General features: G+C 65.2%; 57 protein-coding genes and 1 tRNA gene (1 of these 58 only partly in view). 37 read left to right on the top strand and 21 right to left on the bottom strand.

Translation table 11 applies throughout. The features are described 5' to 3' along the window. Positions 1–445: the 5' portion of a LysR family transcriptional regulator gene (locus GQ651_RS06965; protein WP_160763453.1), read on the bottom strand. It extends 443 nt beyond the left edge of the window; the window shows 445 of its 888 coding nt (coding positions 1–445); it begins with the start codon at positions 443–445; the stop codon falls past the left edge of the window. Between the two features lie 106 nt (positions 446–551). Between GQ651_RS06965 and GQ651_RS18670 the strand changes: the two genes are divergently transcribed. From GQ651_RS18670 to xylB, 21 genes are all read left to right on the top strand, one after another. Continuing rightward, the gene (locus GQ651_RS18670; RefSeq protein ID WP_227257983.1) at positions 552–896 is read left to right on the top strand and encodes a hypothetical protein; all 345 of its coding nucleotides are present in this window, start codon (positions 552–554) and stop codon (positions 894–896) included. Between the two features lie 92 nt (positions 897–988). Beyond that, a tRNA-Arg gene (locus GQ651_RS06960) sits at positions 989–1,065 on the top strand. A gap of 92 nt (positions 1,066–1,157) precedes the next feature. Continuing rightward, a complete protein-coding gene (locus GQ651_RS06955; RefSeq protein WP_160763452.1) occupies positions 1,158–2,060 on the top strand; it encodes a LysR family transcriptional regulator in 903 nt (300 codons plus the stop codon). A gap of 97 nt (positions 2,061–2,157) precedes the next feature. Beyond that, complete coding sequence (locus GQ651_RS06950; protein WP_227257982.1) at positions 2,158–2,979, top strand: putative hydro-lyase; 822 nt, start codon at positions 2,158–2,160, stop codon at positions 2,977–2,979. A 70-nt stretch (positions 2,980–3,049) separates the two neighbouring features. After that, the gene (locus tag GQ651_RS06945; protein WP_160763450.1) at positions 3,050–4,084 is read left to right on the top strand and encodes a TRAP transporter substrate-binding protein; all 1,035 of its coding nucleotides are present in this window, start codon (positions 3,050–3,052) and stop codon (positions 4,082–4,084) included. 23 nt (positions 4,085–4,107) lie between these two features. Beyond that, positions 4,108–4,656: a TRAP transporter small permease subunit gene (locus GQ651_RS06940; RefSeq protein ID WP_160763449.1), complete on the top strand. Its 549-nt coding sequence runs from the start codon at positions 4,108–4,110 to the stop codon at positions 4,654–4,656. Next, on the top strand, positions 4,653–5,942 hold the full coding sequence (locus GQ651_RS06935) for a TRAP transporter large permease (RefSeq protein WP_160763448.1): 1,290 nt from the start codon (positions 4,653–4,655) through the stop codon (positions 5,940–5,942). Before GQ651_RS06940 ends, GQ651_RS06935 begins: the two co-directional genes overlap by 4 nt. 3 nt (positions 5,943–5,945) lie before the next feature. Continuing rightward, positions 5,946–6,599: a DUF2848 domain-containing protein gene (locus GQ651_RS06930; RefSeq protein ID WP_160763447.1), complete on the top strand. Its 654-nt coding sequence runs from the start codon at positions 5,946–5,948 to the stop codon at positions 6,597–6,599. Positions 6,600–6,613: 14 nt separating this feature from the next. Beyond that, the gene (locus tag GQ651_RS06925; RefSeq protein ID WP_160763446.1) at positions 6,614–7,342 is read left to right on the top strand and encodes a 5-oxoprolinase subunit B family protein; all 729 of its coding nucleotides are present in this window, start codon (positions 6,614–6,616) and stop codon (positions 7,340–7,342) included. Continuing rightward, on the top strand, positions 7,339–8,370 hold the full coding sequence (locus GQ651_RS06920) for a 5-oxoprolinase subunit C family protein (RefSeq protein WP_160763445.1): 1,032 nt from the start codon (positions 7,339–7,341) through the stop codon (positions 8,368–8,370). The genes GQ651_RS06925 and GQ651_RS06920 overlap by 4 nt, the downstream gene beginning before the upstream one ends. Positions 8,371–8,690: 320 nt before the next feature. Further along, positions 8,691–10,010, top strand: coding sequence for an ABC transporter substrate-binding protein (locus tag GQ651_RS06915; RefSeq protein WP_160763444.1), 1,320 nt, complete (start codon positions 8,691–8,693; stop codon positions 10,008–10,010). 86 nt (positions 10,011–10,096) lie between these two features. Next, complete coding sequence (locus tag GQ651_RS06910) at positions 10,097–11,044, top strand: carbohydrate ABC transporter permease (RefSeq protein ID WP_160763443.1); 948 nt, start codon at positions 10,097–10,099, stop codon at positions 11,042–11,044. Further along, positions 11,041–11,979: a carbohydrate ABC transporter permease gene (locus tag GQ651_RS06905; protein ID WP_160763442.1), complete on the top strand. Its 939-nt coding sequence runs from the start codon at positions 11,041–11,043 to the stop codon at positions 11,977–11,979. The genes GQ651_RS06910 and GQ651_RS06905 overlap by 4 nt, the downstream gene beginning before the upstream one ends. Further along, a complete protein-coding gene (locus GQ651_RS06900; protein ID WP_160763441.1) occupies positions 11,976–12,164 on the top strand; it encodes a hypothetical protein in 189 nt (62 codons plus the stop codon). The genes GQ651_RS06905 and GQ651_RS06900 overlap by 4 nt, the downstream gene beginning before the upstream one ends. A 3-nt stretch (positions 12,165–12,167) precedes the next feature. Further along, complete coding sequence (locus GQ651_RS06895) at positions 12,168–13,262, top strand: ABC transporter ATP-binding protein (RefSeq protein ID WP_160763440.1); 1,095 nt, start codon at positions 12,168–12,170, stop codon at positions 13,260–13,262. Then, on the top strand, positions 13,255–14,253 hold the full coding sequence (locus GQ651_RS06890) for an ABC transporter ATP-binding protein (RefSeq protein WP_160763439.1): 999 nt from the start codon (positions 13,255–13,257) through the stop codon (positions 14,251–14,253). Before GQ651_RS06895 ends, GQ651_RS06890 begins: the two co-directional genes overlap by 8 nt. A 24-nt stretch (positions 14,254–14,277) precedes the next feature. Then, entirely contained in the window at positions 14,278–15,903 is a 1,626-nt protein-coding gene (locus GQ651_RS06885) for a dihydroxyacetone kinase subunit DhaK (protein WP_160763438.1), read from the top strand. 9 nt (positions 15,904–15,912) lie between these two features. After that, positions 15,913–16,995, top strand: coding sequence for a LacI family DNA-binding transcriptional regulator (locus GQ651_RS06880; RefSeq protein WP_160763437.1), 1,083 nt, complete (start codon positions 15,913–15,915; stop codon positions 16,993–16,995). Further along, on the top strand, positions 16,992–18,047 hold the full coding sequence (locus GQ651_RS06875; protein ID WP_160763436.1) for a sugar phosphate isomerase/epimerase family protein: 1,056 nt from the start codon (positions 16,992–16,994) through the stop codon (positions 18,045–18,047). The genes GQ651_RS06880 and GQ651_RS06875 overlap by 4 nt, the downstream gene beginning before the upstream one ends. After that, the gene (locus tag GQ651_RS06870; RefSeq protein ID WP_227257981.1) at positions 18,047–19,204 is read left to right on the top strand and encodes a Gfo/Idh/MocA family protein; all 1,158 of its coding nucleotides are present in this window, start codon (positions 18,047–18,049) and stop codon (positions 19,202–19,204) included. Before GQ651_RS06875 ends, GQ651_RS06870 begins: the two co-directional genes overlap by 1 nt. 4 nt (positions 19,205–19,208) lie before the next feature. Continuing rightward, complete coding sequence (gene xylB, locus GQ651_RS06865) at positions 19,209–20,648, top strand: xylulokinase (RefSeq protein WP_160763435.1); 1,440 nt, start codon at positions 19,209–19,211, stop codon at positions 20,646–20,648. 69 nt (positions 20,649–20,717) lie between these two features. Here xylB and GQ651_RS06860 read toward each other — a convergent pair whose 3' ends face one another. After that, positions 20,718–21,287: a YcbK family protein gene (locus GQ651_RS06860; RefSeq protein ID WP_227257980.1), complete on the bottom strand. Its 570-nt coding sequence runs from the start codon at positions 21,285–21,287 to the stop codon at positions 20,718–20,720. Positions 21,288–21,598: 311 nt separating this feature from the next. Between GQ651_RS06860 and GQ651_RS06855 the strand changes: the two genes are divergently transcribed. The 7 genes from GQ651_RS06855 (at position 21,599) to GQ651_RS06825 (ending at position 28,004) form a co-directional block, all read left to right on the top strand. Beyond that, positions 21,599–23,209 (top strand): L,D-transpeptidase family protein, encoded by a 1,611-nt coding sequence (locus tag GQ651_RS06855; RefSeq protein ID WP_160763434.1) that lies wholly within the window; start codon positions 21,599–21,601, stop codon positions 23,207–23,209. Positions 23,210–23,234: 25 nt separating this feature from the next. Then, complete coding sequence (gene lpxD, locus GQ651_RS06850; RefSeq protein WP_160763433.1) at positions 23,235–24,326, top strand: UDP-3-O-(3-hydroxymyristoyl)glucosamine N-acyltransferase; 1,092 nt, start codon at positions 23,235–23,237, stop codon at positions 24,324–24,326. Positions 24,327–24,374: 48 nt separating this feature from the next. Continuing rightward, on the top strand, positions 24,375–24,641 hold the full coding sequence (locus tag GQ651_RS06845; protein ID WP_160763432.1) for an acyl carrier protein: 267 nt from the start codon (positions 24,375–24,377) through the stop codon (positions 24,639–24,641). An 8-nt stretch (positions 24,642–24,649) separates the two neighbouring features. Next, on the top strand, positions 24,650–25,861 hold the full coding sequence (locus GQ651_RS06840) for a beta-ketoacyl-[acyl-carrier-protein] synthase family protein (RefSeq protein WP_160763431.1): 1,212 nt from the start codon (positions 24,650–24,652) through the stop codon (positions 25,859–25,861). Positions 25,862–25,952: 91 nt separating this feature from the next. Then, positions 25,953–26,342 carry an MAPEG family protein gene (locus GQ651_RS06835; RefSeq protein WP_160763430.1) on the top strand — a complete coding sequence of 130 codons (390 nt, stop codon included), beginning with the start codon at positions 25,953–25,955 and terminating at the stop codon, positions 26,340–26,342. A 55-nt stretch (positions 26,343–26,397) separates the two neighbouring features. Continuing rightward, complete coding sequence (locus tag GQ651_RS06830) at positions 26,398–26,757, top strand: YciI family protein (protein WP_160763429.1); 360 nt, start codon at positions 26,398–26,400, stop codon at positions 26,755–26,757. After that, positions 26,754–28,004, top strand: coding sequence for an RNA polymerase sigma factor (locus GQ651_RS06825; protein WP_160763428.1), 1,251 nt, complete (start codon positions 26,754–26,756; stop codon positions 28,002–28,004). Before GQ651_RS06830 ends, GQ651_RS06825 begins: the two co-directional genes overlap by 4 nt. Before the next feature lie 9 nt (positions 28,005–28,013). Here GQ651_RS06825 and GQ651_RS06820 read toward each other — a convergent pair whose 3' ends face one another. Further along, on the bottom strand, positions 28,014–28,421 hold the full coding sequence (locus tag GQ651_RS06820; RefSeq protein ID WP_160763427.1) for a Fur family transcriptional regulator: 408 nt from the start codon (positions 28,419–28,421) through the stop codon (positions 28,014–28,016). Between the two features lie 69 nt (positions 28,422–28,490). Beyond that, on the bottom strand, positions 28,491–29,351 hold the full coding sequence (locus tag GQ651_RS06815; protein WP_160763426.1) for a PhzF family phenazine biosynthesis protein: 861 nt from the start codon (positions 29,349–29,351) through the stop codon (positions 28,491–28,493). Between the two features lie 98 nt (positions 29,352–29,449). Here GQ651_RS06815 and GQ651_RS06810 point away from each other — a divergent pair, with 98 nt between their 5' ends. Continuing rightward, entirely contained in the window at positions 29,450–30,358 is a 909-nt protein-coding gene (locus tag GQ651_RS06810) for a DMT family transporter (protein ID WP_160763425.1), read from the top strand. On the opposite strand, the gene GQ651_RS06805 is transcribed toward GQ651_RS06810, so the two are convergent. The 6 genes from GQ651_RS06805 to mazG all read right to left on the bottom strand — a co-directional run bounded on the left by GQ651_RS06805 (position 30,337) and on the right by mazG (position 35,830). Further along, the gene (locus tag GQ651_RS06805; RefSeq protein WP_160763424.1) at positions 30,337–31,773 is read right to left on the bottom strand and encodes a protein adenylyltransferase SelO; all 1,437 of its coding nucleotides are present in this window, start codon (positions 31,771–31,773) and stop codon (positions 30,337–30,339) included. The genes GQ651_RS06810 and GQ651_RS06805 overlap by 22 nt on opposite strands. A gap of 52 nt (positions 31,774–31,825) precedes the next feature. Next, positions 31,826–32,266, bottom strand: a complete 441-nt coding sequence (locus GQ651_RS06800) for a GNAT family N-acetyltransferase (RefSeq protein WP_160763423.1) — start codon at positions 32,264–32,266, stop codon at positions 31,826–31,828. Further along, positions 32,263–32,772, bottom strand: coding sequence for a GrpB family protein (locus GQ651_RS06795; protein WP_160763422.1), 510 nt, complete (start codon positions 32,770–32,772; stop codon positions 32,263–32,265). The genes GQ651_RS06800 and GQ651_RS06795 overlap by 4 nt, the downstream gene beginning before the upstream one ends. After that, complete coding sequence (locus GQ651_RS06790) at positions 32,769–33,710, bottom strand: nucleoside hydrolase (RefSeq protein ID WP_160763421.1); 942 nt, start codon at positions 33,708–33,710, stop codon at positions 32,769–32,771. The genes GQ651_RS06795 and GQ651_RS06790 overlap by 4 nt, the downstream gene beginning before the upstream one ends. 92 nt (positions 33,711–33,802) lie before the next feature. Continuing rightward, the gene (locus GQ651_RS06785; protein ID WP_160763420.1) at positions 33,803–34,831 is read right to left on the bottom strand and encodes a Fe(3+) ABC transporter substrate-binding protein; all 1,029 of its coding nucleotides are present in this window, start codon (positions 34,829–34,831) and stop codon (positions 33,803–33,805) included. Between the two features lie 177 nt (positions 34,832–35,008). Beyond that, a complete protein-coding gene (mazG, locus tag GQ651_RS06780; protein WP_160763419.1) occupies positions 35,009–35,830 on the bottom strand; it encodes a nucleoside triphosphate pyrophosphohydrolase in 822 nt (273 codons plus the stop codon). A gap of 91 nt (positions 35,831–35,921) precedes the next feature. Here mazG and speB point away from each other — a divergent pair, with 91 nt between their 5' ends. Continuing rightward, positions 35,922–36,890 (top strand): agmatinase, encoded by a 969-nt coding sequence (gene speB, locus GQ651_RS06775; RefSeq protein ID WP_160763418.1) that lies wholly within the window; start codon positions 35,922–35,924, stop codon positions 36,888–36,890. 71 nt (positions 36,891–36,961) lie between these two features. Beyond that, positions 36,962–37,408 (top strand): DUF1499 domain-containing protein, encoded by a 447-nt coding sequence (locus tag GQ651_RS06770; RefSeq protein WP_160763417.1) that lies wholly within the window; start codon positions 36,962–36,964, stop codon positions 37,406–37,408. Here the strand turns inward: GQ651_RS06770 and GQ651_RS06765 are convergent. Next, positions 37,337–37,636 (bottom strand): hypothetical protein, encoded by a 300-nt coding sequence (locus GQ651_RS06765; RefSeq protein ID WP_160763416.1) that lies wholly within the window; start codon positions 37,634–37,636, stop codon positions 37,337–37,339. The genes GQ651_RS06770 and GQ651_RS06765 overlap by 72 nt on opposite strands. 82 nt (positions 37,637–37,718) lie before the next feature. On the opposite strand from GQ651_RS06765, the gene prfA reads away from it, so the two are divergent. From prfA to GQ651_RS06750, 3 genes are all read left to right on the top strand, one after another. Next, on the top strand, positions 37,719–38,774 hold the full coding sequence (gene prfA, locus GQ651_RS06760) for a peptide chain release factor 1 (protein ID WP_160763415.1): 1,056 nt from the start codon (positions 37,719–37,721) through the stop codon (positions 38,772–38,774). After that, positions 38,774–39,610, top strand: a complete 837-nt coding sequence (gene prmC / locus GQ651_RS06755) for a peptide chain release factor N(5)-glutamine methyltransferase (RefSeq protein WP_160763414.1) — start codon at positions 38,774–38,776, stop codon at positions 39,608–39,610. The genes prfA and prmC overlap by 1 nt, the downstream gene beginning before the upstream one ends. 227 nt (positions 39,611–39,837) lie before the next feature. After that, entirely contained in the window at positions 39,838–40,473 is a 636-nt protein-coding gene (locus tag GQ651_RS06750) for a DUF4167 domain-containing protein (RefSeq protein WP_160763413.1), read from the top strand. 55 nt (positions 40,474–40,528) lie between these two features. Here GQ651_RS06750 and rsmA read toward each other — a convergent pair whose 3' ends face one another. From rsmA to lptF, 6 genes are read right to left on the bottom strand one after another with little or no spacing between them, the layout of a single operon-like run. Beyond that, positions 40,529–41,365 (bottom strand): 16S rRNA (adenine(1518)-N(6)/adenine(1519)-N(6))-dimethyltransferase RsmA, encoded by an 837-nt coding sequence (gene rsmA / locus GQ651_RS06745; RefSeq protein WP_160763412.1) that lies wholly within the window; start codon positions 41,363–41,365, stop codon positions 40,529–40,531. Then, positions 41,362–42,351: a 4-hydroxythreonine-4-phosphate dehydrogenase PdxA gene (gene pdxA / locus GQ651_RS06740; protein ID WP_160763411.1), complete on the bottom strand. Its 990-nt coding sequence runs from the start codon at positions 42,349–42,351 to the stop codon at positions 41,362–41,364. Before pdxA ends, rsmA begins: the two co-directional genes overlap by 4 nt. A 1-nt stretch (position 42,352) precedes the next feature. After that, on the bottom strand, positions 42,353–43,570 hold the full coding sequence (locus tag GQ651_RS06735; protein WP_160763410.1) for a peptidylprolyl isomerase: 1,218 nt from the start codon (positions 43,568–43,570) through the stop codon (positions 42,353–42,355). Further along, positions 43,570–45,681, bottom strand: a complete 2,112-nt coding sequence (locus GQ651_RS06730) for an LPS-assembly protein LptD (RefSeq protein ID WP_160763409.1) — start codon at positions 45,679–45,681, stop codon at positions 43,570–43,572. Before GQ651_RS06730 ends, GQ651_RS06735 begins: the two co-directional genes overlap by 1 nt. Beyond that, positions 45,678–46,778 carry an LPS export ABC transporter permease LptG gene (gene lptG, locus GQ651_RS06725; protein ID WP_160763408.1) on the bottom strand — a complete coding sequence of 367 codons (1,101 nt, stop codon included), beginning with the start codon at positions 46,776–46,778 and terminating at the stop codon, positions 45,678–45,680. The genes GQ651_RS06730 and lptG overlap by 4 nt, the downstream gene beginning before the upstream one ends. Then, entirely contained in the window at positions 46,775–47,923 is a 1,149-nt protein-coding gene (lptF, locus tag GQ651_RS06720; protein WP_160763407.1) for an LPS export ABC transporter permease LptF, read from the bottom strand. The genes lptG and lptF overlap by 4 nt, the downstream gene beginning before the upstream one ends. Positions 47,924–48,057: 134 nt before the next feature. Between lptF and GQ651_RS06715 the strand changes: the two genes are divergently transcribed. Both GQ651_RS06715 and GQ651_RS06710 read left to right on the top strand, forming a co-directional pair. Next, positions 48,058–49,536, top strand: a complete 1,479-nt coding sequence (locus GQ651_RS06715) for a leucyl aminopeptidase (RefSeq protein WP_160763406.1) — start codon at positions 48,058–48,060, stop codon at positions 49,534–49,536. A gap of 17 nt (positions 49,537–49,553) precedes the next feature. After that, positions 49,554–50,006 carry a DNA polymerase III subunit chi gene (locus tag GQ651_RS06710; protein WP_160763405.1) on the top strand — a complete coding sequence of 151 codons (453 nt, stop codon included), beginning with the start codon at positions 49,554–49,556 and terminating at the stop codon, positions 50,004–50,006. Between the two features lie 58 nt (positions 50,007–50,064). Here the strand turns inward: GQ651_RS06710 and GQ651_RS06705 are convergent, their stop codons facing one another. From GQ651_RS06705 to GQ651_RS06695, 3 genes are read right to left on the bottom strand one after another with little or no spacing between them, the layout of a single operon-like run. Next, a complete protein-coding gene (locus GQ651_RS06705; protein ID WP_160763404.1) occupies positions 50,065–50,646 on the bottom strand; it encodes a retropepsin-like aspartic protease family protein in 582 nt (193 codons plus the stop codon). A 37-nt stretch (positions 50,647–50,683) separates the two neighbouring features. Continuing rightward, entirely contained in the window at positions 50,684–51,313 is a 630-nt protein-coding gene (locus GQ651_RS06700) for a MarC family protein (RefSeq protein ID WP_160763403.1), read from the bottom strand. 40 nt (positions 51,314–51,353) lie between these two features. Continuing rightward, on the bottom strand, positions 51,354–53,198 hold the full coding sequence (locus GQ651_RS06695) for an ABC-F family ATP-binding cassette domain-containing protein (RefSeq protein WP_160763402.1): 1,845 nt from the start codon (positions 53,196–53,198) through the stop codon (positions 51,354–51,356). 141 nt (positions 53,199–53,339) lie between these two features. On the opposite strand from GQ651_RS06695, the gene ndk reads away from it, so the two are divergent. Next, positions 53,340–53,762: a nucleoside-diphosphate kinase gene (gene ndk, locus GQ651_RS06690; protein WP_160763401.1), complete on the top strand. Its 423-nt coding sequence runs from the start codon at positions 53,340–53,342 to the stop codon at positions 53,760–53,762. 67 nt (positions 53,763–53,829) lie between these two features. Here ndk and GQ651_RS06685 read toward each other — a convergent pair whose 3' ends face one another. Then, a complete protein-coding gene (locus GQ651_RS06685; RefSeq protein ID WP_160763400.1) occupies positions 53,830–54,168 on the bottom strand; it encodes a TfoX/Sxy family DNA transformation protein in 339 nt (112 codons plus the stop codon). Positions 54,169–54,465 lie beyond the last annotated feature (297 nt).

Here is a 54,465-nt window from a genome sequence, read left to right as displayed (position 1 = left end):
GCGGCGCGTCGAACCAGAAGGACACGGTCGGTTCGCCGTGCAGGGGCGCCGGGGGCAGGCGGCCCGAGAACCGGATCTCGAGCGCCGGATGCGCGTCCAATAGTGCGGGAAGATGGGTCGCCATCCGCTCCAGCATCCAGGTGTTGCCCATGATGCGTACGACACCGCCAACGCGCGCCTCGGCATTCGCAAGGCCCTCGGTAAGGCGGGTGACCTGATCCTCGATCCGAGCCGCGTATTCGATCACGGCGCGGCCGTCGTCCGTGGGCAGAATGCCCGTCTTGGATCGTACGAAAAGCGCCGTGCCGAGCTGCGTCTCGAGCGCCGTCAGTCTGCGGCCCGCCGTGGTCTGATCCAGACCGAGAAGCTGCGCCGCGCGCGTCAGCGAACCGCCGCGCGCCACGGCGAGGGCCACCTTGAGGTTGTTCCAGTCCGGGTCTGTCATCTTTTGTCCTGCGATTTTGCAGGAAGTCTATGCAGAGATTCGACTAACCTCCAGCCCCGCCGCGCTTTAGTCTGGTCGGGCAAAAAAACAATGGGACAAGAAACCAATGAAATCAGTGATCGTGACAGCCGCGACCGGTGCCGCGCTTTTTCTGGCAGGTTGCGCACAACAGGAAGAGCCCGCGCCCGTCCGGCCAGAGCCGATGTTCGACAAGTTCGGCGGAGGCACCTGTACCGAGGGCTATGTCTACGTGCCTGGCAGCGTGCCCGAGCGGGCCGAATGCGTGCCGGACGATGAATGCGAGCCGGTTTATGACAGCACCGGCGCGGTCATCGACTGTCCACCGCCGCGCTATCCGCGCCGCCCCGACGAAAGCGATAGCGACCGCACTCCGGGTGCACGGGTGGTCGGAACATCCGTTCCCGGCGGGTCCTCCGCGCCGGTGCGCTGACGGCCTCCCTCTGACGGCCCGCGCGACCGCAACCGCGCGGGCCGCAATCCCCGATTGCGTCCTGTTACAGCGCCCGCTATAGAGCCGCGCAGGCACCCGTAGCTCAGCTGGATAGAGCGCTGCCCTCCGAAGGCAGAGGCCAGAGGTTCGAATCCTCTCGGGTGCGCCATTTTTTAAGTTCGACAGCAATCGGTTTTCTGCGGTGCGCACGGCAGAAATTTCCGCTGTTCGGGGCGGCGGGGAATGTGCAAGCGTTGGCGCATGTCTCGATTCACACTCGACCAGATGCGGACCTTTCTGACTGTCGTGCGCCGGGGCGGGGTGCGGCGCGCGGCGGCGGCGCTCAGCCTGACACAGCCGGCGGTCACCGCGCGGATCAAGAACCTCGAAGACATGCTTGGATGCGCGCTCTTCGACCGAAGCGCGGGCGGCATGAAGCTGACCAAGCGGGGCGAGCTGCTTCTGGCACATGCCGAAAAGTTCGAGCATCTGGTCGAGCTGGTCCAGCGCGATGTCGTCGACCCCGAGGGGGTCGAGGGGCGCCTCAGGATCGGGGCATCCGAGACCATTGCGCAATGCTGGCTGCCGGAACTGGTCTCTCGGCTGCACGAGGTCTATCCGAAGCTGGAGATCGAGTTGAACGTGGATGTCTCCACGGATCTGCGCGAGGCGCTTCTCAACCGCGAGGTCGACCTTGCGATCCTTCTCGGGCCGATCTCGGAATACTCGGTCGACAACATCATCCTGCCGGGTTTCGACCTGGCCTGGTACACGGCGGCGAACCCGCGCGAGAGGGAGGGCGGCGGAGGGGACCTGACCCGACCGGTGATGACATACGCGCGGAACACCCGGCCCTTTCGCGAGCTGAAAGAGCTGCTCTACGAGAAGGTGGGGGCCGATGTCTCGATGTTTCCGTCTACATCGCTTTCGGCCTGTTTCCGGCTGGTCGAGGCGGATATCGGCGTCGCTGTTCTGCCTCGGGCGCTGGGCGCGGAGTACGTGCGGGCGGAGCGCATTCGCGAATTCGATCCCGGCTGGGTGCCGAGCCCGCTGCAATTCACCGCCTCGTATCTGTCCGAGCCGAAGAGCCATCTGAGCGAGACCGCTGCCGCGCTGGCGTTGGAAGTGGCCGAGCTCTACGCGGCCGGGGCGGACGCTCTATGAATATGATAAATTAATATTATCATTATCGGTAAAATCATTCGATTTGCATTTATTCCCCGTTCCCTGCACCGTGGTGAGGGGTCAAGGGGGATACCGTTTGTACGAAACGCTTCGTCAGAGTTCGCTTACCGATGTGCGTCAGGCCATCCGGCAGGGCAGCTACCGCTCGCATACCGCCGGGCTGGGGCAGGGATACCTTCAGGCGAACCTTGCGATCATGCCCGAGGCTCATGCGCTGGACTTCATGCGCTACTGCCAGCGGAACCCGAAGCCCTGTCCGCTGACGGGCGTGTCGGACACCGGCAACCCCAAGCTTTTCACCATGGGGCGGGACATCGACATCCGGTCGGATGTGCCCGCCTACAACATCTACCGCGACGGGCGGCTCGCCGGGTCGGTCACAGATATCGGGGATATCTGGCAAGACGACTTCGTCGTCTTCGCCCTTGGCTGTTCGTTCACCTTCGAGCGGGCGCTGGAGCAGGCGGGGCTGCCGCTCTGGCACATCCAGAACAACACCACCGTGCCGATGTTCCGCTCGAATATTGAAACGGTGCCGGCGGGTCCGTTCCGGGGCAAGATGGTCGTCAGCATGAGGGCCATTCCCGAGGGGCGCGTGGCCGAGGCAGCCGCAATCTCGCGGGCCTATCCTCTGGCCCATGGCGCGCCGGTTCATTGGGGTGACCCGGCCGGGATCGGTATCGCGGATGTCTCGAAGCCCGACTGGGGCGATGCGGCCCCGGTGCCGGAGGGCCATGTCCCGATGTTCTGGGCATGCGGAGTGACGCCTCAGGTGGCGATCGAAGCCGCGCGCCTGCCCATCTGCATCACGCACAAGCCGGGGCATATGCTGATCACCGATATCGCCGAGGATGCCGAGGTTCCCGTCCTTGCCCCCGAACCGGAGGCGGCGTTCTGAAGCCGCTTCGGGAATGACAAGCAACACGCTGACAACACGAAACAAATCTGAATCCAACAAGGAGACCAACATGAAACGCTCACTTTCCATCCTGATCGCCACGACCGCGCTGGCTACACCTGCCGTGGCCGAAGAACTGTCCGTTGTCGGAAGCTGGTCCGGCCTGCCGCTGCACATCCAGTACGAAGCGCCGTTCTGGGGCGAGAAGCTGCCTGCCGCGTCGGGCGGCGATATCACGGTCGCGCTGACCACCCACAACCAGATGAACCTTGGCGTGGGCGACGTGTTCCGCCTGCTGGGCGACGGCGTCTATGACGTGGCCATGACGGTGGCGGACTATGCCGTGGCGGATGCGCCCGAGCTGGAAGGTCTCGACGTGCCGCTCGTGGCCGTGACCGCCGACGAGGCGCGCGCCATGGTCGATGCCGCCCGCCCGATGGTCACCGAGATCTATCATGACCGGTTCAACAGCCACGTACTGGCCATCGCGCCCTATCCGCCGCAGGTCGTCTTCTGCAATGCTGAGGTCAACGAACTGGCCGATCTCGAAGGGCTGAAGGTACGCGCCTCGGGCCGTATGACCGCGAAATTCCTCGAAGCTCTGGGTGCGGAAGGCGTCAACGTGGCCTTCTCGGAAGTGCCGGGCGCGCTGCAGAAGGGCGTCGTGGACTGCGCCGTGACGGGTGCCGGTTCGGGCTACTCGGCCGGTTGGTGGGAAGTCTCCACCCATCTGATGCCGATCCCGCTCGGCGGCTGGGACAGCGTCGTGACCGCCATGAACCTCGACAAATGGAACAGCCTCGACGCCGACACGCAGGCGCTGATCCAGGAGCAGGTGACGGCCGAGTTCGAAGATCCTGCCTGGGACAGCGCGCAGGACGCGCTGGTCAACGACATCGCCTGTCTGACCGGCAATGGCGACTGCCCCGCAGGCGAGGCGCGTAACATGACGCTGGTCGAGGTGTCGGATGCCGATTTCGCCAAGGCGCGTGACGTGCTCGTCAGCGAAGTTCTGCCCGAATGGGCCGAGCGCGCGGGCGGTGACTGGGCCGAGCGCTGGAATGCCAGCGTGGGCGAGGTCGTCGGCGTGAAGATCGGCGGCTAAGGCTGAACCGGAAGGGGACCCCGATGGAAGACGGACTGCTTCGGACACTTCGCCGGCTGAACCACGGCATCGCGCTTTTGACGGGCGTATTGCTGATGGGCTGCGCGGCATTCGTCCTGGCCGATATCGTACTCAGGCAGTTGGGGTCCTCGTTCGGTGGCACCGACGAGATTTCCGGATACGTGATGGCGATCGCCACCTCATGGGGCATGGCCTTCACGCTTCTGGAGCTCGGGCATGTGCGCATCGACATTCTGCGTGGGCGGGTGAATGCGCTCGGCCGCGCGCTGTTCGACCTGTTCGCCATGGCCGCGCTGACCGTCACGGTGACGCTGATCGCGTGGAAATGCTGGCCGGTGGTGGCGCGGTCTCTTGCCAATGACTCGAAGGCAAATACCCCGCTCGAGACGCCTCTGGCTCTTGTTCAGGTGCCGTGGTTCGCGGGTTGGGTCTGGTTCGCCGTCATGGCGTGGCTGACGCTGATCGCCGCCACGCTGATGATCGTGAGAGGCCGCTTTCAGGCCGCCGAGGACGCCATCGGCTGCTTTGGCGAAGAGGAGATGGTCAAATGATCTGGGCCATCGCAGTCGGGCTTTTGGGCCTTCTTGCGCTGTCGATCCCCGTGGGCATCGTTCTGTTCCTTCTGGGCTTCGGCGTCGACACGTTCTTCAGCCCGTTCCCCCTGATCCGGGGGCTGGGCAACCTTGTCTGGTCGACCTCGAACAATGCCACGCTGATCGCCATTCCGTTCTTTGTCCTCTTGGGCGAGATTCTCGTCCGCTCAGGCATCGCCACGCGGACCTATGCCGCGCTCGACCGGTGGGTGAGCTGGATGCCCGGCGGGCTGGTCCACGCAAACGTCGCGACGGCGACGATGTTCTCGGCCACCTCGGGGTCGTCGGTCGCCACCGCCGCCACCGTGGCGACCGTGGCCATGCCGCAGGCCGAGAAGCTGGGCTATGATCCGCGCCTCTTCTCCGGCGCCATCGCAGCAGGGGGAACGCTCGGCATCATGATCCCGCCGTCGATCAACCTGATTGTCTACGGCTTTCTCACCCAGACCTCGATCCCGCAGCTTTTCCTTGCCGGGCTTGTCCCCGGCATCGCGCTGGCGCTCGGCTTCATGGCGATCACGGTCGTCATCTGCATGATCCGCCCGAACCTGGGCGGGACGCGGCGCACGTTCCCGTTCTCCGAGATGCTGCGCGCGCTGGTCCAGCTGATCCCGATCGTGCTCTTGTTCACGATCATCATCGGGACGATCTACAAGGGTTGGGCCACGCCGACCGAGGCCGCCGCCGTGGGCGTTGCCGGCGCTGTCGTGATTGCAGCGATGTTCGGCGGCGTCAGCATCAGGATGTTCGCCGAAAGCATCCTCGGCACGGTCAAGATCACCTCGATGATCATGCTGGTTGTGATCGGCGCGTCCTTTCTGAACTTCACGCTGGCCTCGGCGGGTATGGGGCGCGAGTTGCAGGCGCTGCTGGACGGGCTCGGCCTGTCGCCCATGGGGCTGATCTTCGTGGTGGTGCTGATCTATATCGTGCTGGGCTTCTTCATCGAGACACTGTCGCTGATGGTCGTCACCATCCCGATCATCGTGCCGCTTGTTGTGGCGCAGGGCTTCGACCCGATCTGGTTCGGTATCCTGATGATCGTGCTCATCGAAATGGCGCTGATCACGCCCCCCGTGGGTCTGAACCTTTACGTGGTGCAGGGCGCGCGAAAGGGCGGGCGTATGAGCGAGGTCATGGTGGGCGCGATTCCCTACGTCGTCGCCATGCTGATCATGGTCGGACTTCTGATCGCCTTCCCGTCCATTGCGCTTTACCTCCCCTCCGTCCTGAGCGAAGGCTAGGGGATGCGTTTCGAGACCCCAGAAGGATCGCGGGAATTCGCGATCAACCGCCTGATTGTCGCCGGCTGGACCGGGCGGGACGAGGCCGCCGTCCGTCACCATATCGAGGAACTGGCCGAGATCGGCGTCGCGCCGCCTTCGACCGTGCCGCTCTTCTACCGTGTGTCCACGGGGCTTCTGACACGGGACAGGCGGGTTCAGGTTCTGGGAGGGGCGACGTCCGGCGAGGTCGAGCCGTTCCTGATCAAGCAGTCCGGTCGGCTCTGGCTGGGGCTGGCATCGGACCACACCGACCGCGAGCTTGAGGCGGTCTCTGTCGCGGCGTCGAAACAGGCTTGCGCGAAGCCGGTGGCGGATACGCTCTGGGCGTGGGACGAGGTTGCCGACCGGGCCGATGAGCTTCGGCTGACCTGTGAGATAGACGAGAAGGGCAGCAGCACGCTTTACCAGAAGGGAACGCTTGCGGCGATCCGGCCTCTGGCCGACCTGATCGAGGGTGCTGGAATGGTGGACGGTGACGCGATGCTCTGCGGCACACTCACCGCGATTGGCGGGGTCCGCCCCGCCGCCGCGTACCGCATGGCGCTGGAAGATCCCGAGCGCGGGCAGCGTATCGAGTTGCGGTACAAGGTCGACCTCTTGCCGGTCGTCGCCTGACGACGGACTTTGATATGCAGTCACCGATCATCAGAAACGCAGGCTATGACGGGTTCATCGTCACCTTCGGTGACCGTCTGGGCGAGGGCGCGAACCGCGCGGCGCTGGCATTCAGGGATGCGCTGGAGCAGGCTGGGCTGGACGGGCTGGAAGAGACCTCGACCTCGCTCGTCTCAGCCTATCTGCGCTTCGACCCGCTGACCATCGACCATGACGACATGCGCGCACGGCTTGAAGCGCTTCTGAAAAGCCGGGACTGGGAAGGGGTGGCGTTGCCCCACGGCCGGAGGCTCTGGCGAGTGCCTGCAGCGTTCGATCCTGAGGTTGCTCCGCACCTCGACGACGCCGCTGAGCTTGCCGGCTTCGACAGCCGGGACGAGGCCGTTCGCTCGATCTGCGGGCAGCCGGTCAGGGTTCAGACCATCGGCTTTGCGCCGGGCATGCCCTATCTCGGCCAACTGCCCGAGTGCTGGGACATTCCCCGCCGGACGACGTTGACCGACAACGTCCCCGCGGCGGCGATCTGCGTGGCGATCCGGCAGCTTGTGCTGTTTCCGAATATGACGCCCACGGGCTGGCGGCATATCGGCCAGACGCGGCTGAAGCTGTTCCGCCCGCAGGCTGAAGAGCCCTTCATCCTCAGACCGGGCGACGAGATCCTGTTCGTGCCCGTCAGCCTGTCCGAACTGGACGGCTACAAGGACGACCCCGATGGCGGTGCGGTGGCGGAGGCGCTGGAATGAGCCGGGCGCTGATCGTTTCGCGCGCTGCGCCGGGCATGACGGTGCAGGACCTCGGGCGGCCGGGCTATCTGCGCTTCGGTCTCAGCCGGGGCGGCGCGGCTGACCGGAGCGCTCTGGTCGAGGCTGGCGCGCTTCTTGGGCAGGACCAGGGGCTGGCCGCGATCGAGATGACATCCGTGGGCGGGACTTTCGAGGCGACGGAGGACGTGCGCATCGCGCTGACCGGCGCGCCGATGCGGGCCACGCTGGACGGGGCGCGGCTGGCCTGGAACGCCAGCCACCTGTTGCCTGCCGGTGTCCCGCTGGTCATCGGGCCAGCCGAAGAGGGAACGTATGGGTATCTCTCCGTGGGTGGCGGCCTGTCCACGCCCGAGATCCTCGGGTCGCGGAGCGCGCATCTGACAGCCGGGATCGGTGGCGCCATCGAAAGTGGCGCGGAGCTTCCTGTCGGGCCTGATGGCGGCACGACGGTCAATATGGCCTTGTCCGATGGCGGGGCCGCGCGTCGTGTGACGGGGCCGATCCGCATCGTGTCCAGCCTTCAGACCGCGCTTTTCCCCGAGGCCGAGCGCGCCCGCTTCGAGGCGACGGTATTTCACCGCGACGCGCGTGCGAACCGCATGGGCGGGCGGCTTTTGTCGGAGGGCGAGGGTTTCGCTGCCGAAGCCGGGCTGACCATCCTGTCCGAGGTCGTGGTGCCGGGCGACATCCAGATCACCGGGGACGGCACGCCATTCATCCTGTCTTCCGAGTGTCAGACGACCGGCGGTTATCCGAGGATCGGGGCGGTTCTGCCTTCTGATCTGCCGCGCGTCGTGCAGGCCCGGCCCGAGACGGATTTGCATTTCGTCTTCGTGACGCCTGAAGAGGCGACCGAGATCGAGCGGAACGAGACCGCACGGAGGGCAGGGCTGAGACAGTCGTTGGTGCCTCTTGTCCGTGACCCGTGGAAGATGCGCGATCTCCTGTCCTACGGTCTTGTGGGGGGCGTGGTGAACGCCCATGACGCGGACGCCATTTCGTACTGAACCAATCGTTGTTTCCGCCTTTTGCGGATAGAATCGCCGCGCATCTTTGGCCGCTTCTTGCGCGCGCGAAGGTGGCGGCCGGAAAGGCGAAGTTGCCCGTGAGCGCCTGTTTCCAACCCCTTCAGGTCCAGCCGTGTATGGTGCGGTGGCCGACTTTAGGTCGTTTCCACAGATAATTGAAATAAAGTGAAAAAGCCTGCTTTCAAGCTGTATATGAGTCCGTTTTGATGTACGCCCCTCAGAAATTTATTGACGTGATGTACGCACCTCATTTAGCGTTTGTTTCAGCGCCAATGAGCGCACCTGATTGGGAGGACTTCATGAAAACTCGTAGACTCGCCACCCTTGGCGCTGTTTTGGGCTGCACAACCGCGCTCGCAACGCCTGCCGCTGCGGAAGAGCTGACGCTCTGCTGGGCCGCCTGGGATCCCGCGAACGCATTGGTTGAACTGTCCAAGGAATTTGAAGCCGAATCCGGCCACACGATGAATTTCGAATTCGTGCCATGGCCCAACTTTGCCGACCGGATGCTGAATGAACTGAACTCGGGCGGGAAGCTCTGCGACCTGCTGATCGGGGACAGCCAGTGGATTGGCGGCGGTGCCGAGAACGGCCATTACGTCAAGCTGAACGACTTCTTCGACGCCGAAGGGATCAGCATGGACGATTTCGCACCCGCGACCGTCTATGCCTATTCGACCTGGCCGAAGGGCACGCCCAACTACTATGCGCTGCCTGCGATGGGCGACGCGAACGGCTGGTTCTATCGCGCCGACTGGTTCGCCGATCCGGAAATTCAGGCCGCCTACAAGGACGCCACGGGCCAGGACCTGCGTGAGCCGCAGAGCCAAAAGGAGCTCTTGCAGATCGCCCAGTTCTTCCAGGGCCGCGAAATCGACGGCAAGACCGTCTACGGCGCCGCGATCTTTACCGAGCGCGGCTCGGAAGGGATCACCATGGGCGTCACCGGCGCGCTCTATCCGTGGGGCTTCAAGTACGAGAACACGCCGGGTTCCTACGACATGGAAGGTGCCGTAAACTCGCCTGAAGCGGTTGAAGCGCTTGAATTCTATAAGGAATTCTACGAGACCGCGACGCCGCCGGGCTATACGAACTCGTATATGGGCGAAAGTCTGGACGCGTTCAAATCGGGTCAGGTGGCGATGGCCATGAACTGGTTCGCCTTCTTCCCGGGCCTTTATGCGGACCCCGATATCGGTGGCGAGAAGATCGACTTCTTCGTGAACCCGCCGCAGAACCAGGCTGGCTCGACCCTAGGCGGGCAAGGCATTTCGGTGGTGTCCTATTCCGACAAGCAGGACGCGGCGCTTGAATACATCAAGTGGTTCGCCCAGCCGTCGGTGCAGGCGAAATGGTGGGAGCTTGGCGGCTACTCGGCCCATAACTCGGTGCTGAACGATCCGGGCTTCGTCGACAGTCAGCCTTTCGCGGGCGACTTCCTGGAGGCGATGAACGATGTGCAGGACTTCTGGCAGGAGCCGGCCTATGCCGAACTGCTCTTGGCGATGCAGAAGCGCGTCCATGACTATGTCGTCGCCGATCAAGGCACGGCCAAGGAAGCGCTCGATCTCCTGATCGAAGACTGGACCGAGACCTTCGAAGACGAAGGCAAGCTCTGACGCCTTGACTGAGGGGCCGCCGCGGCAATGCGGCGGCCCTCTTCCCCGGCCATCTGGCCACGGCCCACCCGTAGCGGAACCATGACATGTCCTCGACGCCGATAGACCGCGTTGCTCAGGCAACGCCCAAGAAAGTCGCACGCCGGATCAAGGGGTTATCCGACCGCGCCATCGCCTGGATCTTCGTGGCGCCGACGATCTTTCTGCTTCTGGCCATCAACATCTTTCCGCTGATCTGGACGATCCAGCTCAGCTTCACGAACTACCGTGCCAACCGCCTGAACCGCGAAGTCGAGAATATCGGGCTCAGGAACTACGAGCGCATCCTGACCGACAGCGACATCTGGCTGAACATGCAGGCCACCGCGCATTTCCTGTTCTGGACAATCACGCTGCAGGTTCTGATCGGCTTCACGCTGGCCTGGCTCATCCACCGCAACTTCAAGGGCAATGCCTTCTGGACCACGGTGATCGTGCTGCCGATGATGCTGTCGCCCGCCGTTGTGGGGAACTTCTGGAAATTCCTCTACCAGCCGCAAATCGGCCTCTTCAATTACATCGTCTCTTTCTTCACCGGCCGCGATCCGTCGAGTTTCCAGATGCTGGGCGACGTCGATCTGGCGCCGTGGTCCATCGTGATCGTGGACACGTGGATGTGGACGCCCTTCGTCATGCTGATCTGTCTCGCAGGGCTGCGCTCGATCCCCGATTACATCTACGAGGCGGCAGAAATCGACCGGGCGTCCAAGTTCCGGCAGTTCTGGACGATCACCGTGCCGATGGTTCTGCCCTTCCTGATGCTGGCGGTGCTGTTCCGGGGGATCGAGAACTTCAAGATGTTCGACCTTGTGGTGCAGCTGACCGGGGGCGGGCCGGGGTCGACCACGGAACTCACCTCGATCAACCTCAAGCGTGAGGCCTTCGAGAAATGGCGGACGGGTTATGCCTCGGCCTATGCGATCATCCTGTTCGTGACGGTCTTCGGTCTGGCCAGCATCTACGTCAAAGCCCTGAACAAGGTGAAAGAGAGATGAGCGCCCATTCCATCACCGCCGCCACGTCGCGCGCCAAGTGGGTCGCCGGCACTCTGGTCATTCTCTACGCGGTTATCACGATGATCCCGCTGGCGTGGATCCTGATGACCGGATTCAAGTCGCCGTCGGACGCGATCAGCTATCCGCCCAAGGTCGTGTTCGAGCCGACGCTGGAAGGCTACGTGAACCTCTTCACCACGCGGACCCGGCAGACCGAGGAATTCCTCGCCGCGAACCCGCCCGAGAACTGGGCCGACGAGATCGTGCGGCAATACGACATGGTCATCGTGGGCCCGTCGAAGTTCGGGGAGAGGTTCCTCAACTCGGTGATCATCGGCTTCGGCTCGACCTTTCTCTCGATTTTCCTCGGCACGCTGGCGGCCTATGCCTTCAGCCGGTTCCGAATACCCCTGGCCGATGACCTTCTGTTCTTCATCCTGTCGACGCGGATGATGCCGCCGATCGCCGTCGCGATCCCGATCTTCCTGATGTACCGGGAACTTGGTCTGTCGGACACGCATCTGGGCATGATCTTGCTCTACACGGCGGTGAATATCAGCCTTGCGGTCTGGCTCTTGAAGGGCTTCATCGACGAAATCCCGCGGGAATACGAGGAAGCGGCGCTGATCGACGGCTACACGCGGTTTCAGGCCTTCTACAAGGTGGTGCTGCCGCAGGCGGCGACCGGCATCGCGTCGACCGCGATTTTCTGCCTGATCTTCGCCTGGAACGAATACGCCTTCGCGGTCCTTCTGACCTCGGCTACGGCGCAGACCGCGCCGCCCTTCATCCCGACGATCATCGGGATCGGCGGGCTCGACTGGCCGGCGGTCGCGGCAGGGGCCACGATCTTCCTTCTGCCGGTGATGATCTTCACCATCCTTCTGCGGAAGCACCTTCTGCGCGGGATCACCTTCGGAGCGGTACGCAAATGACCGAGTTTTTCAAAGGCCTGGCCCGGTTTCGCCGTGGCCCGTGGGAGCTGGTGGCGACGATCCTGATCGCGCTCGGGGTCTTCATGCTGATGCAGCCCTTCGTCATGTGGGCCTTCACCTATTCCTTCATCACGACGCTGGTGGGGACGGTCATGTTCATCGTCGTCAGCCATTTCCCGGAGTAACCCATGGCGCAGATCGTCATCAGGAACCTGAAAAAGGAATTCGGCGATTTCACCGCCGTCCGGGAAAGCTCGTTCACCATCGAGGACGGCGAGTTCTTCATGCTGCTCGGCCCCTCGGGCTGCGGCAAGACCACGACGCTTCGGATGATCGCGGGGCTGGAGCTGCCGACCTCGGGCGAAATCCTGCTCGACGGAGAAGAGATCAGCCAGCGCCCGCCCTCCGAGCGGGATATCGCCTTCGTCTTCCAGATGTTCGCGCTCTATCCGCATATGAACGTCCGCAAGAACATCAGCTATCCGCTGGTCAGCCAGGGGATGCCGCGCGCCAAGGTGAAAGAGAAGGTGGCCGAGGTGGCGCGCATTCTCGGGATCGAGGACATGCTGGACCGGCCCGTGGGCGGCCTGTCGGGTGGCGACCGTCAGCGCGTGGCGCTTGGCCGTGCCATTGTGCGCGAGCCCAAGGCCTTCATGATGGACGAACCCCTGGGTGCGCTTGACGCCGAGTTCCGCGAACACATGGCCGAAGAGCTTCGCGCGCTGCACGACCGGATGGGGGCGACGACCGTCTACGTGACCCACGATCAGCTTGAGGCCATGCAGATGGGCGACAAGATCGTGGTGATGAACAACGCCGTGGTCGAGCAGTTCGGCACGCCGCAGGAGATTTACGACAAGCCCGCCACGATGTTCGTGGCCGATTTCATCGGCTCGCCGCCGATGAATTTCCTGCCGTTCCACGGCGCGATCCATCCCGGCGCGACCGAGGTCGAGATGCACGGAGGGCGCTTCGGCGTGCCCGCCGCGCGGGGCGCGTTCGAGGGCGACATGGCCTTCGGCGTCCGGCCCGAGCATATCCGCATCAGCGACGACGGTGCCTTTAGGGCCGAGGTTGTGGCGGTCGAGTATCTGGGCACGACCCAGATCGTCACGCTCAACACGGCGGGGGGCGAGGTCAAGGCGCGTATCCCCGCGCATCAGGTGGCACGGGCGGGCGAGACGGTTGGGCTGGGCTTCAACGCGTCGACCATCACGCTGTTCGACAGACAGAGCGGGCGCGCGCTCAAATCCGAACTGAATGAGGGTGTGCTCCATGGCTGAGGTGACGCTGAAGAACGTGTCCAAGTCCTTCAAGTCGACGAAGGCCGTCATCGATATGGACCTGAACATCCCGGACGGTGCGTTCGTCGTGCTGCTTGGTCCGACCGGCGCGGGCAAGACGACGACGCTGAGGCTGATCGCGGGGCTCGAACAGCCCGACACAGGGGAAATCCGGATCGGCGGGGACAGGGTCAACGACCTTACGCCAGCGCAGCGGGACGTGGCGATGGTGTTCCAGCAATATTCGCTTTATCCGCACATGACGGTGCGCGAGAACCTCGCCTTTCCATTGAAATCACCCATCCTCAAGACCTCTCCTGACGAGATCGAGCGCAAGGTCAAGGCGGTGGCCGAGGTTCTGCACATCCCCCACAAGCTGGACAACAAGGCGACCGAGTTGTCGGGGGGCGAGATGCAGCGGGTGTCCATCGGGCGCGCGCTGGTCCGCGATCCGGCGATCTACCTGATGGACGAGCCGCTGTCGTCGCTCGACGCCAAGCTCCGCGCCGATCTGCGCGTCGAGCTGAAGCGCATTCAGGCGGAACTGGCGGCGACGCTTCTCTACGTGACCCACGACCAGATCGAGGCCATGACGATGGCCACCCATGTGGGCGTTCTGGACGAGGGGCGGCTGGTGCAGTTCGGCACGCCGCGAGAGGTCTACGAGAACCCGCGCACGGCCTATGTCGCCGCGCGGCTCGGCCAGCCTCGCATCAACCTGCTGCCTGCGGGGCTGTTCGGTGGGGGGCATCCGCCCAATGCGGTCCAGATCGGCCTGAGGCCCGAGCATATCGAGACCGGCACCGGCCAGCCCGCCGATATCGTCCGCATCGAACGGCTGGGGGATCAGACCCGGCTGCACCTGAAATTCGCCGGCCATGACGTGGTCACGCTGACCGATCCGCATACATCGCTTCGGCCGGGAGAGACCGTGGCAATCGCTCCGAAGGCGCCGCTCTATTTCGATGCGGACGGCCAGAGCATCACCTGAGGCAAGCAAGGGAGGAACAGGGACATGGCGCAATTCGTCAACGCGAAGGAAGCTCTGGTGACCGAGGCCATCGACGGGCTCCTGGCCACGTCCGGCGGCGCTCTGGTGCGGCTCGACGGCTATCCTCATATCAAGGTGGTCTGCCGCGCCGACTGGGACCGGTCCAAGGTCGCGCTGATCTCGGGCGGTGGCTCGGGCCACGAACCGGCCCATGCGGGCTTTGTCGGTCAGGGAATGCTGACCGCCGCGGTTTGCGGCGAGGTCTTCGCTTCGCCTTCGGTCGAAGCTGTGCTGGCGGGTATTCTTGCCGTCACTGGCGAGTCGGGCTGCCTGTTGATCGTCAAGAACTATACCGGCGACCGGCTGAATTTCGGCCTTGCCGCAGAGCGTGCGCGTGCCCTTGGCCGAAAGGTCGAGATGGTCGTGGTGGACGATGATGTCGCCCTGCCTGACCTGCCGCAGCCGCGCGGTGTTGCGGGAACGCTTTTCGTACACAAGATCGCCGGTGCACTGGCAGAGGACGGCGCCGACCTCGAGACCGTCGCTGCGCGGGCGCGCGCCGTTGTGGACAAGGTGGCTTCCATCGGCAAAAGCCTCGATACCTGCACCATTCCCGGTTCGCCCAAGGAAGACCGTATCCCATCTGGCAAGGCGGAACTGGGGCTCGGTATCCATGGCGAGCCCGGCGTCGAGCAGGTGGATTTCGCGGGCGCGGAGGCGGCCATGAAGATGGTTCTGAGCAAGCTCGACGGCCACATGCCGGGCGAGGGGACGTGCGTTGCGCTTCTGAACAATCTCGGCTCGACGACACCGCTCGAGATGTCGGTGCTGGCCCATGCGCTGGCCCGGGCCGGGATTGCGGATCACTGCATCGGCCCCGCGCCGATGATGACCTCGCTCGACATGCACGGCTTCTCGATTTCCGTGCTCGAAGCGGATGACGAGGAACTGGCCGCGCTGGCCGCGCCGGTTCCGCTGGCCGCATGGCCGGGGATGAATGCGGTGGTGCGGGTGCCGGTCGTGCCGATCCCCGACGGTCTGACCCCGGTGGAGCCGATCCCGTCGGAAAGCCCGCGCACCCGCGCAACGATCGAGCATGTGACCGACCTTCTGATCGCCGCCGAAGGCCAGTTGAATGCGCTCGACGCCAAGTCGGGTGACGGCGACACCGGCAGCACGCTTGCCACCGCCGCCCGCGCCCTGCAGGGCGGCTTGGACCGGATGCCGCTGGCCGATCTGACCCAGCTTTTCCCGGCGCTCGGCAACGAGTTGAGCCAGACCATGGGCGGGTCGTCGGGGGTCATCCTCGCCATCTTCTTCAACGCGGCGGGCGATGCCTCGGCCAGCGGGCAGACGGTCCATCAGGCGCTTCGCGAGGGGCTGAGACGGGTGAGCGAGGTGGGCGGCGCCAGCGTGGGCGACCGGACCATGATCGACGCGCTTGCCCCCGCGCTCGACGCGCTGTCCGACGGGCTGACTGCGGCGGCCGCCGCTGCGAGGAAAGGGGCTGACAGCACTGCTTCGATCCACCGCGCCAAGGCGGGCCGGGCCGCCTATGTGCCGGAAGAGAACCTGAAGGGCCACAACGATCCGGGCGCCGAAGCGGTGGCGATCCTGTTCGAAGGTCTGGCCTCGAAGCTGGAGGGCTGACGACACCGAATGGCAGGCCCCCCCGTCATAACGACCGACAAGCCGACGGTGAATGACATCGCGCGGGTGGCGGGGGTGAGCCTTGCGACGGTGGACCGTGTTCTGAACGCGCGTCCCGGCGTCAGGCAAGCGACGGTCGACAAGGTCCAGAAGGCCATCGCCGATCTGGGCTATATCCGGGATACCGCCGCTGCCAACCTTGCGCGGCGGCGGGTCTATAACTTCCTCTTCATCCTGCCGGACACCGAAAACGAGTTCGTACAGGCCCTGAGTGCGCAGATTGGCGAGCAGGGGGGCAAGCTGAGCCATGAGCGAACGCTTCTCCATATCCGCCGGGCCGCGCCATTCGACGCGCTCGGGATCGTCGCGCTTCTGGATGCGGTGGACCCCGACGAGACCGACGGGGTCGCGGTGTTCGGACCGGAAACGCCTTCGGTCCGTGATGCCATCCGCCGCGTCAGGGCCAAGGGCGTTGGCGTCGTCGCGTTGATCTCGGACCTGCCCAGTTCGGAGCGGGATCATTTCGTCGGCATCGACAACGTCTCGGCGGGACGGACCGCTGCCGAGTTGATGGGCCGTTTCGTGCGGAAGGACGGCCAGATCCTCGTGATTACCGGCTCGCGCCTCTCGCGTGATCACCTCGAGCGGCGGCAGGGGTTCGACCGGGTGATGCAGGCCGAGTTTCCGGGCCTCGACGTCGTGGCCTCGATCGAGGGCCGCGACGACCCAAGCGTCGTGCATGAGCTTTTGCCTGAGGTTTTCCGAAACCATCCCGACATCCGGGGTATCTATTCGTCGGCCGCCGGAAACGGCGGTCTTGTGCGGTTTCTGGAAGAGACGGGGCGTGGCCGCGACCTTGTCGTGATCGCCCATGAACTCACGCCGATGAGCCGCGCGGCCTTGAAATCGGGCACGTTCGATGCGCTCATTTCGCAGGATACCGGGCATCTGGTCCGCTCGGCGGTCAGGCTTCTGAAAGCCGCCGTGGACAAGGCGCCCTACAATCCGGCGCAGGAACGGATACGCATAGATATTTATCTGAAAGAGAATCTGCCCCGCGATACCGAGGGCGAAGAGGGAGGACAGAGATGAAAACGATCAAGGGACCGGCGCTTTTTCTGGCGCAGTTCGCAGGCGATGAGGCGCCGTTCAATTCCTGGGACGCGATCACCAAATGGGCGGCGGATTGCGGCTATAAGGGCGTTCAGGTGCCAAGCTGGGACGGGCGCCTCTTCGATCTGGCCAAGGCGGCCGAAAGCAAGGACTACTGCGACGAATTCAAAGGGCAGGCGGCGGCGAACGGGATCGAGGTGACCGAGCTTTCGACCCACCTTCAGGGGCAGCTTGTCGCGGTACACCCCGCCTATGACGACGCCTTCGACGGTTTCGCCGCGCCGGAAGTGCGGGGCAATCCGAAGGCGCGTCAGGAATGGGCGGTCGATCAGGTGAAGAAGGCGCTGACGGCGTCGAAGAACCTTGGCATCGGGGCGCATGCGACGTTTTCAGGCGCGCTGGCCTGGCCCTATGTCTATCCCTGGCCACAGCGGCCAGCCGGCCTGATCGAGACCGCCTTCGACGAGCTGGCGAGGCGCTGGACGCCGATCCTGGATCATGCCGAGGAATGCGGCGTCGATGTCTGTTACGAAATCCATCCGGGCGAAGACCTGCATGATGGCGTGACGTATGAGATGTTCCTTGAGCGGACGGGCAATCACGCGCGGGCCTGCATGCTGTACGATCCCTCGCACTACATCCTTCAATGCCTTGATTACCTTGATAATATCGACATCTACAAGGACCGCATCCGGATGTTCCACGTCAAGGATGCCGAGTTCAACCCGACCGGGCGGCAGGGTGTCTATTCAGGCTACCAGGGCTGGGTCGACCGGGCCGGGCGCTTCCGCTCGCTCGGCGACGGGCAGGTGGATTTCGGGGCAGTGTTTTCGAAGATGGCGGCCAACGATTTCGACGGCTGGGCTGTGGTCGAGTGGGAGTGCTGCCTGAAGCACCCGGAGGACGGCGCGCGGGAAGGGGCGGCCTTCGTGTCGGATCACATCATCCGCGTGACCGAGAAGGCCTTCGACGATTTCGCCGATGGCGGCACAGACGAGGCGGCCAACCGCAAGATGCTGGGGATCGACTGATGGTCACGGGACGGAACGAGACACTGGGCCGGCGCATCCGGCTGGGCATGGTGGGCGGCGGCAACGACGCCTTCATCGGGGGCGTCCACCGCATCGCCGCGCGGATCGACGACCGGTTCGAACTGGTTGCGGGGGCGCTGTCGTCCACGCCCGAGAAGTCGCGCGCGAGTGGTGAGGCGCTTGGCCTGCCGCGCATCTATGACGACTTCAAGGAAATGGCGATCCGGGAGGCACGCCGGAAGGACGGGATCGAGGCGGTATCGATCGTCACCCCGAACCACGTCCATTACGCCGCTGCAAAGGAGTTTCTGAAGCGCGGCATTCACGTCATCTGCGATAAGCCGCTGACCTCGACGCTGGCCGATGCCAAGAAGATGGTGAAGGCCGCCGAGGCGTCGGATGCGCTGTTCATCCTGACCCACAACTACACCGGCTATCCCATGGTCCGGCAGGCGCGCGAAATGATCGCGAAGGGCGATCTGGGCGCGATCCGGGTGGTGCAGGTGGAATATCCGCAGGACTGGTTGGCCGTGGAGCAGGATTTCAAACAGGCCAACTGGCGGACCGATCCGAACCAGTCGGGCGCGGGCGGCTCAACCGGGGACATCGGCACCCACGCCTATAACCTTGCCTGTTTCGTGACGGGGCTCGAGGCGGAGAGCCTTGCCGCCGATATCCAGGCCTTCGTGCCGGGGCGGCAGGTTGACGATAACGCCCATGTGCTGCTCCGCTTCAAGGGCGGGGCGCGCGGAATGCTCTGGTCGAGCCAGGTCGCCGTCGGCAACGAGAATACGCTCAGGCTCAGGGTCTATGGCGAGAAGGCGGGAATTGAGTGGTCGCAGGAGGACCCGAACTACCTCTGGTACACGCCCTTCGGTGAGCCGAAGCGGCTGATCACCCGGAATGGGGCGGGCGCGGGCGAGGCAGCGGGCCGGGTCAGCCGGATACCGCCCGGCCACCCCGAGGGCTATCTGGAGGGCTTCGCCACCATCTACACCGAAGCCGCCGAGGCGATCATTGCAGCGCGGGACGGCGGGTTGGCGCCGGATGGTGTTGTCTACCCGACCGTCCATGACGGGCTGAAAGGCGTTCAGTTCGTGGCGGCCTGCGTGAAGTCCTCATCGAAGAATGCGGCCTGGGTGCCGCTGGAAGGCTGACATCATGTATCTTGGGCTCGATCTGGGCACATCGGGGCTGAAGGCCCTTCTGATCGACGGCGACCAGAAGCCGGTTGCGAGTGCTACCGCGCATCTCGACGTGCAGCGCCCGCATCCCGGCTGGTCCGAGCAGCGGGCGGGCGACTGGATCACTGCCTGCGAGGCGGCGCTTGGTGAACTGGCGGCGGAACATGACCTGAGCGGCGTGCGGGGCATCGGTTTGTCCGGACAGATGCACGGGGCGACCATGCTCGACGCGAGCGACACGCCGATCGGGCCCTGTATCCTCTGGAACGACACGCGGGCCTTTGAAGAGGCGGCGGCGCTGGATGCCGATCCCCGGTTCCGGGCGATCACCGGGAATATCGTCTTTCCCGGCTTCACGGCGCCGAAACTCGTCTGGCTCAGGAACAACGATCCCGAAGCCTTCAAGCGTGTCGCCAAGGTGCTTCTGCCCAAGGATTACCTCAGGCTCTGGCTCACGGGCGAGGCGGTCTCCGAGATGTCGGATGCCGCCGGGACAAGCTGGCTCGATACCGGCGCGCGGGACTGGTCGGATGCGCTTCTGGCCGCGACGGATCTGTCGCTCGACCACATGCCGCGGCTTGTCGAGGGCAGCGACGCGTCCGGCGGGCTCCGCGCCGAGATTGCGACGAAGTTCGGCTTGAAGCCTGGCACGCCCGTCGCGGGCGGTGCGGGTGACAACGCCGCATCTGCTGTCGGCATGGGCGTGATCGGGGCAGGGCAAGCCTTCGTGTCCCTTGGCACGTCGGGCGTTCTGTTCACGGCCTCGGACGGCTATGCGCCCGACCCGGACACGGCGCTGCACACGTTCTGTCACGCGTTGCCGGGCAAGTGGCACCAGATGGGCGTGATCCTCGCCGCTGCCGACGCGCTCTCGTGGTATGCGCGACTGGTGGGCGAAGGGGCCGACAAGCTGACCGGGAGGCTGGGCGAGCTGCAGGCACCGGGGCGCGCGCTGTTCCTGCCCTATCTTGGCGGCGAGCGGACACCCCATAACGACGCGAAGGTCCGGGGCGCTTTCATCGGGCTACAGCACGAGACGGACCGTGACGCGGGCACCCGCGCTGTTCTCGAAGCGGTTGCCTTTGCCATCCGCGACAGTTTCGAGGCGATGAAGGCGACCGGCACGGCGCCGGATTCGCTTTACGCCGTGGGGGGCGGAGCGCGCTCGGACTATTGGCTTTCGGTGATCGCCACGGCAATTGGTCGGCCCATCGTGCTGCCTGCAGACGGCGATTTCGGTGCGGCCTTCGGTGCGGCGCGGCTGGGGCTGATGGCCTCGGGCGATGGCGGACCCGAGATCGCCACACCGCCTGCCGCTGCACGCAGCTTCGAGCCTGTGGCAGAGCTGAGCGCGGCTTTCGACGATGCCTATGCGCGGTATCGCGAGACCTATCGGGCGCTGAAGAATCTGTCCTGAAGCCATTGTCAGAACATGAACAAGGCGCCCTCGGGCGCCTTGTTTTTCCTGGCTTTTCGGGCAGGGCGCTTAGCGGCCCCAGACCCTGACCGGCCCGCAGTCCATATGGACGAAGTTCGAGCTGGAATATTTGCCGACGCCACCTGCCGAGCAGGCCAGCGCGGCGCTGGCGATCTGCCGGACCGAGCGGTTCTCCAGACGGAGGTCCGCCGCCTGACCCTTCATGTGAAGCGAGTTCCGTGCGACGCCGCGCGACTTTGACCGGAGCATTCCGTTGGTCTGCGGCGAGCGGTAGCCCGACAGCATCATATACGGTGCGTCGGTCTCCAGCATGTTGTGCGAGGCCGCCATGATATCGAGCGTGCGCGTGTCGATATTGATCGTGCCGCCCGTGCGCCAGTCCCGCATGAAATGATTGATCTCGGCAAGCGCCTCGGGAATGTATTCACCCTCGATCCAGTAGATCGTGTCGATCCGTTCGCCGGTCCGGCCGGAATACATTTTGACCCGGCGAATATCGCCTGCGCCTTTGAGAAACCCGAATGCGTTCGCGTATGTCGGTGCCGCGACCACGGCTGTCGCCGCAAAAGCCCGCAGTACACCGCGCCGGGTCATGCCCTTCGTGATGATGCTCGTCATCCTGCCTACGTCGTCCCGTTTCTGTCCCAGTGCCGCCCTCAAGACGGCTTCACCTTCATCCCCCAGGTGACACGGAAGTTATTACACGTCTGTTTCCACTACGGAACCGGTCCAGAGAAATTGCCGCGGTTTTGCCCCGATTTCGGCGATTTTCTGCTCATCGCGCCGATGTCGCGGGAACCGTTGCCGAAAGGTCGCGCTTGGCGTGTCCCGTGGGCGACACCTTCGCACCCTGCGGGATTGTGAATGGACGCCGCTTTGCGGTTTCATCAGACAGGGCTTGGTTGAGGCCCCGATCCTTGGAGTATGGAATGATTGCCGCTGTCGGTTTGAAGCGTCTTACAATTGTTACCCTCGCGCTGGCCTGTGCGTTTCTGATCGCATCTGTGCAGTCCGCCGTAGCTCAGAGCGTGCAGTTCAAGCAGGGCGTCGCCGAGGCGGCGGCCTCTGACCGGGATCTGGCGGCTTTCTACAAGGCGAACGGCTACCGGCCCATCTGGACCGGCAAGGGCGCCACGGACAAACGTCGCCGCGCCGCGTTCCTAGACGCCATCTCCGAGGCGGGGGCGCATGGCCTGCCAGAGGGGCGCTACAGCCCCGAGACGCTTGGAGTGAACCTGCGCGCGGTCGGGTCGGATCGGGACCTTGGCCGGCTTGAAGTGCAGATGAGCCAGCTTTTCCTGCGCTATGCCCGTGACATCCAGACCGGCATCCTGACGCCGAGCGACATCGATGAGGGGCTGGTGCGCGAAGTACCCTATCGTTCGCGTCAGGCGACGCTCGACGCGTTCGCCAAATCGTCGCCGGCCGGGTTCTTCCGCGCGCTTCCGCCGACCTCGCCGGAATATGCGCGGCTGATGAAGGCCAAGCTCGAATTCGAGCGGCTGGTGGCCGGAGGGGGCTGGGGGCCGCGCGTGGCCGCCGATGTGCTGAAGCCCGGCGCGACCGGCGCCGCTGTGATCCAGCTTCGCGACCGGCTTGTTGCGATGGGCTATATGCGCCGCAACGCAGGCGCGACCTATGATGACCGCATGACCGAGGCCGTCCGGGCGTTTCAGGAGGATCACGGTCTGGCCACCGACGGCGTGGCAGGTCCCGGCACGCTTGGCATGATCAACATCGAGCCCGAGACGCGGCTCGCCCAGATCATCGTGGCGATGGAGCGTGAGCGCTGGATCAACATGCCCAAGGGCAAGCGGCACATTCTGGTGAACATCACCGACTTCCACGCGCGCGTGATCGATGACGGCAAGCTCACGTTCAAGACGCGCTCGGTGGTGGGCAAGAACGCCGACGACCGCCGCACGCCCGAGTTTTCGGACGTCATGGAGCACATGGTCATCAACCCGACCTGGTACGTGCCGCGCTCGATCACGACCAAGGAATACCTGCCGCTTCTGCAGAAGAACCCTTACGCGGTGGGCAATTTAAACCTCGTCAATTCGCGCGGGCAGGTGATCCCGCGAGAGGGCATAGACTTCACCCAGTTCACCGCCCAGAGCTTTCCCTTCGACATGCGAGAGCCGCCGAACCAGGGCAATGCGCTGGGGCTGGTGAAGTTCATGTTCCCGAACCGCTACAACATCTACCTGCACGACACGCCCGCCAAGAGCCTATTCGCACGGGAAAAGCGCGATTTCAGCCATGGCTGCGTCCGGCTGAACGATCCGTTCGACTTTGCCTATACGCTTCTGGCCCGGCAGGAACGCGACCCGGTCGGGTTCTTTCAGGCCCAGCTTTCGACGGGCCGCGAGACCTATGTCGACCTGAAAGAGCCGGTGCCCGTCCATATCATCTACCGCACCGCGTACACCGAGGCGAAGGGCCGGACCCAGTTCCGGAACGACGTCTATGGCCGTGACGCCAAGATCTGGCAGGCTCTGTCCGACGCCGGGGTGGCGCTCCGCGCGCATCAGGGGTAAATCTCGCGCCCGAAAGGGGCCGGACATGCGCCATACCGTGGAAGAGATCGCCAAGGCTCTTGGCGCCGAGTTGTTCGGGGATGGAAGCCTGACCATCACGGGCGCGTCCGAGCCTGCGAGCGCGGGGCCCGAGGACCTCGCGCTGGCCATGAACCCCGACTACGCCGCGGGCCTTTCCGACGGTAAGGCGCGCGCCGCCATCCTCTGGGACGGAGCCGACTGGCAGGCGCTTGGGCTCGAGGCCGCTCTGGTCGTGCCGCGCCCGCGATATGCCATGTCCGGGCTCACCGCGCTGCTTGATCCGGGTCCCGAGATCGCGCCGGGCATTCATCCGACTGCCCATGTCGATCCGAGCGCGACTGTCGGGGGCGGCGCGGCGATCGGTGCCTTCGTCTATGTCGGCCCCCGCGCGCGGATCGGCGCGAATGCCCGGATCGCAAACCATGCCAGCATTGCCGAGGACGCCGTCCTTGGCGACGACGCGCTGATCCATGCCGGTGTGCGGATTGGCGCGCGCGTACGGATCGGGGACCGGTTCATCTGTCAGCCGGGCGCCGTGATCGGCGCTGATGGCTTCAGCTTCGTTACGCCCGAGAAAAGCAGGGTCGAGGATGCCCGCGCGTCTCTCGGCAAGGAAACCGAGGCGATCAACGCGTCCTGGACCCGCATTCACTCGCTCGGCGGAGTCGAGATCGGCGACGATGTCGAAGTGGGTGCGAATAGCTGTATCGATCAGGGCACGATCCGCGCAACCCGCATCGGCAACCGCACCAAGCTCGATAATCTCGTGCATATCGGCCATAATGTGGAGGTGGGCGAGGATACGCTTCTCTGCGGACAGGTTGGCATCGCCGGCTCGACCCGCGTGGGCAACCGCGTTGTCATGGCAGGCCAGGTGGGGGTGAACGACAACATTTTCGTGGGTGATGACGTGGTTGCAGGCGGGTCGTCCAAGATCTTTACCAACGTGCCTGCGGGCCGTGTTGTTCTTGGCTATCCGGCGATGAAGATGGACCAGTTCCTCGAGGCCAGCCGCAACTGGCGGCGGCTACCGCGCCTGATGGATGATGTGAAGGCGCTCAAAAATGCGGTTCCCAAGCCCGGCAAGGATGACTAGATAGCCCGCAAGCCGAGAGGCTCGGCCTGACAGGAAACGGATCGGACCATGAGCAAAGAGACAAGGGAACGGGTGCGCGCCATCATCGCCGAGCAGGCGGTGCTTGAGCCGTCCGACGTCTCCGAAGACCAGACGCTCGATGATCTGGGTATCGATTCCATGGGACTCGTCGAGGCGATATTCGCCATCGAAGAAGAGTTCGACATCCAGGTGCCGTTCAACGCAAACGAGCCCGAGAAGTCAGATTTCGATATCTCGTCGGTGGCGGCCGTCATGGCTGCAGTCGAGCGGCTCGTCAAAGAGCAGAAGGGCTGAGCGCGCCCATGCGCCGCGTGGTCATTACCGGGGCCGGGACGATCAACCCGCTCGGCCATTCGGTTGATGCGACGCTTGAGGCGTTTCGCGAGGGGCGCTGCGGGATCGGACCGCTCGATATTCGCGATGTGGACCGGCTCGCCATCCGCATTGGCGGTCAGGTCCGGGAATATGACGCCGACGCCCGGTTCAACCGGCAGCAGCAGGCGCTTTACGACCGTTTCACGCAATTCACGCTGATCGCAGCTGAGGAAGCCATCCGGCAGTCCGGCCTGACCTTTTCGGGCGAGCTTGCGGCCGAGGCGGGCGTGGTGCTTGGCACGTCGGGCGGCGGGCTGAACACGCAGGACGAGAATTACCGGGCCGTTTACGAAGAGGGCAAGAACCGCGTCCACCCGTTCATCGTGCCGAAGCTGATGAATAATGCCGCCGCGAGCCATGTCTCGATGACGCATAACCTCAAGGGACCGTCCTTTACCGTGGCCACGGCCTGCGCCTCGTCCAACCACGCGATGGGGCAGGCCTTCTGGCTGGTCCGGTCGGGCGCGGCGCGGGCGATGATCACGGGAGGATCGGAATCCATGCTCTGCTTCGGCGGCGTAAAGGCGTGGGAAGGGCTGCGCGTCATGTCCCGCGATGCCTGCCGGCCGTTTTCGGCCAACCGGAACGGCATGGTGCAGGGCGAGGGCGCGGGCGTTTTCGTCTTCGAGGAATACGAGCACGCGAAAAAGCGCGGCGCCGAGATCCTGGCCGAAATCGTGGGCTTTTCCATGTCGTCGGATGCCTCCGACATCGTCATGCCCAGTCAGCAGGGCGCAGCGCGGGCCATTCAGGGGGCGCTCCGCGATGCGCGTCTCTCGCCGGATCAGGTGGGCTACATCAACGCCCACGGCACCGGCACCGCCGCGAATGACAAGACCGAATGCGCGGCTGTCGCGAATGTCTTCGGTGCGTCGGCGGATGACGTGATGATCTCGTCCACCAAGTCGATGCACGGTCACCTGATCGGCGGCACCGGCGCGGTCGAGCTGCTGGCCTGCATCATGGCGCTCCGAGACGGGGTGATCGCGCCCACCATCGGCTATGAAGAGCCGGACCCGGAATGCGCGCTGGATGTCGTGCCGAACGAGGCGCGTGAGGCCAAGGTCGATTTCACGCTGTCGAACGCGTTCGCCTTTGGCGGGCTGAACGCCGTTCTGGCGCTTGGCCGGGCGCCCTGATCGGTCGTCAGCCAGAAAAAGTAATTCGACCTGTCGAAAACCCGTCGGACCGCGCGTCCTTGAGGCATCGAAACCTCAAGGGAACCAGATCATGGAACTGCCGGTCACTGGGCTTTATGCGGGCGCGCTGACGCTCTTATTCATCGCTTTGTCTTTCCACGTGTCGATCACGCGCGGAAAGACCGACACCAGCCTCGGCGACGGGGGCAATCCGGTCATGCTGTCGGCCATGCGCCGTCACGGGAACCTGGCCGAATTCCTGCCGCTTGCACTTCTGCTGCTGGCCCTGGCCGAGATGGCTGGCACAGGCATGATCTGGCTGCACCTTATGGGTGGGCTCTTGGTCGTCGGGCGGCTGATCCACCCGCTTGGCATCGCGCCCGATGGCGGCATCTTCGCCGCGCGCGTGGCGGGCTCTCTCATGACGCTCGGCGCACTTCTGATCGGAGCTGTCGCGCTTCTTCTCGCCGCGTTCGGCTAGGGCTTGTCCGAACGCATTCCCATCCGCATCATCACATCTCAGAAAGGATTTCACGATGCAGTATCTTGCCCTCATTTATTCCGAAGACGGCGCCGGCCCGAAGCCCGGCACCCCCGAATGGGGCGCCTTCATGCAAGGCTATGCCAGTGCCAACAAGACCTTCACCGAAGAAGGGGTGATGATGGGCGGCGAGGCGCTGCAGCACACCGACACCGCCACGTCGGTCCGGGTGCGGGGCGGCAAGGTCGAGACGATGGACGGACCCTTTGCCGAAACCAAGGAGCGGCTTGGCGGGTATTACCTGCTGGACTGCAAGGACCTCGATCAGGCGATCCGCATGGCGGCGCTGATCCCGACGGCGGCCCATGGCACGGTCGAGCTGCGCCCGATCATGCATGTCGAACTTCCTGAATGAGTGACCGGCCGCCCCCTGACCTCAAGGACCGGATCGCACGGATCCTGCGTGAGGACAGGGGGCGGCTGATCGCGGCGCTGATCAGGGCGACGGGTGATTTCCACCTGGCCGAGGACGCGCTGTCGGATGCCTTCGAGAAGGCGCTCCAGCACTGGGGGCGGTCGGGCATGCCGGATCGCCCCGATGCGTGGTTGTTGCAGGTGGGGCGGCGGCAGGCCATCGACCGGCTGCGGAAACAGAGCCGCCACGCCGCGCAGGCAGGTGAGATTCGCCGTCTCATGGACGAGGATCAGGAGGCGCAGGGTGCCCTGCCACCCGAGATTCCTGACGATCGTCTTAAGCTGATTTTCACCTGCTGCCACCCGGCGCTCGACCCGAAGAGCCGGGTGGCGCTGACCTTGAGGACGGTGGGCGGCCTGACCACGCGCGACATCGCGCGCGCGTTTCTGGACAGCGAGATCGCGATGGGACAGCGGCTGTCCCGTGCCAAGTCCAAGATCGCCAAGGCGGGCATTCCCTACCGCGTCCCCGATCCCCCGGAATGGGAGGAGCGCCTTGGCGCGGTCCTGACGGTCATCTACCTGGTTTTCAACGAAGGGTGGTCTGCGGGGCCTGGCGAGGCTCCGATCCGTTCGACACTTTGCGACGAGGCGATATTCCTGGCCCGGCTTCTTCTGACGCTGGCGCCCGACGATCCCGAGATCGAGGGGCTTCTGGCGCTGATGCTGTTGACCTTCGCGCGTCACGGCGCCCGGCTGGGGCCTGACGGGGCGGTGGTGACGCTCGACGAACAAGACCGTGGCCTATGGAACAGCGCGATGATCGACGAGGGGCTGGCGCTTCTCGACCGGGCGGTGGCGCGGGGAAGGCCGGGCGCGTTTCAGCTTCAGGCGGCAATCGGTGCGCTTCATGTTCAGGCAGCGTCGCCGGCGGAGGTCGACTGGCCGCAGATCGCGCTGTTATATGACCGGCTGGCGGCGGTGATGCCGACCCCTGTCGTCCGCCTGAACCGGGCAGTTGCACATGCCGAAGCCGGCGCTCCTGAGGCGGCGCTTTCCGAGATCGAGACGCTCTTGCCCGATCTCGACCTCTATCAGCCGTTTCACGCCGCGCGCGCGGACATCGCCGCAAGGCTGGGGCAGGGCGATGTGGCGCGTGCGTCCTATCGCGCGGCGATAGAGATGTCGCGAAGCGATACCGAAAAGCGGTGGCTTGCGGCGCGTCTGGCGCGGGTTCGGCCCGACTGAGCCGGGCGGTCAGCTTTTGCGCGGGACCCCGTAAAGCTCCAGCCTGTGGCCCTTCAACTCGTAGCCGAGCTTCTCTGCGATCCGCTCCTGAAGGGCCTCGATTTCCTCATCCACGAACTCGATGACCTCACCCGAATGCAGGTCGATCAGATGGTCATGATGGTCGCGGTCTGCATCCTCGTAGCGGGCGCGCCCGTCCCGGAAATCGAGCTTTTCAAGGATGCCCGCCTCTTCGAACAGCTTGACGGTCCGGTACACGGTGGCGAGCGAAATCCGCGGGTCGATGCTGCTGGCGCGGGCGTAGAGTTCTTCCACGTCCGGGTGATCGTCCGCGTCTTCCAGCACGGTGGCGATGGTGCGGCGCTGTTCGGTCAGGCGGAGGCCCTGCGCCTCGCATCTGTCGATGATCGTATCCACCGGTTCGGGTTCCCTCGGCTGCTTCGGGGGTCCGTTCTAGCGTGGCGGGGCGAGGCTGGCAAACCCCTCTCAAAGGGTCAGCCGGCCCGCCATAACCCGTGTCGCTTCGCCGGAGATCCGGACAGAGCGATGCTGTCCGTCCTCATGGGTGACTTCGGCAGTGATGCGGCTGGGGCGGCCCATGTCGTCGCCCTGCCGCACATCGAATGTCGCGCTTTGTCCGTCCAGCGTGCCGAGATAGGCGGCAAGCGCGCAGGCGGCGCTGCCGGTGGCGGGATCTTCGGGCACGCCGTCCAGAGGCGCGAACATGCGCGCGTCGATCCGATTGCCGTTTCGCACGTAGATCAGAAGGTCGAAATGCGTGCTTCCCGGCCAGAACCCGCGAAACGCCTGAAAAGCGGCCGCATTGGGAGCGGCGCGCGCCAGCGTCTCGCGATCGGTCAGCTCGACCACGGCGAAAGGCAGGCCCACGGACGCGATCACGGGAGCGTGCCGGTCGGTGCGGATGTCCTCAGGCGTCAGCCCGGCTGCGACGGCCACATCCTCGACCGTCATGCTGTCCCATGTCTGAAGCGGCACTTCGGTCACGAAGGATGCCCTGGACCCGTCGACCCTGACGGGGATCGGGCCGACGCCAAGCTCAAGATACGCCTCTGCCGGGATGCGACCGAGCGCGGACAGCGCGACGGCCGTGCCGATGGTCGGGTGGCCCGCAAAGGGAATTTCCTGCGTCGGCGTGAAGATGCGGACGCGGGCATGATGCTCGGGCGCATCGGGTGGGAAGACGAAAGTGGTTTCCGAGAAATTGAACTCGCGCGCGATCTTCTGAAGCGACGCCTCTGGCAGGCCGGAGGCATCCGGAATGACCGCCAAGGGGTTGCCGGCGAAGGGCCGGTCGCTGAACACGTCGTAGACAAGGTATTCGGTCATCTGCGGCTCCTTACTCGCGCGGGCGGACCATCGGTGGAAGCCGCGGCGGAGGCAAGGTCCCTCTTGTCACTTCCGGCGCAAAAGGGCAGGTGGCACCCATGCCGACCAAAGACCGCATAGACAGCGCGGGCGCCCTGGCGCTTGTCGCCTTTTCGGTGCTTCTCGCCTTCAACCAGGTGGTAATCGCCGTGGTGAACGAAGGCTTGCAACCGGTGTTCTTCGCCGGGTTGCGCTCGGCGGGATCGTTTCTTTGTCTGGCGCTCTGGTTTCGGCTGAGGGGGCGGCCGATGGGCTTGTCCGGTGCGGACTGGCGGCCCGGCGTGCTGATCGGGCTGGCCTTTGCGGCAGAGTTCATCTGTCTTTTCATCGCGCTCGATCTCACCACCGTGACGCGGGTGAGCGTTCTGTTCTACACGATGCCGCTGTTCCTGGCGGTCATGTCCCATATCTGGATACCGGGTGACCGGCTGTCTCCCACACGCGCGCTTGGACTTGTCCTCGCCTTCTTGGGCGTAGTTATCGCGATTCTCTGGCGGGGTGCCGGGGCCGAGGGCGAGGCATCGCTTCTGGGCGACGCGCTGACGCTTGTGGCGTCATTCGCTTGGGCGCTGATCGCCTTCATCGCGCGGACGGGCCTTTCCCACGTGGCGCCCGACCGGCAGCTTGTCTGGCAGGTGGGTGTCTCGGCGGTGGTGCTTCTGGCGGTCGCGCCGCTCTTCGGTGACCTCGTCCGGGACCTTGCGCCGATCCACCTCTGGGGGCTGGGTTTTCAGATCGTGGTCATCGCCTTCGCGGGATACGCCTTCTGGCTCTGGCTGCTGACGATCTACCCGGCGTCCAGTGTCGCCGCGTTCAGTTTTCTTACGCCGATCTTCGGGGTGCTCTTCGGATGGGCCATCCTCGACGAACCGCTCGGGGTGCCGATCGTGGCCGCGCTCGGGCTGGTCTGCCTGGGGCTGGTGCTTTTGAACACGCGCCCCAGGGCTCAGGTCCCGCAGAAGGTCTGAGGCACGACCTCGTCTTCGGTGGGCGGACGCATGAGCGCGGTATTTTCCGGCACGTCGAACGGCCTCGCGAGTGTGGCAAGAAGCGCCTCGAAGGGCTCGAAATCGCCCGCGACACCGGCCTGAATCGCCTCTTCGATGCGATGGGTCCGGGGAATCACGGCAGGGTTCACGCGGTCCATCGTAGCGGCGCGGTCCTCGGGCGTTGCGTCCTCGCGCTCCAATCGGTCGCGCCACTCCCGCGCCCAGTCTTCGAAGGCGTCGCGGTCCGCGAACTGGTCTGCAGCAACGTCGCTGTGCAAAGCCCTGAAGGTATTCGTGAAATCCGATCCGCCCGCCGCCATGACGTCGAGCAGCCGATGGATCAGCGCGGTGTCGCCGTCCTCGATCGTGGTCAGGCCGATCTTGGCGCGGAAGATGCGCAGCCACTCTGCGCGGAAGAGGTCGGGGAAGCCGTCGATAACGCCTTGCGCGGCCTCTAGCGCGGCGTCCTTGTCCTCGCCCATGATCAGCAAAAGCGAGGTGGCAAGCTGCGCGAGGTTCCAGAGCGCAATATCGGGCTGGCGCGCATAGGCATAGCGCCCGCCTGTGTCGATGGACGAGAACACACGCATCGGGTGATACGCGTCCATGAAGGCGCAGGGGCCGTAGTCGATGGTCTCGCCCGAGATGGTCATGTTGTCGGTGTTCATCACGCCGTGGATGAAACCGAGGCCCATCCACCGGGCGATAAGGCTGGCCTGACGGCGCGTGACCTCTGCCAGAAGACCGAGCGGCCCGTCAGCGTCAGGGGCGTGGCGGGCGATGGCATGCTCGGTCAGGTCGCGAAGGGCGTCGTGGTCGCCCTGGCTTGCGAAATACTGGAAGGTGCCGACGCGGATATGGCTCGCTGCAACGCGGGTCAGAACCGCGCCGGGCAGCGGAGCCTCGCGGACCACGGTGTCGCCGGTCAGAACAGCGGCGAGGGCGCGGGTGGTGGGGACGCCAAGCGCCTCCATCGCCTCGGAGACGAGGTATTCGCGCAGCACGGGCCCGAGCCACGCGCGCCCGTCGCCCATGCGGGAATAGGGCGTGGGGCCGGAGCCCTTGAGCTGAATGTCGAACCGCGCGCCGTCGGGGGCCAAGACCTCGCCCAGCAGAAGTGCACGGCCATCGCCCAGACGGGGCGAGAAGCCGCCGAACTGGTGCCCGGCATAGACCTGCGCCAGCGGGTCGGCGCCTTCGGGGACCGCGTTTCCGGCCAGCGCCGCGACGCCTTCGTGGCTGGAAAGCGCGTCCGGGTCGATGCCGAGGCGTTTTGCGAGGGCGGTGTTCACCTTGATGAGGGCCGGGGCTGAGACCGGCGTCGGCGGCATCCGTGTATAGAACCGCTCGGGCAGGCGTCCGTAGGAATTGTCGAAGTGCATCGTCAGCATCATACGCCTTTAGATAATGCAGCTTTGGCCTCTGTCCCAGAGGGCCGGCGGCGGATTATGCCATGCGGGTCATCAGCGCGAAATCCCGGCGGCGGAAACCGAGCCGGCGGTAGAGACGTTCGGCAGGGTTGCCTTCGGAGACCTCTAGATGAAGCGCCTTGATGCCGACCTCGTCCAGCGTCTTCAAAAGTTCGCCCAGTGCCTCGCCGCCCATGCCTCTGCCGCGCACCGCGTCGCGGAGCCAGATTTCGTCGATGAAGCTTTCCATCCCGCCCAGTTCAATGGACCAGCCGAAGGAAATCGCGACATAGCCCACGGGCGACATGCGCGGCCCAATCAGCCAGACCGCGCCGTGGGGCGAGCCTTCGAGAAGCGGCATCAGCGCGGTGCGGCGGTGTTCCTCGTCGCTCTCGATCCCTTCGAGCGCGTGGTACTGGGCAACCATCCCGTCGAGCCGGGGCAGGTCGTCGGGTGTGGCGAGGTGCAGGCGGCTCATGTCAATCGCTCCAATGCGCGGCGCTCGGCCTTGTCGATCCACCCGCTCTTGCAGGCTCCGTAGTCGGCGCCGCCCTCCGGGTGACGCGCCGCGCAGGCGGCCTTGACCGAGGTATAGGCCGCGCGCAGGGCTGCGTTGTCGCGAAGCGCGTCGCGAAAGGCAAGGTGGCGTCTGATATCCGGGTGGTCTTGAGAATAGCCATGCGCATGAAATCGCCGGATGCCGGTCTCGGGATCGATCAGGCGACAATAGGCGCGGCCCGGCAGGCCGTAGGCGCCCATCCATTCGTAGCCCATCGCCTGCACTGCGCCGCCTGCGTCATCGCGCGCGGCGTCGTCGGTGAAGACCGGCAAAAGGTCGATGATAGGCTTGGCGGGCAGGCCGGGAATAGAGGTCGATCCGATGTGGTGGACCGTGACGAGGCCGGGGACGGTCGCGCGCCAGCGGGCGATCTCGTGTGCTGCCTGCGAGGGCCACTCGGGATCGGGCGGCGAGAGCAGGCTCACAGGCGTTTCAGGCGTTCGGTCAGAAGCGCGAAGAAACCGTCGCGGTCCACGTCGCCCATGAACATCGCGTTGGCGGGCCGGTCGGTGACACCCCACCAGTCCGCGACCGTCATGCCAAGCGTCAGTTCGGACGTGGTCTCGATCTCGACATTGATCCGGCGTCCCGAAAACAGGCCGGGATTTATCAGATATGCGACGGTGCAGGGATCGTGAAGCGGCGCGCCCTCGGAGCCGTATTTCTCCATATCGAAGCGCTCGAAGAAATCGGTCCAGGCGGCGACCATGTCGCCCACGGGCGTGCCGAGGCCGCGCATCTCGTCGATCCATGCGGCGCTGGTCAGCGCCTTGTGCGTGACGTCGAGCGGCATGACCACGATTTCGGCGCCGGATTTGAACACGATATCAGCCGCTTCGGGGTCGACATAGATGTTGAACTCGGCGGCGGGCGTGATGTTGCCCACCTCGAAATAGGCGCCCCCCATCAGCACGATCTCGGCCACGCGTCCGACGATATCAGGGGCGCGCTGAAAGGCGGTGGCGATGTTCGTGAGCGGGCCGACGGGCACCAGCGTCACGCTGCCCGCAGGTTCGCGGCGAAGCGTCTCGATGATGAAATCGACGCCGTGCTGGTCCTGAAGCGGCATCGTCGGTTCGGGCAGAGGCGGTCCGTCGAGCCCGGTCTTTCCGTGCACGTGCTCTGCCGTGACCAGCTTGCGCCTGAGCGGGGCATCGCAACCGGCGTAAACGGGGATGTCGGGTCGCCCCGCCAGTTCGCAGACAATCCTGGCGTTTTTCTCTGTCAGCGGAAGGGGGACGTTGCCCGCGACGGCCACGACGCCAAGGACGTTCACATCCTCGGGCGAGGCGAGCGCCAGAAGGATCGCAACCGCGTCGTCCTGGCCGGGGTCTGTGTCGATGATGATATTACGGGGCGCCATCTGTCTCTCCTGCTCAGGGGATGGAGAGTGACGGCGCCCCGTGCCCTTGTCCAGTGGTGTGCAACGGAGACTGGTAAGGGTATTTCAGGCGCTTAGCTGTCGGTGCCGGCGCCGCCGTCGAAGTCGACACGCTCGACCATCTTGAGCGCTTCGGCGCGGTGCGAAGCGATATCGGTCAGCGGTGTGTCATCTGCGGTGAACGCGCCCCAGCTTGCCACGCGCGCGTCGATTTCGGCGTCGGGGCGGGTCGGGTATTCGTTCACGACCGACGAATAGATCCGCTGCGCCTCGGGCGAGGTCAGGAACTCCATGAACTTGAGGGCTTCTTCCTCGTTGGGTGCGCTGGCGGTCATGGCGACGCCCGAGATGTTCACGTGGGTCTTGCCATTGTCGGCGAAGGTCGGGAAGTCGATCCGGACCGAGTTCGCCCATTCCTGCTGCTCGGGATCGTCCAGCATCGCGCCCATGTAATAGGTGTTGCCGAGCGAGATGTCGCATTCGCCGGCCCAGATCGACTTGACCTGCGCGCGGTCGTTGCCCTCGGGGTCCTTGGCGAGGTTTTCGCGGAGGCCGGTGAGCCAGGTCTCGGCGGCTTCTTCACCGTTGTGCTCGATAACGGCCGAGAGAAGGCCGAGCGTATAGACATGGGTGCCCGAGCGGGTGCAGATGCGGCCTTTCCACTTGGGATCGGCGAGGTCTTCGTAGGTGGTGATTTCACCTTCGGCGACGCGGTCCTTCGAGGCATAGACGATGCGCGCGCGGGTGGTCAGGCCGAACCAGTGATTGTCTGTGTCGCGGAGCGCGGGCGGGATGTTGGCGGCGAGCGTCTCGCTTTCCACGGGGCGGGTGACGCCGGCGTCCTTGGCTTCGGTCAGGCGCGAGATGTCGACGGTCAGGATGATGTCGGCGGGCGAGCGGCGGCCTTCGGCCTGCAGACGCTCGACCAGGCCCTTGTCGACGAAGGCGACGTTGGTGGCGATCCCGGTTTCGGCGGTGAACGCGTCAAGCAGCGGCTGGATCAGCTCGGGCTGGCGGTAGGAATAGATATTCACCTCGTCGGCATAGGCCGGGATGGCGGTGGCCGCGCCTGCGGCGGCGAGGGCGATCAGGGAAACGCGCATTGTTAACTCCTGTTGGTGTCGATTGACCGCGAATTACCCGAGTGTTTTTGTCGGGTCAATACCTGAGTTTTTCAATCGGGAAAATTTTCCAGGGGAAAATTGCCCGAGGGGCGCTGCCCCTCTCCGGCCGCTGGCGCGGCCGAATTCACCCTGGAGTATTTTTCGAACAGAAGAAGATCAGGGACGCTTTTCGAGGGCCTTGGCGGCGTCCCAGAGCGCGTCCATTTCCGCAAGGTCGCTGTCTGCCGGGGTGCGGCCCGTTTTGGCCAGCTCGGCTTCGATATGAGCGAAGCGGCGGGTGAATTTGGCGTTGGCGCCGCGAAGGGCCGCTTCGGGGTCGATGCCGAGATGGCGGGCGAGGTTGGCCATGACGAAGAGGAGATCGCCCATTTCCTCGGTCAGATGTGCTTGGTCTAAGCTGTCGCGGGCTGCGGTGAGTTCAGTGCATTCCTCGGCGATCTTGTCGAGGACATGGGTGGCGTCGGGCCAGTCGAAGCCGACGCGGGCGGCGCGTTTCTGGAGTTTCACCGCCCGGAGAAGGGCGGGGAGGCCCAGGGCGATGTCGTCGAGAAGCCCGGTGCGCCCGGCCTTTTCGCGTTCGGCGGCCTTGGCGGTCTCCCAGTCGCGGGTCTGCTGTTCGGGTGTCTTGTCGCGGCTTTCGGTGCCGAAGACATGGGGGTGACGGTCGATCATCTTGGCGGCGATGCGCCGCGCGATGCTGTCGAAATCGAAGCGGCCGTCTTCCTTGGCCATTTGGGCGTGGTAGACCACCTGCAGGAGCAGATCGCCCAGTTCGCCTTCGAGTTCATCCCAAGATTCGCGTTCGATCGCATCCGCGACCTCGTAGGCTTCCTCGATCGTGTAGGGGGCGATGGAGGCGAAATCCTGCTCGATATCCCAGGGGCAGCCGGCGTCCGGGTCCCGGAGGCGGCGCATCACCTCGATCAGGCGCGGCAGGCCGTCCGGCACGTCATGGATCGGATCGGCATCTTGGGACATGGACTTTCCCCGAGGCTTCTGGAACGGTCCTTCCGACCTGTCACGGTGCGCCGGTGCTGTCCAGTCCGGCGCGAGGCAAGAAGGATCAGAGATGTCGCTCGACAAGGCCGCCAGCGAGGTGGATGCCGCGATCACCCGCGAAGGGGATCGGGGGCTGGGTTATGAGAACGTATTCGCCGGTGTGACGTCTTTCCTGAGGCGGCGGATCACCAAGGACCTGAGCGGTGTGGACCTTGCCGTCACGGGGCTTCCTTTCGATCAGGCGGTGACCCATCGGCCGGGTGCGCGCTTCGGTCCGCGCGCGATCCGCGAGGCGTCGACGCTGATGGCGGGCGATCCGCCCTATGGCTGGGGGTTTTCGCCGCTGGAAGAGCTGGCCATCGCGGATTACGGCGACATGGCCTTCGACTATGCCAAGCCGGGCGAGGTGCCCTGTCTGATCGAGGCGCATGTGGCGGCGATTCTGGAGGCGGGTGCCGCGGCGCTTTGCCTTGGCGGCGATCACTCGACGACACTGGCGGCGCTTCGCGCGCATGTGAAGCGGCACGGCCCGGTGGCGCTGTTGCAGTTCGACGCTCATTCCGACACCTGGGTGGACGATGACCCGTCCCGCGTGGACCATGGCACCTTCGTCTACAAGGCCGTGGCCGAGGGGCTGATTGTGCCCGAACGGTCGGTTCAGATCGGAATCAGGGTCGAGAACGAGCCCTGGCTCGACATCACGCGGATCGACGCGCGGCGGGTGCATGCCGAGGGGCCCGTTGCCATCGCCGCCGAAGCGCGGCGCATTCTGGGCGATGGTCCTGTCTATCTGACCTTCGACATCGACGCCTTCGACCCGGCCTATGCGCCCGGCACAGGCACGCCGGTCTGGGGCGGGCTGACGAGCGCGCAAGTTCCTGGCCTGTTGCGCGAAATGGCCGGGATCGACCTGATTGGCGCGGATGTGGTCGAGGTCTCGCCCCCCTTCGACCACGCGAATATGACCGCGCTGGCGGCGGCACATGTCGCCTATGATCTGATCGCGCTCTGGGGCTGGTCGCGGCGGAGCGGAGGGTAACTCTTCGGAAGTCTTTCCAGTTTACCTGCGGCGTGGCAAAATGAAGATGGGGCGCTAATTGACGGTTGGTCATGAAAGAGATCATTTATCTCATACTGTTGCTCGCCGCGGCGGGCATGCTTTGGATTCGCTTCGCGCCGCATGATACGGACCGCTGGCATGTCGATCCGGCCGAGGTCGGCGATCCGCGCGGCTCTGGGGTCCGGCTGATCGGGAAGGAGGCGCCGCGTTTCCCCGGCGACCCCGATACGGTTCTGCAGGAATTGGCCGATATCGCCCTCAGCGAACCCCGAGTCCGCATTCTGGAAGGGGGAGTGGATGACGGTCTTCTGACCTTCGTCGCCCGGACGAAGCTGATGGGCTATCCGGATTACATCACCTTTAAGGCCGTGGCGGAGGGGGACGAGACGAAGCTCGCCGTCGCCAGCCGGGCGCGTTTCGGCTCGTCAGATTGGGGTGTGAACCGCGACAGACTGGACCGCTGGTTTGCTGAACTGGACCTCAGGCTCCGCCCGTGAAGACAGGCAGCCGACGCCGGTGTCGCGCCAGATCGGCACGTTGAGCGACATGTCGCAAAGCGCCATGAAGGCGCGGCCATCCACGAAGAGGCAGATTTCGTCGCCTATTTCCACACGACTTCCCTGAGTGTCGGTGCAGTAGCATTCGATCACACGGCCGCCGGGGTAGGTCACGTCGGCCTGGGCCGGAAGTGCGGCGAAAAGGATGAGGCAAGCCAAGCGTTTCATGGTCGAAGAGTAGCATTCTTTCGTGGTTCGATCCAGTGACAAGCCATTGACCCCGGCGCGCCGATAGGGGACAGGATGGCGCATGATCCCCAGCGATACACTCGACCAGATCCGGGCGCGTTTCGAGTTCCTCGAAGCGAAGATGGCGGGTGGCGCGGAGCCGGGCGAAATCGCGTCGCTCGCGCGGGAATATTCCGAGCTGAAGCCTGTCGTGGCCGAGATCGACGCCTATCGCCAGATGGTTGCTGCCCGGACCGAGGCCGAGGCGATGCTGTCCGACCCGGAGATGGCCGCGCTGGCCGAAGAAGAACTGTCCGATCTGAAGGAGCGTCTGCCCGAAGCGGAGCAGGCGCTCAGGATCGCGCTTTTGCCCAAGGATGCCGCCGATGCACGCCCGGCCATCGTCGAAATCCGGCCCGGTACGGGGGGAGAGGAGGCGGCGCTTTTCGCGGGCGATCTTCTGAAGATGTACCAGCGATATGCCGAGAACAAAGGCTGGAAAGGCGAGATTATCGAACTCAGCCGGACCGAGCTGGGCGGTGTGAAGGAAGCCGTGCTGCGCGTGGCCGGAGACGGTGTTTTTGCGCGGCTCAAATTCGAATCCGGCGTGCACCGCGTGCAGCGTGTGCCAGAGACGGAATCGGGCGGGCGCATCCATACTTCGGCCGCGACGGTCGCGGTTCTGCCGGAAGCGGAAGAGGTCGATATCGACATCCCCGCCGGCGACATCCGCATCGACACGATGCGGGCAAGCGGGGCGGGCGGGCAGCATGTGAACACGACCGATAGTGCCGTGCGGATCACGCATATTCCGTCGGGCATCGTCGTCGTGTCGTCCGAAAAGAGCCAGCATCAGAACCGGGCCATCGCCATGGCGGTGCTGCGCGCGAAGCTTTTCGATCTGGAGCGGCAGAAGGCCGATGATGCCCGCGCAGCCGACCGCAAGGCGCAGGTGGGCTCAGGCGATCGGAGCGAGCGCATCCGCACTTATAACTTCCCGCAAGGCCGCCTGACGGATCACCGGATCGGGCTGACGCTCTATCGTCTGAACGAGGTTTTGACGGGCGATCTGGACGAGGTAATCGACGCGCTGACTGCCGAGGATCAGGCCGCGAAACTGGCTGAACAGGGGCTCTGATGGCGCGCCTCAGCGAGGTTTGGCTCGAGGGCGTGGCCCGGCTGGAAGCGGCGGGGATCGAAAGCGCGAGGCGTGATGCGCAACTTCTGCTGGCTGAGGCTTTTGGCATTCCACGCGACCGGATCAGCTTGTCCATGCACGATGAAGCCGACCCTGAGGGCACCGCCCGTTTCTGGCCGCTGATCGACGCGCGGGCGGCACGGCGTCCGGTCTCGCGTATTCTGGGGCGGCGAGCCTTCTATGCCCATGAGTTCATGGTTACCGACGCGACGCTCGACCCGCGCCCCGAGACCGAGCTTCTTGTGGAGCTTGCAATTGCCACCAGACCCCGCCGCGTTCTGGATCTCGGGACCGGGACGGGGTGCATTCTGATCAGCATTCTGGCCGCTTTGCCCGAGGCGCGCGGCGTGGGCACGGACATCTCTCCCGAGGCGGTGCTGGTCGCGGGCGAAAACGCTGCGGCGATCGGGGTGGCGGATCGGATCGTTCTGCCGATCTCGGACTGGTTCGACGACGTCGGCAGCCGCTATGACCTGATCGTGTCGAACCCGCCCTATATCGCGGTGTCCGAGATGGAGGGGCTTTCGCCGGAGGTGCGCCTACACGATCCGACGGACGCCCTGACCGACGGGGGCGACGGGCTGGCCGCCTATCGGAAGATCACCGCGGCCGCTCCGGGTCATTTGACGCCGGGCGGGGCGCTCATGGTCGAAATCGGCCCCACTCAGGGGCGCGCGGTCGCGGCGCTCTTTTCCGCCGCAGGCCTTGAAGACGTCGAGGTTCATCCCGATCTGGATGGTAGGGATCGCGTCGTTTCGGGCCAAAAACCGGCCTGACTGCGCGGCAAACCGCCCGATAGAATGGGTTTTGCGGATATTTTCCCTGAGGCTTGGGAAAAATGCCTTGCCGTTCCCATCCACGGCGGCTAGACCCATAGCGCGCTCGGTGGAGCAGTCGCTCCCCTTCGCCATCTGCCAAATCCCGCCCGGAACGCTGCCCCTGAGATGGGGCGATTAGAAGGACCGAGGGCGCGAGACAGATCAACTCCTGGATCGGTACGTTTATGAGATCTTCCAAGTCACGTTCGCGGAACAAGAACAACCGCAACCGTTCGGTCGGTAACATCGTCAACCGTGTGTTCGACAGTTCCGGACCCGAAGGCAAAGTGCGGGGTACGCCGCAGCAGATCATCGACAAGTACAATCAGCTTGCCCGCGACGCGCAGCTTGCCAATGACCGCGTTGCGACAGAGAACTTCCAGCAACATGCCGAGCATTATCTCAGGATGCTGTCCGAAGCGCAGCGCGAGCAGCAGGAGCGGCAGCAACAGCAGCAGTCTCAGAACGATGGTCGCCAGCAGCGTCGTGACGACGATGACGACGATCAGGATAACCAGAGCAGCCAGAACAACCAGCAGTCCGAGGGCCGTCAGCGCGATCAGGGCGGCGATGGCAACGATAACGGCGGCAATAACGACGCCGGGGGCGGCAACGGTGGCAATAACGGCAGCGGCAGCAACCGGCGCGGCAAGCGGCGGAATGACAACCGCAGCGACGATGTGATCGATTTCGAGGAAAAGGCCGAAAGCGGTCTCGTCGAAACCCCCGAAGAGCGCCCCAAGAAGACCCGCCGTCCCCGCAAGAAGGCCGAGGACGCCGAGCCGTCCAGCGAGGCGCCCGCGCCCGACGCCGCCGAATAGGCGCGTCAGGACCGGAGCAGACCAGCAGGGCCGCCGCGAGGCGGCCTTTTTCGTGTCAGGCGAGGGTGCGCGCGAGCGCGGCAAAGCGCTCGATATCCACGGTTTCGGCGCGGTCGGTCGGGGCGATGCCCGAGGCCTGCAACCGGTCCTCGATATCCGGGGCCAGACCCTTGAGCGCCGCGCGGAGCATTTTTCTCCGCTGGTTGAAGGCCGCAGCAACCACCTTTTGCAGCACGTCCGGGTCCGCCGGATAGCGCGGTTCGTCGAGCGCTTTCAGATGCACTACGGCAGAGCGGACTTTCGGGGGCGGTGTGAAGGCCTCGGGCGGCAGGTCGAGAACGATCCGCGCGTCGGTCCGCCACTGGGCGAGAACGGCGAGTCTGCCATATGCCTTCGACCCCGGAGCCGCCACGATCCGCTCGGCCACTTCGCGCTGGAACATCAGCGTCAGCGTCGACCAGACCGGCGGCCATTCGGCGGGGGTGAGCCAGCGCACCAGAAGCTCGGTTCCCACGTTATAGGGCAGGTTGGCCACGACGCGGATCGGCGGTTTCAGATGACTGAGCGGGTCGATGTCGAGCGCGTCGCCCTCGATCACCGTCAGGCGGCCCGGATAGGCGTCCGCGATCTGGGCAAGGGCGGGCAGGCAGCGCGGGTCCTTCTCGATGGCGAGCACGTGGCGCGCGCCTTCGGCCAGCAGCCCCCGGGTCAGACCGCCCGGACCGGGGCCGACTTCGAGCACGTCAGACTGCGTCAGGTCGCCCGCCGCGCGCGCGATCTTGGCGGTCAGGTTCAGGTCCAGAAGAAAGTTCTGACCAAGCGCCTTCCGCGCGCTCAGTGCGTGATCGCGGATCACGTCGCGCAGGGGCGGCAGGTCGTCGATGGCGCTCATGACGCTGCCGCTCGCATAGCGGCCATCTGATGCGCCAGCTTCAGGGCCTCGATCAGAGACGTCGGGTTGGCGAGGCCGCGTCCGGCGATGTCGAAGGCGGTGCCGTGGTCGGGCGAGGTGCGCACGAAGGGCAGGCCGAGCGTCACGTTCACGCCCCGGTCGAAGGCCAGTGTCTTGATCGGGATCAGGGCCTGATCGTGATACATCGCGATGGCGGCGTCGTAATGTGCGCGCGCGGCTGCATGGAACATCGTGTCGCCCGGCAGCGGACCGATCAGGTCGAGTCCCTCGGCGCGGAGCCGGTCCAGAAGCGGTGCGATCATCGCGCCTTCCTCGGCCCCCAGCAGCCCGCCTTCGCCCGCGTGCGGGTTCAGGCCCGCGATGGCGATCCGGGGAGAAAGCAGGCCGAAGTCGCGGCGGAGCGCGGCGTGCGTGATGCGGATCGTGGCCTCCAGCCCGTCTTCAGTCAGGGCCGATGGAACGTCCGCCAGGGGGATGTGGATCGTCGCGGGCACGACCCTCAGCTCCTCCGAGGCGAGCATCATCACAACGTGCTCGACGCCTGCCAGATCGGCGAGGAACTCGGTATGGCCGGGATGGGTGAAGCCGCCCCAGTCCACCAGAACCTTTTTCGCAATCGGTGCGGTGGTCAGGGCCGATGCCTCGCCCGCGCGCACAAGCTCGACCGCGCGGGTCAGCACGTCGACAACGCCGGGGGCGTTCTCGGGACTGGGCGTTCCCGGTGTATTGGCGCGAGGGAATGGGTGCGGCAGGACGGGCAGACCTTCTGCCGCCGCAGCCATGGCCTCTGACGGGCTGTCGATCAGGGCCATGGGCGCGTCCTCGGGCAGGTGCGCGGGATCACCGATCCAGAAAAAGGGCAGGCTATCCCTGAGTGCCTTCCAGGCGCCGACGGCGATCTCTGGGCCGATCCCCGCGGGATCGCCGCAGCTCAGCGCAACAGGGGGCAGGCCGGACCCGGACACGTCAGTTCGTCAGGTCTTCGACAAAGGCCGCCGCCCGCAATTCGGCGAGGTGATGCGCTGCGATCGCGCCAAGTCGCTGATTGAGAAGCCGGGTGCCGACGATCTCGAAATCTACGGTGCTTTCGGCGGCAGGGGCGCGGGCGCAGAGCATCAGCACCGCCGGGACGCCGCCGCGTGTGATGACGGCGGCCTCGTTGGCGTCGAGGGTCTGAATGGCTCCTGCCACGTCGCCGGGAAGTCCGCCGGCGGGGCGCGTTTCGCGGATCAGCCGTTCCTCGGGAAGCCCTTGGGCAAGGCCGTAGAAATCATCGCAGACATCCACGCGGGCCAGAACGCGCGCGGCAGCCCCTTCGCTGCCGTCGGTGATGAAGAGCGCATAGTCCACGTCCAGTGCCTCGGGCGTGCCGGCGGCGATCCGTTCGGCTTGCCGCAGGAAATAAAGACCGATGGCATTCTCGAGCTCGATCGGGCGCGAGGTCTGGCCGGGCGTCAGGTTGGCCACGGCCTGAACGACATTCGGCGGAAGCGTATCCACCGCAACCCAGTTCAGCTCGCCGCCTCGTGCGCGAGAGGCTGCAATCGAAAACTGCCGAGCGGCGGCGGCGAATGCGTTTTCGTCCGTGATTGTCGCCAGTTCGGCGGCACGGGCGCGGGAGGCGGCGGCGGTCTCGGGCGTGTTCGCGGGCAGAAGGATTTCCGACAGGAGCACGCGCAAACCGCCTTCGGTCCCGAGCTGGGTCAGTGTGCGCTCGACCTGGCTTCTGGGGATGTCGCGGGCGCTTTCGCCGAACCGAGCTCGGACATAGTCGCGCCAGAGCACGCCGGCGCCCACGAAGTCGCGGAAGGTTTCCGCGCTGACGCCGTTCTGTTGAAGCGCGGCAATGAATTCGTCCGCCGTCAGGTTCGCACGGCCTGCGAACTCGCTCATACCTTCGCGCAGGCCGTCTTCCGACAGTTCGATCCCGAAATCCTCGGCAGCGCCCCGCTGGATCGCCTCGTTCACAAGTTGCTCTCGGGCGATGTTGCGGGGATCGCCAGGCGCGCGCAGAAGCGACAGAAAGCGGGTGCGCTCGTCCAGTTCGTAGCGCGTCACGATGCGTTCGTTCACGCGGACCACCGGCTCGAACCGGTTCTGCGCTGTGGCGGGCCATGCCGCAACAGCGATCAGAAGCGCCGAAACGGCACCTGCGATACCTTTACGCCAAAGGGAACAGCGCATCACGACCCCTTACACCCTCGTCTTGTCGCCTCGCGATCTCCGCCTGCGCCGACGCCCAGAAGGGAGACGCGAAAACCGAAATCGGTCGTGGGCGATACACTAGACGAGGTCGCATAGCGACGCGAGAGCGAAAGATCGAGTTCCAGGCATTCGTTCCGGTAGTCCAGACCAAGACCCACACGCGCCGCGCGTCCGGCGGTGAAGTCATAGCGCCAGTCGGTCGAGGCGGCCCAACGGTCGCTCAGGTCGTACCTGCCTTCGAAGGACCATTCCGACAGACGTATGGTCCGGTTTTCGGCCGGTTCGGGCGCGGCACGGATATAGCTGGTGGAAAGGCTTCCTGCGCCTTTCGTCCAGTCGATGCGCGTCTCGCTCAGCGTGAAATTGAGCTGATCGTCGAAAAGCGCGCGCGAGGTCACCCAGAGCTCGCCCTGAAGGCCGAGGCGCCCCGCCACTAGCCATTCCGACTGATCGCCTTCCAGACCGGTGCCCTCGGCGAACCCGAGGTCTCCGTCAAGGTTCACGACCCTCCCAAGCGTCACGTCGGTGGTCACGCCCCCTTCGGTTTCGCGCCGCCACGCGCCGCCAAGGGCCACGCGGACGCCGTCCTCAACGCCGTCCAGACCGGGATAGCGGCTTGGGGCGAAAAGATTGGCCTCGTCGAACTCCACGATCCGGCTGTCCTCGAGCGGTACGGCCGCACCGCCCACCCGAGAGACATCGATACGGGCGATCGGTTCGAGGGTTTCGGCAACGCGGCCGGTCTGGCGAACAAGCGGCCAGCGTAGTTCGACCGCCGCACGCGGCACCGTGCGCGTCACGTTCTGGGTGAAGCCCGTGTCCTGGTCGGTGTTGAACACGTCCGCGCGGAGGCCAAGCTCGCCCTTGCCGACGATGCCGGGGCCGAAGATCGCCGTCCGCTGCCAGTCGAGACCGACCCCTATCCGCGACACGTCGCGGCCGACAATGTCGTCCGAAGAAGGGCGGTTGAGAGCGGCTGCGTCCACCCGCGCGGTGGTCCGCCCGCCGAAGGAAAGGGAGGGGATGTCGCGGATATAGCCGACCTCGACATGGCGGTCGGGCAGTTGATCGTTGATGGCGATGTCCGCCTCGCGGAACGAGCGGAATTCCGTGATGCTCGCGCGGAAGAGGTCCTTGTCCCGGACGCGCGCAAGGTCGATCTCGTTCCTGAGGCGGTCGCGCTCGGAATAGTTGTACTGAAACAGGTAGCCGGGGTCGCTGGCCAGTTCGAGGCGGAGCGTCGCGATGAAGTCGCGCGGCAGGCGGTACCTGGCCTGACCGAAGAGGTACCCGCGCGAGCCTTCGATATCGTCATCGCTGGCCGCGCCGCTGAATTCGATTTCGCCGTAGGACAGCATCTGGCGATATTCGAGCTCGAGCGTTCTGGTGGAGCTGGACAGGTAAGGGGTCAGCGTCACGTCGGCATGGGCGCCAAGGGGGACGAAATACGGCACCTTGATGCCGGTGCCGAGCTGCGACGAGGTGCGGAGCCTCGGGATCAGGATCCCGGGCGCGCGGTCGACCGAGGGGTCCGGGATGCGAAGGCGAGGAATGTAGGCGACGGGAAGGCCCGCCACCCGAAACTGCGCGCCCTCGAAATAGAGCTGCCGCTCCAGAGTATCGTGGATGACGCGGCGTGCGCGGATCTCCCACAGCGGTGTCGGGTTCGCGGCGCAGACCTCGCAGGACGAGGCGACCACACGGTCGAGAGTCGTGTATCGGTCGTTCACTCGGGCCAGTTCGGCGGCGGCAAGCTGTAGCTGCTGGTCCAGTACCAGCCGCGCCGAGCGGAGAAGACCTGCGCGGAGGTCCGGCGAGAGGCTCGCCTCGGTTGCGGCAAAGACCGTGCCGCCCGGCTCGGTAACGGTAATCGGGCCTTCAACGGTCAGCCGGTCGCTCCGACGGTCATAGACGACACGGTCCGCGGTCAGGCGGGTGCCGTCCTGCCAGACCTCGACATTGCCGCTGGCAACGATGCGTCCGGTCGGTTCGACAAGCACGCTGTCGGCCACGAGCGTCGCAGGCGCCTGCGCGGCTGCTGGCAGCGCTGCAAAGGTCAGAGCGAGGATCAGGAGAAGCGCGCGGATCATCCGTCTTCCAAATGTAAAAGAAGCCCGAGCGGCAACAGGACCGAGGCGACCGGCGGGCCCCATGCCGCCAGAAGGATCGGGATCTGGCCGTTCTCGCCCAGAATGGCGGCGAAGTTGCGGATGAAGTAGAGCGTGAAGCCAAGGGCCAGCGCCAACATGACCATCATGCCCGTCCGTCCAAAGCGCGTATGACGCATTGTGAAGCCCGCGCCCACCAGCACCATCGCCACCAGCAGGACGGGAAGCGCCAGCTCCATGTGCAGGAACGTCTTGTGGATACGGGCCGAGAAACCGGCGGTCTCCAGATCCCGGATGAAGCCCGGCAGTTCCCAGATCGGGATGGCAGAGGGCGTGCCGAAACTGTCGAGGATCTGATCCCGTGTCAGGTTCGACGCAAGGCTCATCCGTTCGGTCTCGAATGCCTCGGCCTCGGGGATGGCCTGTCCGGTGTCGAACCGCCATTCCTTGGCGCCTTCGATGGCCCATGCGCCTTCGGTCAGCCTTGCGCGGTCGGCCTCGATCCGGAAGGCGGGGCGTCCGTCGCCGTCGAAACCCATGAAGGTGACCGCGCTCAGTTCCGTGCCGTCGAGGTTCGAGCGCACGGCGCGGATCACCGTCTGGCCGCTCTCGTCACCCTGTCTCAGCCAGAGCCCCTCCGAGGTCAGCGACAGTTGCGAGACCTCGCCGCCCCTGAGCCGGTCGGCCAGCGCCTCGTATTGCTTCGAGGTCGCCGCGACGATCGGGTTGAAGACCGCTACGGCAAGGATGCCGACGACGAAAGCGACGATCACGGGCGCGACAAGGCTTTTCAGAGCCGAGCGGCCGGAGGCGCGCGTGACGACCAGTTCGGACGACCGCGCAAGGCCGAGGAATAGCGCCAGCGTGGACAGGATCATGACGAGCGGCAGAATACCGTAGAGTGTCTCGGGCACATTCAGGAAGGTCAGGCCGAGAAGCATGCCGAAGCCCGCCTCGGTTTCGCCGAAGCGCCGTATCTGCTCGATCATATCGATCAGGACGAGGATGGCGAAGAAGACCAGCAGCACGGACAGGAACGTCTTGGCGAAGCGGCGCGCGAAATAGAGGTGCAGCGTCATTGAGCACCTCCTGCCGGGATGGGTCGCCGCCAGCGGGGGCGCCTGAGCAGGGCCGGGCGCGCCGCAAGGAAAAGAAGAGCGATCGCAAGCACCGCGCCGAAGGCCGGTCCCAGATAGGCCGCAGGCCAGAGGTCGGCACTTCCCTGCACCATATCCTGACCCACGCGTGTCAGCATCTGAACCCCGATCAGAAGGACGATTGCACCCACGATCTGCCGCCAGATTCCGAAACGCGAGAAGCCTCCCAGAAGCAGCGTCGCGAAGCCGATTAGCGGTGCGATCATTCCGTTCAGCGCGTTGCCGATACGTTCATGGGCTTCTGCCACCAGCGTCGCACGGCTGGCGCCGGTCAGTGCCTGCGTCGTGGCGTCCGCACGCAAGAGCTGAGCTGTGCCGAGCTGTTGCGGACGCAGTTGAGCCGTCGCGCCGATATCGACAAGGCCCGAGAGGTCATATGCGAAATCCTCGAAGCGCGTGATCGACAGGCGCCGCCCGTCTTCCTGATACACCTGCGCCAGCCCCTCGAACATGATCAGGGACGGCCCGGTATCGCCCCGGATCAGAAGCGCCTCGCGGGCGGTATAGGTCACCCGGCGACCGTCGAAGCGGCTGTCGGATAGGAAGACATTCTGCAATTCGCCCAGAGGCGAAATCTCGCGGATGTAGAAGGTAATCCCCCGCGCCGGATGCAGAAACCGCCCCTCGGTCAGAAGCCGCGCGGTCAGATTTTCCGAGATTTCGGCCGTGCGCTGATCAAGCTGGCGGAGGCTCGCCGGGACAAGGACATGGGCTAGGATCGATGCGAGGCAGAAGACAATGACGCCAAAGAACAGGACTGGCCGCGCCAGCCGCCAGGGCGAGAACCCGGTCGCCTGCACCACGACGAGCTCGCTCTCGGAGGTGAGTTTGTTGGTGACGTAAAGCGTCCCGGCGAAGGCCGCGATGGGCAGCACGATACGGATGACGTTGGGCAGGGTGAGTGCGCTGAACTCAAGGAAGACGAGTGCCGACTGACCGTTGGCGATCAGTTGGTCGAACAGAACAACGGCGCGATTGACCCAGTAGACCAGGACAAGCACCAGCGCGAAGAAGCCGAACAGCATCAGGAGCTGCGCCAGAAGATATCTGTCGAATCGTCCGATCATCGGTCCGCATCAGGTGAACGTGGCCGGACCCTAGACCATTGCCGCGAGAGGGAAAACCGGCAACCGCAGGATCGGCGCTGGTCAGCCGGGAAGGGGCGCTCTATCAAGGGGGGCCAATCACGAGGGACGCCGACATGACCGATCTGCCCGAGCTGTCCTTTATTCAACCCGACCTCGACGGTCTGGCCGAGGCCGAGGGGCGCATCGTCGTCTTCCTGCCCGAGACAGGAAAACTCGACCAGATGGCGCGGCGCGTGAACCGGCTGACACGTGGCGCGCTGGAGCGCTTCGCGGAAAGCGAGGACTTCGCCAAGCTGAAAGAGGGCGACGTGCACACGCTTGGCTACCCGTCCGGCCTGGCGGCGCGTGCGGTGGATGTCGTGCGGCTCGACCGCCGTATTCGCGGCATCCGGGCCCGGCGCGCGGGCGGGCTGATCGGCAAGCGCGCGGGTGGCGACCCGATCACGATCTGTGCAGGCAGCCTCCGGCCGCTCTACGACATTTGCCTTGGAGTCTGCCTTGGGGCCTATCGCTTTGATCGGCATGTCACCACGGGAACCGACGGCGACACTGCGCTGGGTGGTCTGACCGTTCTGACCACGCGCCCCGACGAGGCGGAACAGGAGGGCGCCGCCGCCCGTGCCGCCGCCGAGGCCGTTTGGTTCGCGCGCGATCTGGTGAACGAGCCCGCGAACGTCCTGACGACGACCGAATTCGCCGACCGGCTTGCCGGAATGGAGGCGCTCGGTCTGTCGGTCGAGGTTCTGGACGAAGACGCCCTGCACGAGACGGGCATGCGCGCACTTCTGGCGGTCGGGCAGGGCAGCGCCAGCCCATCTAAGGTTGTGATCATGTCATGGACCGGAGCGGGCAAGTCGCAGGCCCCTGTGGCGCTTCTCGGCAAGGGCGTGGTCTTCGACACGGGCGGCATCTCGCTCAAGCCCGCGGCGGGCATGGAGGCGATGACCATGGACATGGGCGGCGGTGCCACGGTGGCGGGCGTCATGCGGCTTCTGGCGCTCAGGAAGGCACGGATCAATGCCGTGGGCGTCGTGGGTCTGGTCGAGAACATGCCGGACGGCGGCGCCATGCGACCCGGCGACATCCTGAAAACGCATCAGGGCGATACGGTCGAGGTGAACAACACCGATGCCGAGGGGCGCCTCGTCCTTGCCGATATCCTCTCCTACACCGCGGACCGGTTCAAACCCTTCGCCATGGTGGACCTTGCCACGCTCACGGGTGCTGTGGTGGTGGCGCTTGGCCATCACAACGCAGGGCTCTTTTCCACCGACGGCCGGATGGCGCGCGCACTCTTGGGCGCGGCCGAGGCCGAGGGGGAAGGGCTCTGGCAGCTTCCCTTGGGCGAGGACTATGCGCGACAGTTGAAAAGCAATGTGGCCGATCTGAAGAATTCCGCCGGACGACCGGGCGGCGCGGTCACGGCTGCCGAGTTCCTGCGCCGCTTCGTGCCTGAGGACATGGCCTGGGCGCATATCGACATCGCCGGGGTCACGACCAGTTCTGCCGATGTGGCGCTTGCGCCCAAGGGCGCGACGGGCTGGGGCGTGCTCACGCTCGACCGCTGGCTTCGGGACGAACACGAGGACTAGGGCCGGAAGAAGAAGCGATGGGCGACGTCTATTTCTATCACCTGACCGAGCGGCCGATCGAGGCCACGTTGCCGGTCCTTCTGGACAAGGCGATGGGTGCTGGGTGGCGCATTGCGCTCCGCGGGCGGGACGCTGCCCGGCTGGAAGCGCTCGATAGGCAGCTCTGGATGGGCGAGGGGTTCCTCCCGCACGGGGTGGCGGGTGGCCCCCATGACGCGGACCAGCCGATCCTGCTCACGACCGGCGCGGTGCCGGACGATGCGCAATGCCTGATGACCCTAGACGGGGCCGAGGTCACGCCGGAGGAGGCTCTGCGCCTGACCCGCACATGCATCCTCTTCAACGGCGCCGACGAAGGTGCGGTCGAGGCTGCCCGCGCGCAATGGCGCAGCCTGACCGGAGGCGGCCTCAAGGCGAAATACTGGGCCGAGGAAGACGGGCGCTGGACCATGAAGGCCGAAAGCGGCTAGGGGGATTTCTTCTGCTCGGAAATACTCCGGGGTGTGGGGCGGAGCCCCACGAAAGGCTTCACGGCACCAGCGTCAGCCGGTCGCCCGAGATCTCGATCCGCTCGAAGCGGCTGAGATAGCTCATCCCCAGAAGCGAGCCGGGCATTTCGCCCTCGTTGATCGCCACAGGCACATTCCGCTGGACGCTGGTGCCCAGGCGCACTTCGTCCACGGTGGTGTGCGCCGTCGAGACCTCGCCATTGGCGGTCCGGGCGCGGCCGACGAAGGGGATGGCGTCCACGTCGATGCCCGCACGCTCGGCGTCTTCGCGGGTCAGAACGATATCCGTGGCGCCGGTGTCCACGAGAAAATCGACCGGCGTGCCGTCCAGCTCGACAACCAGATGAAAATGCCCCGAACGGCTGCGCGGCACTTCGATCCGCGCACCGCCATCAATCACCGCCTGTTGCGGGATCAGGTCACCCCTGACATCGTCCCAGAGGCCATAGGCCGCGACGAAAGCGAAGAAGATCATCCCCCAGGCAGACGCCATGCGGAAGATGCGGCCGAAGCCGCGGCCGTATTCGGCAAGAAACCATCCGCCGATCAGCGCGATTAGAATGATCAGATAGATCAGGGACGGGGCGTCGACGTTTTCCATAGCATCAAGATAGGCGCTTACGGTGCGCGCCGAAAGGTCAGCTCGCGAAACCGTATGCTTTCAGCCCGTCGAGGATGAACTGGACCGACAGCGCGGCCAGCAGCATTCCCAGAAGCCGTGTCGTCACGTTGATGCCTACAGGGCCGAGAACACGCTCGAGCGTGGGGGCGGCAAGGAAGAACAGTAGCACAAGCGCCAGGACAGCCGCCATGACGCCGTGAATGGCCGCGATCCAGCCCCAGTCGCCGGGAGCTTCCGAGGTCAGCAGGATCATCGTGGCAATAGCGCCCGGACCCGCGATCAGAGGGATGGCGAGCGGAAAAACGGACGGATCGTCATCCTCTTTTTCGCTATGGGTCTGATCCTCGCGCCGTTTGGTCCGGCGCTCGAACAGCATGTCGAGCGCGGTCAGAAACAGAAGAGCGCCCCCCGCGATCCGGAAGGCCGGCATGGAAATGCCGACGAATTCCAGCACCGCCTCGCCGAATAGGCCGAAGACTGTGAGCACCCCAAAGGCCGTCAGAACCGCCCGAAGCGCGATCCGGCGGCGCAGCGCGGCGTCCTGCCCCTGGGTCAGAGCGACGAAAAGCGGCGCAAGGCCCACCGGGTCGATGATGACGGCCAGCGTGACGAAGGCGGTGATGAAGGGGGCGTATTCTGCCAGCATGTCCGACTTGGATCACGTCGCGGGCTCACGGGCAAGCCCGTCAGCCGCCCGCAGCCTCCAGCCGTTCGAGCGCGCGCATCCAGAGCGCCTCGGCGCGTTCCAGACCTTCCTCGACCTCGGCGAATTTCTTCTGCCAGCCCTCGGTCTCGGCGATGCGGTCGGCCTCGTACATGGCGGGGTCGGCCAGCTTCTTTGCCAGACGCTCGCGAAGTTCGGTCAGCTTCTCGACGCGCGCTTCTGCGGTCGACACCGCCTGTCTCAGTTCCGCGATCTGCTGGCGGGACGGTTTTTCGGTGCGCTGCTTGGGTTTTTCGGCCTTGGGCGCGGGCTGGTCCAGAAGCATCCGGCGATAGGCATCCAGATCCTCTTCGAAGGGAACGACCGCACCCTCCTTCACAAGCCATAGCCGGTCGGCCACGAGGCCGAGGAGGTGCATGTCATGGCTGACGAGGATCACGGCCCCCGAATAGTCGGTCAGCGCTTCGACCAGCGCCTCGCGGCTTTCGATGTCGAGATGGTTGGTCGGTTCGTCGAGTATCAGAAGGTGCGGCGCGTCATGGGTGGCCAGAAGCAGCGACAGCCGCGCCTTCTGCCCGCCGGACAGCCGCCCTGCCACGGTCTCGGCCTGCGCCGCGCCGATCCCGAAGCCGCCGAGCCGCGCCCTGAGCTTGGCCGGAGTCTCGCCGGGGTAAAGGCGGCGGATGTGCTCGAGCGGTGTTTCGTCGGCATGCAGCTCGTCCAGCTGGTGCTGCGCAAAATAACCGATCCTGAGCTTCCGCGCCCGCGTCACGCGTCCGCCCATGGGATCGAGCTTGCCCGCGATCAGTTTGGACAGCGTCGATTTTCCCTCGCCGTTCCGCCCGAGCAGCGCGATCCGGTCGTCTTGGTCGATGCGAAGCGTCAGACGCTTCAGGACGGTGTGGTCGCCATAGCCGACCGACGCGCTCTCCATGTTGACGATGGGGGGCGACAGGTCTTCTGGCGCGGGGAAGGTGAAACGGCGGAGCGCCGCCTCGGCGGGGGTCGTGATCGGCGTCATCCGGGCAATCGCCTTCAGCCGCGACTGCGCCTGCCGCGCCTTGTCGGCCTTATAGCGGAAGCGGTCGACATAGGACTGCAGATGCGCGCGCCGGGCCTCCTGCTTCTTGGCCTCGGCTTCCGCGGCCGCCAGCCGCGCGGCGCGGGTCTGGGCGAAGGTGTCGTAGGGGCCGTTGTAAAGCGTGAGCTTGCGGTCCTCGAGATGCAGGATCGACGTCACCGCCCGGTTCAGAAGGCCCCGGTCATGGCTGATGACGATGACCGTATGCGGGTACTTCGCCAGATAGGTCTCGAGCCAGAGCGCGCCTTCGAGGTCGAGATAGTTCGTCGGCTCGTCGAGAAGGAGAAGGTCCGGCGCCGAAAACAACACGCCGGCCAGCGCCACACGCATCCGCCAGCCGCCCGAGAAGGCAGAGCAGGGCATCGCCTGTTCCGCCTCGGTGAAGCCCAGACCGCGCAGGATGACGCTGGCGCGCGCCTCGGCCGACCATGCGTCGATATCGGCAAGCCGGGTCTGCACCTCGGCGATGCGGGCGGGATCGGTCGCCGTTTCCGCCTCGGCCAGAAGCGAGGCGCGTTCCTCATCTGCGGCCATGACCGTGTCAAGAAGAGACACCTCGGACCCCGGCACCTCCTGTGCCACGCCACCGATCCGCGCGCCCTTCGGCACCGCGATGTCGCCACCCTCGAGCGCCAGTTCGCCGCGGATCAGCCGGAAAAGCGTCGTCTTGCCCGTGCCGTTCCGCCCGACAAGGCCGACCTTGTGCCCGTCCGGCACGAAAGCCGACGCGCCCTCGAAGAGGGGGCGGCCTTCGACGGCGTAGCGGATATCGGAGAGCCTCAGCATGAGACGGCGCTTAGCAGAGGGACCGGGGGGCGAAAAGCGGGGAAGTTGTGCGCGCGGTCGGGCTTTCCATCGTCCGGCGTCCATGCTAGGCGGGCGCCGGAATTTGACGGGGCTCTCCCCAAGGACAAGAGGCAAGACACAATGGCGACCGAACGCACGCTTTCCATCATCAAACCCGACGCGACCAAGCGCAACCTGACCGGCAAGATCAATGCCAAGTTCGAAGAGGCCGGTCTGACCATCGTCGCTCAGAAGCGCATCCACCTGACCAAGGCGCAGGCGGGCGAGTTCTACAAGGTCCACGCCGAGCGTCCGTTCTATGACGAGCTCTGCGAGTTCATGGCCTCGGCTCCGGTCGTCGTGCAGGTTCTGGAAGGTGACAACGCCATCGCCAAGAACCGCGAAGTCATGGGCGCCACCAACCCCGCCGATGCAGCCCCCGGCACGATCCGCGCCGAGTTTGCGGAATCCGTGGGTGAGAACTCGGTCCATGGCTCGGACGCCGCCGAGACCGCTGCCGAGGAAATCGCGTATTTCTTCGCGGGCATCGAAATCGTCGGCTAAGCTGCCGCGACGAGCAATCAGGAAAGGCCGCCCCGACCGGGCGGCCTTTTTTCTTTGGCTGTGACGTTCAGCTCTGTCTGATGCCGTGACGGTCGAGGAAATCGGCGAGATCCGCTGGCAGGCCTGACCCCGGCGAACCGGCGGCAGCCGCTTTGATCGCATCGAACCGCGCGCGGAGCGCGACCTTCTCGGCCCCCTGCGCATCGTTCCACGGACGGCCCTGAAGGCCCATGACCATGGCATAATACCCGATGAAGTGGGGCCGCGTTCCGCTCGCGATCAGCCGGCGATAGGCCTCGTCCGGCCCGAGTGCGCGCAGCTCGTCGGCGCTGGTGATCCCGGCGCGCGCGAAAGCGGCGTCGGAGGCGGGGCCGAGATTGCGGATCGAGGAAACGGGCGCGGTCATACGCCCGGTATAGGTCCGCGGGCGGCCGAGCAGAAGATCAGATCAAGGCCCAGTCGTCGAACTTGTGAGGCGGTGCCTCTTTTTCGGGGGGCGGGCCTTTTGGCTCCTTCGGCGCGGGTTGTCCGGTCTGGGTCGGGGTGCGATCGGTGTCGATCATGGCCCTCTCCTTGGATAGCGGCGGGTCCTTGCCCGCAGTCGAAGGCTTTCAGGAGGGCGTGCCGAGGGGGCGGCGACGAGGGGGTAATGCTGTGGCCATTTCGGGGCAGGGGAATGCCCGTATGAATTGTGGCGACATTG

It is taken from the genome of Kangsaoukella pontilimi, assembly GCF_009830125.1.
Lineage (GTDB): Bacteria > Pseudomonadota > Alphaproteobacteria > Rhodobacterales > Rhodobacteraceae > Kangsaoukella > Kangsaoukella pontilimi.
Note: the sequence above shows the minus strand (reverse complement) of the source record. Positions and strands in the feature narration are given on the sequence as shown.

What these genes read in the sequence shown, in the direction of transcription:
- GQ651_RS18670 (WP_227257983.1), top strand. Translation starts at nt 552, where the DNA reads ATGAAATCAGTGATCGTGACAGCCGCGACCGGTGCCGCGCTTTTTCTG.
- GQ651_RS06955 (WP_160763452.1), top strand. Translation starts at nt 1,158, where the DNA reads ATGTCTCGATTCACACTCGACCAGATGCGGACCTTTCTGACTGTCGTG.
- GQ651_RS06945 (WP_160763450.1), top strand. Translation starts at nt 3,050, where the DNA reads ATGAAACGCTCACTTTCCATCCTGATCGCCACGACCGCGCTGGCTACA.
- GQ651_RS06940 (WP_160763449.1), top strand. Translation starts at nt 4,108, where the DNA reads ATGGAAGACGGACTGCTTCGGACACTTCGCCGGCTGAACCACGGCATC.
- GQ651_RS06935 (WP_160763448.1), top strand. Translation starts at nt 4,653, where the DNA reads ATGATCTGGGCCATCGCAGTCGGGCTTTTGGGCCTTCTTGCGCTGTCG.
- GQ651_RS06930 (WP_160763447.1), top strand. Translation starts at nt 5,946, where the DNA reads ATGCGTTTCGAGACCCCAGAAGGATCGCGGGAATTCGCGATCAACCGC.
- GQ651_RS06925 (WP_160763446.1), top strand. Translation starts at nt 6,614, where the DNA reads ATGCAGTCACCGATCATCAGAAACGCAGGCTATGACGGGTTCATCGTC.
- GQ651_RS06920 (WP_160763445.1), top strand. Translation starts at nt 7,339, where the DNA reads ATGAGCCGGGCGCTGATCGTTTCGCGCGCTGCGCCGGGCATGACGGTG.
- GQ651_RS06915 (WP_160763444.1), top strand. Translation starts at nt 8,691, where the DNA reads ATGAAAACTCGTAGACTCGCCACCCTTGGCGCTGTTTTGGGCTGCACA.
- GQ651_RS06910 (WP_160763443.1), top strand. Translation starts at nt 10,097, where the DNA reads ATGTCCTCGACGCCGATAGACCGCGTTGCTCAGGCAACGCCCAAGAAA.
- GQ651_RS06905 (WP_160763442.1), top strand. Translation starts at nt 11,041, where the DNA reads ATGAGCGCCCATTCCATCACCGCCGCCACGTCGCGCGCCAAGTGGGTC.
- GQ651_RS06900 (WP_160763441.1), top strand. Translation starts at nt 11,976, where the DNA reads ATGACCGAGTTTTTCAAAGGCCTGGCCCGGTTTCGCCGTGGCCCGTGG.
- GQ651_RS06895 (WP_160763440.1), top strand. Translation starts at nt 12,168, where the DNA reads ATGGCGCAGATCGTCATCAGGAACCTGAAAAAGGAATTCGGCGATTTC.
- GQ651_RS06890 (WP_160763439.1), top strand. Translation starts at nt 13,255, where the DNA reads ATGGCTGAGGTGACGCTGAAGAACGTGTCCAAGTCCTTCAAGTCGACG.
- GQ651_RS06885 (WP_160763438.1), top strand. Translation starts at nt 14,278, where the DNA reads ATGGCGCAATTCGTCAACGCGAAGGAAGCTCTGGTGACCGAGGCCATC.
- GQ651_RS06880 (WP_160763437.1), top strand. Translation starts at nt 15,913, where the DNA reads ATGGCAGGCCCCCCCGTCATAACGACCGACAAGCCGACGGTGAATGAC.
- GQ651_RS06875 (WP_160763436.1), top strand. Translation starts at nt 16,992, where the DNA reads ATGAAAACGATCAAGGGACCGGCGCTTTTTCTGGCGCAGTTCGCAGGC.
- GQ651_RS06870 (WP_227257981.1), top strand. Translation starts at nt 18,047, where the DNA reads ATGGTCACGGGACGGAACGAGACACTGGGCCGGCGCATCCGGCTGGGC.
- xylB (WP_160763435.1), top strand. Translation starts at nt 19,209, where the DNA reads ATGTATCTTGGGCTCGATCTGGGCACATCGGGGCTGAAGGCCCTTCTG.
- GQ651_RS06860 (WP_227257980.1), bottom strand. Translation starts at nt 21,287, where the DNA reads ATGACGAGCATCATCACGAAGGGCATGACCCGGCGCGGTGTACTGCGG.
- GQ651_RS06855 (WP_160763434.1), top strand. Translation starts at nt 21,599, where the DNA reads ATGATTGCCGCTGTCGGTTTGAAGCGTCTTACAATTGTTACCCTCGCG.
- lpxD (WP_160763433.1), top strand. Translation starts at nt 23,235, where the DNA reads ATGCGCCATACCGTGGAAGAGATCGCCAAGGCTCTTGGCGCCGAGTTG.
- GQ651_RS06845 (WP_160763432.1), top strand. Translation starts at nt 24,375, where the DNA reads ATGAGCAAAGAGACAAGGGAACGGGTGCGCGCCATCATCGCCGAGCAG.
- GQ651_RS06840 (WP_160763431.1), top strand. Translation starts at nt 24,650, where the DNA reads ATGCGCCGCGTGGTCATTACCGGGGCCGGGACGATCAACCCGCTCGGC.
- GQ651_RS06835 (WP_160763430.1), top strand. Translation starts at nt 25,953, where the DNA reads ATGGAACTGCCGGTCACTGGGCTTTATGCGGGCGCGCTGACGCTCTTA.
- GQ651_RS06830 (WP_160763429.1), top strand. Translation starts at nt 26,398, where the DNA reads ATGCAGTATCTTGCCCTCATTTATTCCGAAGACGGCGCCGGCCCGAAG.
- GQ651_RS06825 (WP_160763428.1), top strand. Translation starts at nt 26,754, where the DNA reads ATGAGTGACCGGCCGCCCCCTGACCTCAAGGACCGGATCGCACGGATC.
- GQ651_RS06815 (WP_160763426.1), bottom strand. Translation starts at nt 29,351, where the DNA reads ATGACCGAATACCTTGTCTACGACGTGTTCAGCGACCGGCCCTTCGCC.
- GQ651_RS06810 (WP_160763425.1), top strand. Translation starts at nt 29,450, where the DNA reads ATGCCGACCAAAGACCGCATAGACAGCGCGGGCGCCCTGGCGCTTGTC.
- GQ651_RS06805 (WP_160763424.1), bottom strand. Translation starts at nt 31,773, where the DNA reads ATGATGCTGACGATGCACTTCGACAATTCCTACGGACGCCTGCCCGAG.
- GQ651_RS06800 (WP_160763423.1), bottom strand. Translation starts at nt 32,266, where the DNA reads ATGAGCCGCCTGCACCTCGCCACACCCGACGACCTGCCCCGGCTCGAC.
- GQ651_RS06790 (WP_160763421.1), bottom strand. Translation starts at nt 33,710, where the DNA reads ATGGCGCCCCGTAATATCATCATCGACACAGACCCCGGCCAGGACGAC.
- GQ651_RS06785 (WP_160763420.1), bottom strand. Translation starts at nt 34,831, where the DNA reads ATGCGCGTTTCCCTGATCGCCCTCGCCGCCGCAGGCGCGGCCACCGCC.
- mazG (WP_160763419.1), bottom strand. Translation starts at nt 35,830, where the DNA reads ATGTCCCAAGATGCCGATCCGATCCATGACGTGCCGGACGGCCTGCCG.
- speB (WP_160763418.1), top strand. Translation starts at nt 35,922, where the DNA reads ATGTCGCTCGACAAGGCCGCCAGCGAGGTGGATGCCGCGATCACCCGC.
- GQ651_RS06770 (WP_160763417.1), top strand. Translation starts at nt 36,962, where the DNA reads ATGAAAGAGATCATTTATCTCATACTGTTGCTCGCCGCGGCGGGCATG.
- GQ651_RS06765 (WP_160763416.1), bottom strand. Translation starts at nt 37,636, where the DNA reads ATGAAACGCTTGGCTTGCCTCATCCTTTTCGCCGCACTTCCGGCCCAG.
- prfA (WP_160763415.1), top strand. Translation starts at nt 37,719, where the DNA reads ATGATCCCCAGCGATACACTCGACCAGATCCGGGCGCGTTTCGAGTTC.
- prmC (WP_160763414.1), top strand. Translation starts at nt 38,774, where the DNA reads ATGGCGCGCCTCAGCGAGGTTTGGCTCGAGGGCGTGGCCCGGCTGGAA.
- GQ651_RS06750 (WP_160763413.1), top strand. Translation starts at nt 39,838, where the DNA reads ATGAGATCTTCCAAGTCACGTTCGCGGAACAAGAACAACCGCAACCGT.
- rsmA (WP_160763412.1), bottom strand. Translation starts at nt 41,365, where the DNA reads ATGAGCGCCATCGACGACCTGCCGCCCCTGCGCGACGTGATCCGCGAT.
- GQ651_RS06735 (WP_160763410.1), bottom strand. Translation starts at nt 43,570, where the DNA reads ATGCGCTGTTCCCTTTGGCGTAAAGGTATCGCAGGTGCCGTTTCGGCG.
- GQ651_RS06730 (WP_160763409.1), bottom strand. Translation starts at nt 45,681, where the DNA reads ATGATCCGCGCGCTTCTCCTGATCCTCGCTCTGACCTTTGCAGCGCTG.
- lptG (WP_160763408.1), bottom strand. Translation starts at nt 46,778, where the DNA reads ATGACGCTGCACCTCTATTTCGCGCGCCGCTTCGCCAAGACGTTCCTG.
- lptF (WP_160763407.1), bottom strand. Translation starts at nt 47,923, where the DNA reads ATGATCGGACGATTCGACAGATATCTTCTGGCGCAGCTCCTGATGCTG.
- GQ651_RS06715 (WP_160763406.1), top strand. Translation starts at nt 48,058, where the DNA reads ATGACCGATCTGCCCGAGCTGTCCTTTATTCAACCCGACCTCGACGGT.
- GQ651_RS06710 (WP_160763405.1), top strand. Translation starts at nt 49,554, where the DNA reads ATGGGCGACGTCTATTTCTATCACCTGACCGAGCGGCCGATCGAGGCC.
- GQ651_RS06705 (WP_160763404.1), bottom strand. Translation starts at nt 50,646, where the DNA reads ATGGAAAACGTCGACGCCCCGTCCCTGATCTATCTGATCATTCTAATC.
- GQ651_RS06700 (WP_160763403.1), bottom strand. Translation starts at nt 51,313, where the DNA reads ATGCTGGCAGAATACGCCCCCTTCATCACCGCCTTCGTCACGCTGGCC.
- GQ651_RS06695 (WP_160763402.1), bottom strand. Translation starts at nt 53,198, where the DNA reads ATGCTGAGGCTCTCCGATATCCGCTACGCCGTCGAAGGCCGCCCCCTC.
- ndk (WP_160763401.1), top strand. Translation starts at nt 53,340, where the DNA reads ATGGCGACCGAACGCACGCTTTCCATCATCAAACCCGACGCGACCAAG.
- GQ651_RS06685 (WP_160763400.1), bottom strand. Translation starts at nt 54,168, where the DNA reads ATGACCGCGCCCGTTTCCTCGATCCGCAATCTCGGCCCCGCCTCCGAC.